Annotated in this window: 48 protein-coding genes (2 of these 48 running past the window's edge); 19 read left to right on the top strand and 29 right to left on the bottom strand. The window is 66.0% G+C overall.

The window, feature by feature from the left end; all coding sequences use genetic code 11:
* The 7 genes from ACVINW_RS10380 to ACVINW_RS10350 form a co-directional block, all read left to right on the top strand.
* Positions 1-253: the 3' portion of a LapA family protein gene (locus ACVINW_RS10380; protein WP_456751206.1), read on the top strand. It extends 131 nt beyond the left edge of the window; only the last 253 of its 384 coding nucleotides appear in the window; its start codon lies beyond the left edge, outside the window; its stop codon occupies positions 251-253.
* 76 nt (positions 254-329) lie between these two features.
* On the top strand, positions 330-1,001 hold the full coding sequence (locus ACVINW_RS10375; protein WP_456751205.1) for a phosphoribosylanthranilate isomerase: 672 nt from the start codon (positions 330-332) through the stop codon (positions 999-1,001).
* On the top strand, positions 998-2,215 hold the full coding sequence (trpB, locus tag ACVINW_RS10370) for a tryptophan synthase subunit beta (protein ID WP_456751204.1): 1,218 nt from the start codon (positions 998-1,000) through the stop codon (positions 2,213-2,215). The genes ACVINW_RS10375 and trpB overlap by 4 nt, the downstream gene beginning before the upstream one ends.
* Positions 2,212-3,048 (top strand): tryptophan synthase subunit alpha, encoded by an 837-nt coding sequence (gene trpA, locus ACVINW_RS10365; protein ID WP_456751203.1) that lies wholly within the window; start codon positions 2,212-2,214, stop codon positions 3,046-3,048. Before trpB ends, trpA begins: the two co-directional genes overlap by 4 nt.
* 104 nt (positions 3,049-3,152) lie before the next feature.
* Positions 3,153-4,094 carry an acetyl-CoA carboxylase, carboxyltransferase subunit beta gene (gene accD, locus ACVINW_RS10360; protein WP_456751202.1) on the top strand — a complete coding sequence of 314 codons (942 nt, stop codon included), beginning with the start codon at positions 3,153-3,155 and terminating at the stop codon, positions 4,092-4,094.
* A 95-nt stretch (positions 4,095-4,189) separates the two neighbouring features.
* The gene (locus ACVINW_RS10355) at positions 4,190-5,434 is read left to right on the top strand and encodes a bifunctional folylpolyglutamate synthase/dihydrofolate synthase (RefSeq protein WP_456756361.1); all 1,245 of its coding nucleotides are present in this window, start codon (positions 4,190-4,192) and stop codon (positions 5,432-5,434) included.
* Between the two features lie 113 nt (positions 5,435-5,547).
* Entirely contained in the window at positions 5,548-6,288 is a 741-nt protein-coding gene (locus ACVINW_RS10350; protein ID WP_456751201.1) for a metallophosphoesterase family protein, read from the top strand.
* A 3-nt stretch (positions 6,289-6,291) separates the two neighbouring features.
* Here the strand turns inward: ACVINW_RS10350 and ACVINW_RS10345 are convergent, their stop codons facing one another.
* The 5 genes from ACVINW_RS10345 to ACVINW_RS10325 form a co-directional block, all read right to left on the bottom strand.
* Complete coding sequence (locus ACVINW_RS10345; RefSeq protein WP_456751200.1) at positions 6,292-7,356, bottom strand: ATP-dependent DNA ligase; 1,065 nt, start codon at positions 7,354-7,356, stop codon at positions 6,292-6,294.
* A 96-nt stretch (positions 7,357-7,452) separates the two neighbouring features.
* The gene (gene trxA, locus ACVINW_RS10340; protein ID WP_016847387.1) at positions 7,453-7,773 is read right to left on the bottom strand and encodes a thioredoxin; all 321 of its coding nucleotides are present in this window, start codon (positions 7,771-7,773) and stop codon (positions 7,453-7,455) included.
* A 116-nt stretch (positions 7,774-7,889) separates the two neighbouring features.
* The gene (addA, locus tag ACVINW_RS10335; protein ID WP_456751199.1) at positions 7,890-11,366 is read right to left on the bottom strand and encodes a double-strand break repair helicase AddA; all 3,477 of its coding nucleotides are present in this window, start codon (positions 11,364-11,366) and stop codon (positions 7,890-7,892) included.
* Positions 11,360-14,506 (bottom strand): double-strand break repair protein AddB, encoded by a 3,147-nt coding sequence (gene addB / locus ACVINW_RS10330; protein ID WP_456751198.1) that lies wholly within the window; start codon positions 14,504-14,506, stop codon positions 11,360-11,362. The genes addA and addB overlap by 7 nt, the downstream gene beginning before the upstream one ends.
* A 73-nt stretch (positions 14,507-14,579) precedes the next feature.
* Complete coding sequence (locus ACVINW_RS10325) at positions 14,580-15,536, bottom strand: LysR family transcriptional regulator (protein WP_456751197.1); 957 nt, start codon at positions 15,534-15,536, stop codon at positions 14,580-14,582.
* Between the two features lie 79 nt (positions 15,537-15,615).
* Between ACVINW_RS10325 and ACVINW_RS10320 the strand changes: the two genes are divergently transcribed.
* Positions 15,616-16,518, top strand: coding sequence for a hypothetical protein (locus ACVINW_RS10320; RefSeq protein WP_456751196.1), 903 nt, complete (start codon positions 15,616-15,618; stop codon positions 16,516-16,518).
* Positions 16,515-17,528, top strand: coding sequence for a DUF2891 domain-containing protein (locus ACVINW_RS10315; RefSeq protein ID WP_456751195.1), 1,014 nt, complete (start codon positions 16,515-16,517; stop codon positions 17,526-17,528). Before ACVINW_RS10320 ends, ACVINW_RS10315 begins: the two co-directional genes overlap by 4 nt.
* Before the next feature lie 12 nt (positions 17,529-17,540).
* Here the strand turns inward: ACVINW_RS10315 and ACVINW_RS10310 are convergent, their stop codons facing one another.
* The 8 genes from ACVINW_RS10310 to ubiE all read right to left on the bottom strand — a co-directional run bounded on the left by ACVINW_RS10310 (position 17,541) and on the right by ubiE (position 27,653).
* The gene (locus ACVINW_RS10310; RefSeq protein WP_456751194.1) at positions 17,541-18,263 is read right to left on the bottom strand and encodes a nucleotidyltransferase family protein; all 723 of its coding nucleotides are present in this window, start codon (positions 18,261-18,263) and stop codon (positions 17,541-17,543) included.
* 129 nt (positions 18,264-18,392) lie between these two features.
* Entirely contained in the window at positions 18,393-18,713 is a 321-nt protein-coding gene (locus tag ACVINW_RS10305) for a PilZ domain-containing protein (protein ID WP_456756360.1), read from the bottom strand.
* A gap of 99 nt (positions 18,714-18,812) precedes the next feature.
* A complete protein-coding gene (tsaE, locus tag ACVINW_RS10300) occupies positions 18,813-20,336 on the bottom strand; it encodes a tRNA (adenosine(37)-N6)-threonylcarbamoyltransferase complex ATPase subunit type 1 TsaE (RefSeq protein ID WP_456751193.1) in 1,524 nt (507 codons plus the stop codon).
* Positions 20,333-22,843 carry an ATP-binding protein gene (locus ACVINW_RS10295; RefSeq protein WP_456751192.1) on the bottom strand — a complete coding sequence of 837 codons (2,511 nt, stop codon included), beginning with the start codon at positions 22,841-22,843 and terminating at the stop codon, positions 20,333-20,335. The genes tsaE and ACVINW_RS10295 overlap by 4 nt, the downstream gene beginning before the upstream one ends.
* A gap of 501 nt (positions 22,844-23,344) precedes the next feature.
* The gene (gene dut, locus ACVINW_RS10290; RefSeq protein ID WP_456751191.1) at positions 23,345-23,803 is read right to left on the bottom strand and encodes a dUTP diphosphatase; all 459 of its coding nucleotides are present in this window, start codon (positions 23,801-23,803) and stop codon (positions 23,345-23,347) included.
* Positions 23,800-25,224, bottom strand: a complete 1,425-nt coding sequence (gene coaBC / locus ACVINW_RS10285) for a bifunctional phosphopantothenoylcysteine decarboxylase/phosphopantothenate--cysteine ligase CoaBC (RefSeq protein WP_456751190.1) — start codon at positions 25,222-25,224, stop codon at positions 23,800-23,802. Before coaBC ends, dut begins: the two co-directional genes overlap by 4 nt.
* Positions 25,225-25,320: 96 nt before the next feature.
* Entirely contained in the window at positions 25,321-26,895 is a 1,575-nt protein-coding gene (ubiB, locus tag ACVINW_RS10280) for a 2-polyprenylphenol 6-hydroxylase (RefSeq protein WP_456751189.1), read from the bottom strand.
* The gene (gene ubiE, locus ACVINW_RS10275) at positions 26,892-27,653 is read right to left on the bottom strand and encodes a bifunctional demethylmenaquinone methyltransferase/2-methoxy-6-polyprenyl-1,4-benzoquinol methylase UbiE (protein WP_456756359.1); all 762 of its coding nucleotides are present in this window, start codon (positions 27,651-27,653) and stop codon (positions 26,892-26,894) included. The genes ubiB and ubiE overlap by 4 nt, the downstream gene beginning before the upstream one ends.
* A gap of 128 nt (positions 27,654-27,781) precedes the next feature.
* Between ubiE and mutM the strand changes: the two genes are divergently transcribed.
* From mutM to ACVINW_RS10260, 3 genes are all read left to right on the top strand, one after another.
* The gene (mutM, locus tag ACVINW_RS10270; RefSeq protein ID WP_456751188.1) at positions 27,782-28,663 is read left to right on the top strand and encodes a bifunctional DNA-formamidopyrimidine glycosylase/DNA-(apurinic or apyrimidinic site) lyase; all 882 of its coding nucleotides are present in this window, start codon (positions 27,782-27,784) and stop codon (positions 28,661-28,663) included.
* A gap of 37 nt (positions 28,664-28,700) precedes the next feature.
* Positions 28,701-30,380: a gamma-glutamyltransferase gene (gene ggt, locus ACVINW_RS10265; protein WP_456751187.1), complete on the top strand. Its 1,680-nt coding sequence runs from the start codon at positions 28,701-28,703 to the stop codon at positions 30,378-30,380.
* An 89-nt stretch (positions 30,381-30,469) separates the two neighbouring features.
* Positions 30,470-31,318 (top strand): HNH endonuclease, encoded by an 849-nt coding sequence (locus ACVINW_RS10260; protein WP_456751186.1) that lies wholly within the window; start codon positions 30,470-30,472, stop codon positions 31,316-31,318.
* A 79-nt stretch (positions 31,319-31,397) separates the two neighbouring features.
* On the opposite strand, the gene ACVINW_RS10255 is transcribed toward ACVINW_RS10260, so the two are convergent.
* Entirely contained in the window at positions 31,398-32,756 is a 1,359-nt protein-coding gene (locus tag ACVINW_RS10255; protein ID WP_456751185.1) for a serine protease, read from the bottom strand.
* A 248-nt stretch (positions 32,757-33,004) separates the two neighbouring features.
* On the opposite strand from ACVINW_RS10255, the gene ACVINW_RS10250 reads away from it, so the two are divergent.
* Positions 33,005-33,811, top strand: coding sequence for a HesA/MoeB/ThiF family protein (locus ACVINW_RS10250; protein WP_456751184.1), 807 nt, complete (start codon positions 33,005-33,007; stop codon positions 33,809-33,811).
* Here the strand turns inward: ACVINW_RS10250 and ACVINW_RS10245 are convergent.
* Entirely contained in the window at positions 33,808-34,815 is a 1,008-nt protein-coding gene (locus ACVINW_RS10245; RefSeq protein ID WP_456751183.1) for an aldo/keto reductase, read from the bottom strand. The two genes, ACVINW_RS10250 and ACVINW_RS10245, sit on opposite strands and share 4 nt — an antisense overlap.
* 123 nt (positions 34,816-34,938) lie before the next feature.
* Here ACVINW_RS10245 and ACVINW_RS10240 point away from each other — a divergent pair, with 123 nt between their 5' ends.
* On the top strand, positions 34,939-35,850 hold the full coding sequence (locus ACVINW_RS10240) for a LysR family transcriptional regulator (protein WP_456751182.1): 912 nt from the start codon (positions 34,939-34,941) through the stop codon (positions 35,848-35,850).
* Positions 35,851-36,126: 276 nt separating this feature from the next.
* On the opposite strand, the gene ACVINW_RS10235 is transcribed toward ACVINW_RS10240, so the two are convergent.
* Positions 36,127-37,131, bottom strand: coding sequence for a 2-hydroxyacid dehydrogenase (locus ACVINW_RS10235; protein ID WP_456751181.1), 1,005 nt, complete (start codon positions 37,129-37,131; stop codon positions 36,127-36,129).
* A 333-nt stretch (positions 37,132-37,464) separates the two neighbouring features.
* On the opposite strand from ACVINW_RS10235, the gene ACVINW_RS10230 reads away from it, so the two are divergent.
* On the top strand, positions 37,465-37,989 hold the full coding sequence (locus ACVINW_RS10230; RefSeq protein WP_456751180.1) for an SH3 domain-containing protein: 525 nt from the start codon (positions 37,465-37,467) through the stop codon (positions 37,987-37,989).
* 182 nt (positions 37,990-38,171) lie between these two features.
* Here ACVINW_RS10230 and irrA read toward each other — a convergent pair whose 3' ends face one another.
* Positions 38,172-38,663 carry an iron response transcriptional regulator IrrA gene (irrA, locus tag ACVINW_RS10225; protein ID WP_050425403.1) on the bottom strand — a complete coding sequence of 164 codons (492 nt, stop codon included), beginning with the start codon at positions 38,661-38,663 and terminating at the stop codon, positions 38,172-38,174.
* Between the two features lie 329 nt (positions 38,664-38,992).
* Here irrA and fabA point away from each other — a divergent pair, with 329 nt between their 5' ends.
* From fabA to fabV, 3 genes are all read left to right on the top strand, one after another.
* The gene (gene fabA, locus ACVINW_RS10220; RefSeq protein ID WP_021082637.1) at positions 38,993-39,514 is read left to right on the top strand and encodes a 3-hydroxyacyl-[acyl-carrier-protein] dehydratase FabA; all 522 of its coding nucleotides are present in this window, start codon (positions 38,993-38,995) and stop codon (positions 39,512-39,514) included.
* A 43-nt stretch (positions 39,515-39,557) separates the two neighbouring features.
* A complete protein-coding gene (gene fabB, locus ACVINW_RS10215) occupies positions 39,558-40,781 on the top strand; it encodes a beta-ketoacyl-ACP synthase I (RefSeq protein ID WP_456751179.1) in 1,224 nt (407 codons plus the stop codon).
* An 84-nt stretch (positions 40,782-40,865) separates the two neighbouring features.
* Positions 40,866-42,038, top strand: a complete 1,173-nt coding sequence (gene fabV / locus ACVINW_RS10210; protein WP_456751178.1) for an enoyl-ACP reductase FabV — start codon at positions 40,866-40,868, stop codon at positions 42,036-42,038.
* A 120-nt stretch (positions 42,039-42,158) separates the two neighbouring features.
* Here the strand turns inward: fabV and ACVINW_RS10205 are convergent, their stop codons facing one another.
* The 10 genes from ACVINW_RS10205 to rimP all read right to left on the bottom strand — a co-directional run bounded on the left by ACVINW_RS10205 (position 42,159) and on the right by rimP (position 54,166).
* On the bottom strand, positions 42,159-42,755 hold the full coding sequence (locus ACVINW_RS10205; protein ID WP_456751177.1) for a glutathione S-transferase family protein: 597 nt from the start codon (positions 42,753-42,755) through the stop codon (positions 42,159-42,161).
* A gap of 117 nt (positions 42,756-42,872) precedes the next feature.
* Positions 42,873-43,607 carry a superoxide dismutase gene (locus ACVINW_RS10200; RefSeq protein ID WP_456751176.1) on the bottom strand — a complete coding sequence of 245 codons (735 nt, stop codon included), beginning with the start codon at positions 43,605-43,607 and terminating at the stop codon, positions 42,873-42,875.
* Positions 43,608-43,800: 193 nt separating this feature from the next.
* Positions 43,801-45,957 (bottom strand): polyribonucleotide nucleotidyltransferase, encoded by a 2,157-nt coding sequence (gene pnp, locus ACVINW_RS10195; RefSeq protein WP_456756358.1) that lies wholly within the window; start codon positions 45,955-45,957, stop codon positions 43,801-43,803.
* A gap of 314 nt (positions 45,958-46,271) precedes the next feature.
* Positions 46,272-46,541, bottom strand: a complete 270-nt coding sequence (rpsO, locus tag ACVINW_RS10190) for a 30S ribosomal protein S15 (RefSeq protein ID WP_066504937.1) — start codon at positions 46,539-46,541, stop codon at positions 46,272-46,274.
* A gap of 2 nt (positions 46,542-46,543) precedes the next feature.
* Positions 46,544-47,653, bottom strand: a complete 1,110-nt coding sequence (truB, locus tag ACVINW_RS10185; RefSeq protein ID WP_456751175.1) for a tRNA pseudouridine(55) synthase TruB — start codon at positions 47,651-47,653, stop codon at positions 46,544-46,546.
* Positions 47,650-48,063 carry a 30S ribosome-binding factor RbfA gene (gene rbfA, locus ACVINW_RS10180; protein WP_456751174.1) on the bottom strand — a complete coding sequence of 138 codons (414 nt, stop codon included), beginning with the start codon at positions 48,061-48,063 and terminating at the stop codon, positions 47,650-47,652. The genes truB and rbfA overlap by 4 nt, the downstream gene beginning before the upstream one ends.
* A gap of 174 nt (positions 48,064-48,237) precedes the next feature.
* On the bottom strand, positions 48,238-50,946 hold the full coding sequence (gene infB / locus ACVINW_RS10175) for a translation initiation factor IF-2 (RefSeq protein WP_456751173.1): 2,709 nt from the start codon (positions 50,944-50,946) through the stop codon (positions 48,238-48,240).
* Positions 50,947-51,055: 109 nt separating this feature from the next.
* A complete protein-coding gene (locus ACVINW_RS10170) occupies positions 51,056-51,742 on the bottom strand; it encodes an RNA-binding protein (protein WP_456751172.1) in 687 nt (228 codons plus the stop codon).
* Between the two features lie 15 nt (positions 51,743-51,757).
* The gene (nusA, locus tag ACVINW_RS10165) at positions 51,758-53,374 is read right to left on the bottom strand and encodes a transcription termination factor NusA (protein WP_456751171.1); all 1,617 of its coding nucleotides are present in this window, start codon (positions 53,372-53,374) and stop codon (positions 51,758-51,760) included.
* 3 nt (positions 53,375-53,377) lie between these two features.
* The gene (gene rimP, locus ACVINW_RS10160) at positions 53,378-54,166 is read right to left on the bottom strand and encodes a ribosome maturation factor RimP (RefSeq protein ID WP_456751170.1); all 789 of its coding nucleotides are present in this window, start codon (positions 54,164-54,166) and stop codon (positions 53,378-53,380) included.
* A 345-nt stretch (positions 54,167-54,511) separates the two neighbouring features.
* Here rimP and ACVINW_RS10155 point away from each other — a divergent pair, with 345 nt between their 5' ends.
* Complete coding sequence (locus ACVINW_RS10155; RefSeq protein WP_456751169.1) at positions 54,512-55,582, top strand: DUF2336 domain-containing protein; 1,071 nt, start codon at positions 54,512-54,514, stop codon at positions 55,580-55,582.
* A gap of 266 nt (positions 55,583-55,848) precedes the next feature.
* Here ACVINW_RS10155 and trmB read toward each other — a convergent pair whose 3' ends face one another.
* Positions 55,849-56,589: a tRNA (guanosine(46)-N7)-methyltransferase TrmB gene (gene trmB, locus ACVINW_RS10150; RefSeq protein ID WP_456751168.1), complete on the bottom strand. Its 741-nt coding sequence runs from the start codon at positions 56,587-56,589 to the stop codon at positions 55,849-55,851.
* On the bottom strand, positions 56,586-57,284 hold the 3' portion of the coding sequence (locus tag ACVINW_RS10145) for a M20 family metallopeptidase (protein WP_456751167.1). The gene runs 426 nt beyond the window's last position; 699 of the gene's 1,125 nt are visible here — the last part of the coding sequence; the start codon falls outside the window, past its right edge; its stop codon occupies positions 56,586-56,588. Before ACVINW_RS10145 ends, trmB begins: the two co-directional genes overlap by 4 nt.

Here is a 57,284-nt window from a genome sequence, read left to right as displayed (position 1 = left end):
CACACTGCCGCTGTTTGTCGTCATCATTGCCTCCGCGATCCTGGGTGTGATCGCGGGCGGCATCGCGACCTGGTTCAGGCAGGGGCGGTGGCGCCGCGCCGCCCGGCAGCACGAGGCCGACGCCCGCCAGGTCCGCGCCGAGCTCGCCGACCTCAGGTCCGCCGCCCGGGACGACGCGCAGCGCCGTCCGGTCCCGGCCCTATCAGGCTTTTACGGGCCCAATGGGCGAGACAAGCAGGGCGCGACGTTGTAGAACCCGCCCCGTCGGACCCGGGCCTGCCCCTGTTCCGGGCGCCCGAAAACCCGTTTTGAAGACCCGTTTCGAGACCATGCCCCTGCTCGTCAAAATCTGCGGCCTGTCCACGCGCGAGACGCTCGACGTCGCGCTCGAGGGCGGCGCTGACATGGTGGGGTTCGTGTTCTTCTCCCCGTCGCCGCGCCATATCAGCCTGGAGACCGCGCGCGAGCTCGGCAGCCGCGCCAAGGGACGCGCCGTCAAGGTGGCGCTGACCGTCGATGCCGATGACGCGACCATCGAGAACATCATCGAGACGCTGCGACCCGACATCCTGCAATTGCACGGCAAGGAGACCACGGCGCGGCTGCGCGACCTCAAGCAGAAATTCGGCCTGCCGCTGATGAAGGCGCTGCCGGTCGAGACCTCGGCCGACCTTGCGCCGCTGCCGGGCTATGCCGGCGTCGCCGATCGCATCCTGTTCGATGCCCGCGCGCCCAAGGATGCGACGCGGCCGGGCGGTCTCGGCGCGCCGTTCGACTGGCACCTGCTGGAAAATCTCGATCTCGCTTTGCCCTACATGGTCTCCGGCGGGCTCAATGCCGGCAATGTCACTGAAGCCGTCCGCGTCACCCGCGCCGGCGGAGTCGACGTGTCGTCGGGCGTCGAGCGCACGCCCGGCATCAAGGATCCCGAGCTGATCCGCGCCTTCATCCGCGCCGCACGCGCAACCCAAAGAACTACCCGAGAACTGACGGTTCGATGAATCAAAACCTGCCCAATTCCTACCGCAGCGGCCCCGATGAGCGCGGGCATTTCGGCATTTTCGGCGGACGCTTCGTCGCTGAAACGCTGATGCCGCTGATCCTCGATCTCGAAAAGGCCTATGCCGACGCCAAGGCCGATCCGGCATTCCAGGCCGAGATGAATGTCTATCTGAAGGACTATGTCGGCCGGCCCTCGCCGCTGTACTTCGCCGAACGGCTCACCGAGCATCTCGGCGGGGCGAAAATCTACCTGAAGCGCGAGGAGCTCAACCACACCGGCTCGCACAAGGTCAACAATGTGCTCGGCCAAATCATGGTCGCGCGCCGCATGGGCAAGAAGCGCATCATCGCCGAGACCGGCGCCGGCCAGCACGGCGTGGCGACGGCGACGCTGTGCGCGCGGTTCGGGCTCGAATGCGTGGTCTATATGGGCGCGGTCGACGTCGAGCGGCAGCAGCCGAACGTGATCCGCATGGAAATGCTCGGCGCCAAGGTGGTCCCGGTGCAGTCGGGCGCGCGTACGCTGAAGGACGCGATGAACGACGCGTTGCGCGACTGGGTCACCAACGTGCACAACACCTTCTATTGCATCGGCACGGTGGCGGGCCCGCACCCTTATCCGATGATGGTGCGCGACTTCCAGTCGATCATCGGCCGCGAGACCCGCACGCAGATGCAGGAAGCCGAGGGCCGCCTGCCGGACTCGCTGATCGCCTGCATCGGCGGCGGCTCCAATGCAATGGGCCTGTTCCATCCGTTCCTCGACGATCCCTCGGTCGAGATTTTCGGCGTCGAGGCCGCCGGTCACGGGCTGACGCAGCTGCATGCCGCCTCGCTCGCCGGCGGGCGCCCCGGCGTGCTGCACGGCAACCGCACCTATCTGCTGATGGACGCCGACGGCCAGATCGAGGAAGCGCACTCGATCTCCGCCGGCCTCGACTATCCCGGCATCGGCCCCGAGCACGCCTGGCTGCATGAGACCGGCCGCGTCAAATATCTCTCGGCGACGGACGAGGAAGCGCTCGCCGCATTCCAGCTGCTGTCGCGGCTCGAAGGCATCATCCCCGCGCTGGAATCCGCGCACGCCATCGCGAAATTGTCCGAGCTCGCGCCGCAGCGGCCCAGGGATCATCTGATGGTGGTCAACCTCTCGGGCCGTGGCGACAAGGACGTGCCGCAGGTCGGCGACATCTTGAAGGCGAGGAAGAAGTGACCACCCGTATCGACGCACGTTTCGCCGAGCTGAAGCAGCAGGGCCGCTCCGCTTTCGTCACCTTCGTGATGGCCGGCGACCCCGACGCAAAAACCTCGCTCGACATCCTGAAGGCGCTGCCCAAGGCCGGTGCCGACGTCATCGAGATCGGCATGCCGTTCACCGATCCGATGGCCGACGGCCCGTCGATCCAGGCCGCAGGCCTGCGCGCGCTCAAGGGCGGCATGACCCTGCGCAAGACGCTGGCGATGGTCCGCGACTTCCGCAAGGAGGACAACGCCACGCCGATCGTGCTGATGGGCTACTACAATCCGATTTACATCTACGGCGTCGACGGCTTCCTGGCCGATGCCAAGACCGCCGGCGTCGACGGGTTGATCATCGTCGACCTGCCGCCGGAGGAAGACACCGAGCTCTGCATCCCTGCGATGAAGGCCGGGCTGAACTTCATCCGGCTGGCGACGCCGACCACCGACGACAAGCGCCTGCCGGCGGTGCTCGCCAACACCTCGGGCTTTGTCTATTACGTCTCGATCACCGGCATCACCGGCGCCGCGACGGCCGATTCGACCGCAGTTGCCGAAGCCGTCGCCCGCATCAAGCGGCACACCAAGCTCCCGGTCTGCGTCGGCTTCGGCATCCGTACCCCGGAGACGGCGCGGGCGATCGCCGGAAGCGCCAATGGCGCGGTGGTCGGTACCGCGATCGTCGATGCGGTGCGTGCCAACCTCGACGCCGAGGGCCGCGCGACGCCGAAGACCGTGAGCGCGGTGGCGGACCTGGTGTCCGCGCTGGCGCAGGGGGTCCGCGGCGCCAGGCAGGCCGCTGAATAAGCCACATTTTGCGGCAACAAGGCCGCCAATGGCGGCTTGCCGGGTTCGCCCGGCCCGCCATATATCCAGCTGGTGCGGGACCGACCCGCATTTCGGAGCGAACCATGAACTGGCTCACCAACGTCGTCCGGCCGAAGATCCGCAACATCCTGCGGCGCGAGACGCCGGAGAATCTCTGGATCAAGTGTCCGGATTCCGGGCAGCTCGTGTTCTACAAGGACGTCGAGGCCAACCAGTTCGTGATCCCCGGCTCGAACTACCACATGCGGATGGGCGCGGTGGCGCGGCTGAAGTCGATCTTCGACAACGAGACCTGGTTCGACGTCGCGTTGCCCGAGGTGACGGCCGATCCGCTCAAGTTCCGCGACGAGCGCAAATACGCCGACCGCATCAAGGATGCCCGTGCCAAGACCGGACTGAACGACGCGATCAAGGTCGGTTACGGCAAGCTCGAAGGCGCCGGCGTGGTGGTCGCGGTGCAGGACTTCGATTTCATGGGCGGCTCGCTCGGCATGGCCGCCGGTGAGGCGATGGTGCGCGGGCTCGAGCTCGCGGTCGAGAAGAAGTCGCCGTTCATCGTGTTCGCTGCATCCGGCGGCGCGCGGATGCAGGAAGGCATCCTGTCGCTGATGCAGATGCCGCGCACCACGGTGGGCGTGCAGATGCTGCGCGAGGCGAAGCAGCCCTACATCGTGGTGCTGACCAACCCGACCACCGGCGGCGTCACCGCGTCCTATGCGATGCTCGGCGACATCCAGATCGCCGAACCCGGTGCGCTGATCGGCTTCGCCGGCGCCCGCGTGATCGAGCAGACCATTCGCGAGAAGCTGCCGGAAGGCTTCCAGCGCGCCGAATATCTGCGCGAGCACGGCATGGTCGACATGGTCGTGCACCGTCACGAGATGAAGGCGACGCTGGCGCGGCTGTGCCGCCTGCTGACCAAGGCGCCGGCGCTCGAAACCGCATCGAAATCCACGGCCCCGGTCACCGAGCCGGCCCAGATCGTCACGGCGCCGGAGACGGTGCCGGCTGCGCCGCACGCGTGACCGCAAGCGCCGCCCCATCGCAAGCCTCGTTCGAGGCGTTGATCGCGCGGATATCGGCGCTGCATCCCAAGCGCATCGATCTCAGCCTCGATCGCATGCGCGGCCTGATGGAGCGGCTCGATCATCCCGAGCGCAAGCTGCCGCCGGTGATCCATGTCGCCGGCACCAACGGCAAGGGCTCGACGGTTGCCTATCTGCGCGCGATCCTCGAAGCATCAGGCCTGCGCGTGCACGTCTTCACCTCGCCCTACCTGGTGCGGCTCAACGAATGCTACCGGCTGGGTGCGGTCGGCGGCGGCAAGCTGGTCGGCGACGACGAGCTGCGCGCGACGTTCGAGGAATGCGAGCGCATCAACGCCGGCAACCCGATCACGGTCTTCGAGATGGAGACGGCGGTGGCGTTCTGCCTGTTCGCCAAGCATCCGGCCGATGTCGCGCTGCTCGAGGTCGGCCTCGGCGGCCGGCTGGATTCCACCAATGTGGTGGAGACGCCGCTCGCTTCGGTGATCACGCCGGTCAGCATGGATCACATGGAATTCCTCGGCGACAATCTGGCGGCGATCGCCGGCGAGAAGGCCGCGATCATCAAGCGCAAGGTGCCGGTGGTGTGCGCCGAACAGGCGCCCGAGGCAATGGCGGTGATCGAGGCGGAGGCGAGCCGCATGCGCGCGCCGCTGCATGCCGCCGGCCAGCAATGGCATGTCGGTGTTGAGCGTGGCCGGCTGGTCTATCAGGACGAGCGAGGCCTGCTCGATCTCGCCGCGCCAAAACTGTTCGGCCGGCACCAGTTCGACAATGCGGGCCTTGCGATCGCAACGCTGCGCGCGATCGACGCGTTCAAGCTCAACATCGCAGCCTTCGAGGCCGGCATCGTCAATGCGGAATGGCCGGCGCGGATGCAACGATTGGTCTCAGGCAGCCTGGTCTGCCAGGGCCCGCAGGGCTCCGAGATCTGGCTCGATGGTGGCCATAATGCCGAGGGCGGCCGCGTTGCGGCTGCTGCGCTCGGCGATCTCGAGGAGCGGGTGTCGCGGCCGCTGGTCGTGATCGCAGGCATGATGGCCAACAAGGATGCCAACGCCTTCCTCGCCAATTTCGCCGGGCTGACGCGACACATCATCGCGGTGCCGGTGCCCGGCCGCGACAACGGCATGGCGCCGGACAAGCTCGCCGACGCCGCGCGTGCGCTCGGCATGCGGGTCGAGATCGCATCCGGCGTCGACGCCGCCTTGCAGCGGCTCGCGACGCTGGCCTACGAGGTGCCGCCGCGCATCCTGATCACCGGCTCGCTGTACCTCGCCGGCCCGGTGCTTGCGGCCAACGGCACGCCTCCTGCATGATCCCGCTGACGTAGCCCGGATGAAGCGAAGCGAAATCCGGGAAGGCTCGATCCGCCGAGGCTGGGCCCCGGATTACGCTTCGCTTCATCCGGGCTACGGGAGAACAACACATCATGCGATTTGCTGCGATCGCCGATATCCACGGCAACCACCTCGCGCTTGAAGCGGTGCTGTCCGACATCCGCGCCCAGGGCATCTCCGACATCGTCGATCTCGGCGACATGGTGAGCGGGCCGCTCGACGCGCGGCCGACGATCGACATGCTGATGGCGCTCGATGCGGTCCATCTGCTGGGTAATCACGACCGCTATCTGATCGACCGCCCCCACGAGAAGATGGGCTCCTGGGAGCGGCTGACCTATACCCAGCTCGAGCCGCAGCATCTCGACTGGCTGCGCGCGCTGCCTGCCAATGCGGTCTATCGCGACGCGGTTTTCCTCTGCCACGCAACGCCGCAGGATGACGAGACCTATTGGCTCGAGGCGGTGCTGCCGGGCGGCGAAGTCTGCATGTCCGCGCTTGATGCGATCGAGGCCAAAGCCACGGGCATCACGCAATCGCTGATTCTCTGCGCGCACACTCATACGGCGCGTGCTGTGCGGCTTCGCGATGGGCGGCTGATCGTCAATCCCGGAAGCGTCGGCTCGCCCGGCTATCGCGCCGGCAAGCCGCATCCGCATGTCGTCGAGGCCGGCTCGCCCGACGCGCGCTACGCGATCCTCGAACAGGTTGGTGGCGACTGGACCGTGACCTTCCGCCACATCCCCTACGACCACGCAGCGATGGCGGCGCTGGCGAGGCAGCACGGCCAGGCCGAACTCGCCTCGGCGCTGGCGACCGGATGGATCCGCTGACGGCTACGCCTTCAACAGCTTCATCGGATCGACCGCCTTCTGCTTCAGCTGCTCGAACGTGCATTGCGTCGGCGCTTTGTCCGGACGCCAACGCAGGATTGAGGTGCCGTGGCGAAAGCGGTCGCCGCTGAAATGGTCGTAGCAGACCTCGATTACGAGCTTGGACCTTAGCGGACACCATTGTGCCGAGCGTTCGGTCGACCACCGGCTCGGACCGCCCGGTGCATTCCCTGTGAAGCCGGGCTTGGCGATCAACGGCTCGAGGCGATCGGTGAGCGCTGGCTTGTCCTGCTGCTTGATCGCCGAGGTGAAGCCGACATGGTGCAACAAGCCGTCGTCATCATAGAGGCCGAGCAGCAGCGAGCCGACGACCTTGCGGCGGCCGATCCTGTTGGTGGCATAGCGAAATCCGCCGATCACGCAATCGGCGCTTCTGAATTTCTTGATCTTCTGCATGCCGTCGCGATTGCCGGCCTGATAGGGCAGGTCCAGGCGTTTGGCGATCACGCCGTCGAATCCGCCGCCGGAGCGCGCCAGCCATGTCTTCGCCGTCGTGTAGCTCGTTGTCGCCGGCGAGAGCCGAAAGCCGGGATTGGATTTCAATTGCGCTTTGGCAAAAGCCTCGAGCTGCGGCCGGCGCGTGCTCAAGGACTGTCCGGAAAGCTTCGTCTCGGTCGGCGACGCCAGCAGGTCGAACGCCAGATACAAGGCGGGCGTTTCATGCGCGAGCCGTGTCACGCGGCTGGCCGCCGGATGGATGCGTTGCAGGAGATCGTCGAAGGAGAATGTCCGGCCGTGCGGCACCACGATCTCGCCGTCGAGCGCGAACGACTTTGCCTTTACGCTCAGCGCCGCGGCGACCAACTCAGGGAAATAGCGGGCGAGATCCTCGCCGGATTTCGAGCGCAGGTCGACCTTGTTGCCTGCGCGTTTCAGCAGGCAGCGGAAGCCGTCCCATTTGGGTTCGTATTGCCACGCTTTGCCGCGCGGGATGGCATCGACCGAGCGGGCCTCCATCGCGACGAGCGGCGTGGATATCGAAGCGGGCTTCTGACGTGGGAAGGGCAAGCGCTAAGACCTTCAAACGCAACACACAAGGTCTCAACGCAAACGGCCGGCGAATCCGCCGGCCGGGCTCGAAATTATTTAATCAGCAGACCTGGATCAGACCGCAGCGGTGATCCACTGCTGCAGCTTGGCCTTCGGGGCGGCGCCGACCTGACGGGAGGCCATCTCGCCGCCCTTGAAGATCATCAGGGTCGGGATCGACATCACGCCATACTTCGACGCGGTCTTCGGGCTCTCGTCGACGTTGAGCTTCACGATCTTGACCTTGTCGCCCATCGCGCCGGAAATCTCATCGAGAGCGGGCGCGATCATGCGGCAGGGGCCGCACCATTCGGCCCAGAAGTCAACGACCACCGGCCCGGTCGCCTTGAGCACTTCGGCTTCGAAATCGGCGTCAGAAACCTTGCCAACGGCCATGTGAGTACCTCGTTCGGTTAGGACAAAAGGGCGCGGTTGAGAATCGCGCCCGGGAGCATGGGGCAAACGTATGAATGCCCCCTTGCCGGGTCAAGCTCGCTCACGCCGACATGACCTTATGCCAGCCCGGCGTCTAGCGCGGAGGCGGAAATCTCCATCATTTCAGGGGTTTCGGTCCAGAGCAGAGCGGCGTGGATGATCCTGTGGGGATAAAGTTTTGCCAGCACCGCACGGTACAGTGCGAGCTGCCGGATATAGCCCCTGGGGGCCTCGGCGGAGATCTTGGGCGGGGCGTGGTTGGTCTTGAAATCGACGATCAGGACCTCGTTCGGCGTCACCACCAGCCGGTCGATCTGGCCCGAAACCAGCTCTTTCGGCCGGCCCGGCCGCTCCAGCCGACCCACGATCGAAACCTCGGCACGGCTGCCGGGAGCAAATACCGGCGCGAAGCGCAGATCGACGGTGAGGGCGACCACCTGCCGCGCCAGCGCCGCGCGCTCTTCCTCGCTCCAGCCATCGGCGTTACGAGCAAGATAACCGAGCGCCGCGTCGAGCCGTCGTTCCACCGCGACGTCGGGTAGCGATTGCAGCAGGCGATGCACCAGCGTGCCGCGCTGCAGGGCGCGGGCGCGCAGCAGCACCGATTCGCCGGTTCGTATCTTGTGGCCGTCGTCATCGGCCGGATCGGACGGGCGCAGCACGTCCGCGGCGGCGGCTTCCGGCGCGGCCGCCGTCCGCAGCCAGGACGGCAGTACGATCGGCGCCGCGGCCGGCGACGCCGCGGCGCTGGTGAGATCGGCAGCGTCATCCGGCCGCGAATAGCGCGTCACTTTGCCGGCCGGCGTCTCCTCTTCCTCCAGCTTGAGCCCGGAATTGGCGAGCCCCTTGGTGATCAAATCGTACCAGGAGGATTTGCGTACCGTGTTCATGTTGCCGGGCATGCAGCCGCCGACGATCAGCCGGTCGGCGGCACGCGTCATCGCGACATAGAGCAGGCGGCGATACTCGTCCTCGGTGTCGCCGAGCATCGCCTTGCGCGCGTCGGCGACGCTGGGCGGATCCTCGGCCTTCTTGCCGGCCCACACCACGACGCCGGGGGCGTTCGGTGCGGCGTTGCCTTGCGGCAGATGGATCAGCCGCAGCCGCTGCGTGTCCGACGGCGAGGTCGTGGTGTCGACCAGGAACACCACCGATGCTTCGAGGCCCTTGGCACCGTGCACGGTCATCACGCGGACCTCGTCGCGCGAGATCTCCATGTCGCGCTTCACCTCGGTGTCGGCGGCGCGCATCCAGGCGACGAAGCCCTGCAGCGAGGCCGGCGCCTTGCGCTCATAGCTCAGCGCCAGCTCGAGGAATTCGTCGAGCGCGTCATTGGCCTCGTGGCCCAGCCGGCGCAGCATGCGCGCCCGCCCGCCATCGCCGCCGAGCAGCCAGGCGTAGAACGCGAACGGCGTCTCCTGGGTGAAGCGGCGCTCGCAGCCTTCGAGGCGGCGCAGCGCGGCCGCCAAACGCTCATCACTCGGCGCCAGCGCGGCCAGCGCCTCGCGCAGCGAGCCGCGGCGCTGATACGCCAGCTTGAACAGGTCGTCATCGTCGAGGCCGAACAGCGGGCTCTTCAGCGCCACCGCGAGCGCGAGGTCGTCCTGCGGCAGCAGCAGCGCATCGGCGAGGTTCATCAGGTCGATGATCGCGATGTGCTCGGTCAACTTCAGCCGGTCGGCGCCGGCGACCGGGATGTTGGCATGCTTGAGCGCCTGGATCACCGCGTCGAAGGCGTTGCCGCGCCGCCGCACCAGGATCAGCATGTCGCCGTAACGCAGCGGCCGCCGCGCGCCTTCGCTGCCGGTCATGGTGCCGCTGGTGACGAGGCGCTTGATCTCGGCCTGGATGCGCCGCGCCAGCTTCACCTCGGGGCTCGTCACGGACACGCCGTCGAACGGCGCCCGCCAGCCCTCGATGTCCTGGCGGTCGTCGGCCGCCGCAAGATCCCACAGCTCGATCAGGCTGGGGCCGGCATCGGCCATCGCATTGTGGATCGGATAGCCGTTCTCGACCGCATGAATGCTGCGGAAGATCTCCTGCTCGCGGAACACATGGTCGACCGAATGCAGGATCACCGGCCCCGAGCGGAACGAATAGGTGAACGACACCGGATCGAATTTCAGCCCGGCCTCTTCAAATCGTCGCTTCAGCTCGCGCCGTCGCAGGTCGAATTCACGGGGGGCTGCGCCCTGGAACGAGAAGATCGACTGCTTCTCGTCGCCGACCGCGAACACGGTGCGCACCAGGCCGTCGCGGGCACCGGCGCCGGAGGTGAATTCCGAGATGATATGGGCGACGATGTCCCATTGCCGCGGGCTGGTGTCCTGCGCCTCGTCGATCAGCACGTGATCGACGCCGCGGTCGAGCTTGTAATGCACCCAGCCCGAGGAGACGCGGTCGAGCATTGCCAGCGTCTTGTCGATCAGATCGTCATAGTCGAGCAGGCCGCGTTCCAGCTTCTCGCGGCGGTAATGCGCGGCCGCCGCGGTCGCGATATGGATCAGCGCCTCGGTGCGGTCGCGTGCCACCACGGCGCGGCGGCGCTCGATCAGGGGACCGAGACGGTCGATCTCCGCCTCGAAGCGATGACCCGCGATGGAGTTCTTCTTGATGAAATTGTTGGTGACGACGGAGGCGCGCGGTGCCCGCTCATCGGTCAGGAACACGCCGAGATATTCGTCGACCTGCGCCGCCCCGCTAAAGGTCAGTGCGCTGCGCAGCCGCTCGGCCTGCTTCTGATCCGCCTTGCTGCTGGTGTCGAGCAGCGTCGCCGTCTCCTGCCAGCTCGACCGCGGCAGGTTCGGCCCGTCGACGATCTCGCGCTCGACATCCTCGATGCGAATATCGGCGGGAACGCCAAGCGCCGCGGACATCTGCGCGGCGGCGGCCGCGGCGCTGCCGGCGGCATCGGTCCAGGCCATGAAATGGTCGCGGCTGAGGCAGGCTTCGCGCACCACCTCCTTGAAGGTGACGTCGGCGGCATTTGCCATCGCCGTCCGCAGCGCGCGGCCGATCGGACTGTCGGGAATCCGCGATGCCTCGAGGAACACGGCGAGATTGGCGCGCTCCATCATCTCGTTCTGGTCGCGATCATCAAGCACGGCGAAGCGCGCCGGCACATTGGCCTCGAACGGAAACTGCTGTAGCAGGCGAGTGCACAGCCCGTGGATGGTCTGCACCTTCAAGCCGCCGGGCGTCTCCAGCGCGCACGCGAAAAGCTTGCGCGCTTCCTTGCGGAGCTTCGAATCCGGATGTGCGATGCCGGCCTCACGGATCGCAGCATCGAGCCCGGCATCGTCGAGCGTCACCCAATGGCCGAGCGTCGTGAACACACGTTCCGCCATGTTCGCAGCGGCGGCCTTGGTGAAGGTGATGCAGAGAATCTTTTCCGGCGGCACGCCTGACAGCAGCAGGCGAATCACGCGCTGCACCAGCACATGCGTCTTGCCCGAGCCGGCATTGGCCGACACGAAGGTCGAGGCCTTCGGATCGGACGCGCGGGCCTGCGCATCACGTACCGCGGGCGGGATCGGTCTGGCGGCCTTCACCATTCCTCGATCCCCAGGCCGCCGGCGGCGGACCATTCCTTGATCCGCGCGAGGTCGTCATAGGCGCCGTAACGGTTCGCCCACATCGAGAGGTTCAGTGAGGTGTAGGCTTGGCTCTCGTCGTCGAAGGCGCGGATCAGGGCTTCCAGCTTGCGCCGCGCGCTGTCGGCGGCTTCATCGGGCGGCTGCGGGGCGTCGTTGGTCTTGATCTTCAATTCGAGCGAGCGCTGCTCGCCCGGTGGGTTGTTGCCGCTCAGCCTGACATAGACGAGATCGCCGACCGAGGAGCCCGCCGGGATGTCGGCAAAGCCACCCTCGCGCAGGATCGCGGCTTCCAGCGTCAGCTGCGGCGACAGGCCCATGCGCACCTGCTTGCCGGTCGGCGGTTGCCCGGTCTTGTAGTCGAGGATCGCGAAGCTGCCGTCGTCGCGCCGCTCGATGCGATCGGCGCGCGCTGAGAGCACGAACGTCCTGGCATCGTCAAGCGGAATGCCGATCTCGCCGCGGATCTCGGCCTTGATCGCAGCAATGCTGCCGCGCCGGGCCTGCTCCCATTCGGCAAACCAGCCCGCGATGCGCTGGAAGCGCGGCCACCACAGCGCGCGCGCCTCCGGCCGCTCCATCAGTGGCGCGAAATGCCTGCTACCGATGTCGCGCAGCGCGCCCTTGATGTCGTCAGGCAGCGCGTCGGCGTAAGTTTGCGTGAACTCGCCGAGCGATTCGTGGATTGCGGAGCCGCGGTCCGCCGCAGACAGCGGCATGTCGACCGGATCGAGCGGATCGAGCCGCAAAATGTAGCGCGCATAGATCGTATAGGGATCGCGCAGCCAGTCCTCGATCGCGGTGACCGACATTTTCAGCGGCCGCGCCTCGCGCGGTGGCCGCGGCTCGGGCTGCGCGATCGGCTCGACCTTGTCGGGCCGGTCGAGCTCGGCGGCATATTGCACATAAATCTCGCCGGCCGAAGTCGCGGCTTTCCAGCGCGCTTCGCCCGCCACCGCTTCGAGCCGATGCAGGAAGCGCGAAGCAACAGCCGGCGCGCCGCCGACCTTGGCCGCGTGGGTCAGGATCACCTCGTCATGGCCGAGCAGCTGCGCGAAGTCGTGCGCGGACAGGCCGATGCGCCGTTCGGGGAGATCGAGCCCGAGCTCATGCCGCATCGGCCGGCTCAGCCACGGGTCGACCCGCGGCGCCGGCGGCCAGACGCCCTCGACCAGGCCGCCGAGGATGACGCGATCGGATTCGGTGAGGCGCGCTTCGAGCGAGCCGTAGATGTTGAGCTGAGCCCGCGCCGATTCCGGCCGCCGTACCATGCGGTCGGCGAATGCGGTCTGGAAAACCTCGGGATAATCTGACAGCGGCGTCATCAGCCCGCTCGGCTGCTGCTTGGCGAGCAGCTCGTCGAACGCGGATGCCAGCGACGCACCGGCGCGTTCCTCGAACGCGATGGCGATGCCGTTCTCGTCGGAGGACAGCGCGACCAGCGCCTCGCGGTGGCGCGCGGCCAATTCGGCGAAATCATGCAGTTTTGACGACGCCATGCCTTCCAGTGGCGCCAGCGCCGCCTGCAACCTGGCGATCAGGTCCTGCGCCTGGTTGAGCTCGTTGTCGCGCAGCCGCGTGCGTGGCTCCATGGCGTGCAGCGACGAGGTCTCGCCGCCACTAAGCTTGACCAGTTCGGCGCGGAAGCGGGCGAAGTCGCGGGCAAGCCCGGCGGTCCCGGCTTGCGGCCGCGTGCCGCGCAGCAACGCGATCTCCAGCACCTCGGTCGCGCGCTTCAGCGCACCGTGCGCGCTGCCGAGCCGGAACAGCGGATGCTTGAGCAGCGCGAGCAGTGTCGGCGGCTCCAGCCCCCTGGCCGCGGCCTCCGCGGTGAGGCGGGCGAACACGCCGGCGGGCGTTTCGATCAGCGCGTCGCCGCCGGAATCGTCGAATTCGAGCTTCCAGCGCGTCAACGAGGCCATCACGCGGCGCGCCAGCGCGCGGTCCGGCGTCACTAGCGCGGCCGATTTGCCGAGATGCCGCGCTTCGCGCATCGCGACCGCGATCGCCAGCGCCTCCATCTCCGGATTGGACGCCTCGACCACGGTGAGGTTGCTCATCCCAGCCGAAATCCGCGCCGCGATCTCGGGCCGTTCCAGCCGGTCGTGCCATTGCGCGGTCGCGGTCGAGGGACGCATCGTCTCCGACACCAGAATTTCGCGGCCCTGCGGTGCCGGCTGCGCGAGACTTTCGACATCGCGGCGCTTGATGCCGAAGCGGTCGAGCAGCGCGTGCATCGCGAATTGCGGGTGGTTCGACGAGGGCGGCGTTTTGAACCTGCCGTCGTCGCCGCGCTCGCCGCCGATCGTGTCCCAGGACTCTTCATCGAGATCGGTGTCGAGCCCGGGCAGCACCACCGCGCCGTTCGGCAGCTTCGCCACCGCGTGCAGGAATTTTGCGGTGGCCGGCATCGAGCCGGTCGAACCGGCCGCGATCACCGGGCCCGTCGGATGCGCGGTCAGCCGCGCGGCTTCCGCCTCGATCAACAAATCGCGGCGCGCCGCCGGTTCGATCCGGCCGATCTCCTTGAGGTAGTTCGGCCAGGCGTCGCGTGCGATGCGCAGAAATTCCAGCGAATGCTGCCAGTATTTGTCGAGCTGGTCCGGCACCAGGCGGTCGAGTGCGCGCCAGTCGACGCCGCGCGTTACCATGTCGTCCATCAGCCGCGCCAGATCGCCGGCGAGCTGCAAGGTCGAGGCCGGACCGCCGACCACCAGCGGCGCCGACACCGGCGTCTTGGCCCAGGCCGCGACCAGATGCGCCAAGGTCAGCCGTCGCTCGAGCTCGCCGAGCCGGGGCGGGATCTCCAGCGGCGCGGCGCCGCCGATGTCGTCGCCCTGATCGGCGAAGGCGAGCTCGTCCTCATCGATCTCGCCGAGCGCTATGATGCGTGGCAGCACCGCTGCGTCGGAATCGAGCACGTCGAGGAAGATTTCGCGCGCCAGCCGTCCGGCGCGGCGGGTCGGCAGATAGAGCGTGGCGTTGGCGAGCTTCGCCGGATCGTTGCGCGCCTCGAATCCTGCGACCAGCCGGCCGTCGACCAGCGCCGAGATGACGGTGCGCAGGAACGGCGCAGAAACGGGAACGCTGAAAACGCGCATGGGCTGCCTGATTCGATCCGGCGCCAATATAGGGAGCGGCGGCCGTCGTTAGCCACCCCTCATGCTCAACCGCTCATGATCGCAATCCGGCGACGCAGCGATCGATGGCATCCAGGAACCAGCGCAGCGCCGGATCCTCAGCAGCACGGCTTGCATGAATCAGGTCGATCGCGAAGGCTGGAATGTCGATCGGCGGCATGACCACCGCAACATCGGCCAGATTCGTAAAGCGGCGGGCGACGCGCTCGGCCATCGTGGCGATGAGATCGGTGCCCGTGACCGCGAAGGGAACGGCCACCACATGCGCAAGCGTCACGGCCACTCGTCGTTTCAGTCCATGGCGCGCCAGCAGCGCGTCGATCACGCTCGGCAGGCCATCGCCGCCGGCCGCCGAGAACAGCGCATGCGGCAGGGCCGCATAATCTTGCAGGGTCAGGCGTTCCGATTGATTGGCGGGCGCGGCGGCGCGGATGCAGACGAAGCGCTCTTCGAACAGCCGGTGCCGGACGCAGCGTGGCGACTCCGGCAAATGGCCGCCGATCAGCGCGTCGAGTTCGCCGCGCTCGAGTTTTGCGAGCGCCGTCGTCGCTTCGGTCAGTGGGCGCACGGCAAGGTCGATGCCGGGCGCCTCGATGCGCAACAGGCGGGTCAGTTCCGGCACCAGGACCAGATCGCCATAGTCGGTGGCGGCGATGGTGATGCGTCGTCGCGCGGTGGCGGGATCGAAGGCAGGATCGGGCGCCAGCGCGCCTCTGATCTGCCGCAACGCCTCGCCGACCGGCCCGGCCAGCGCGAGTGCCTTTTCGGTCGGCTGCATGCCGGCGCCGGCGCGCAGGAACAGTTCGTCGGCAAACAGCGCGCGCAGCCGCCGCAGCGCGCTGCTCATCGATGGTTGGGCCAGGCCAATGCGCTCGGCCGCGCGGGTGACATGGCGCTCCTCCATCAGCGCCTCGAAGGCGACCAGCAGATTGAGATCGACGGCAGCTAAATTCATTGCAGCAATAATGCTTATAGAAATAATCGATTTCAACAATGATTTGCCCAGTCGTATGCTGGGTCAGGACATGGCGATGAGATCCGAGGATTTGGCGCGATCATTGGAAAGGCTGGTGCCCCGGGGACCCACCTTGTTGATCATCGGCGTGCTGGCCGGACTGGCTTTGCCTGCCCTGGCGGACGCCGTCCGCCCGCTGATGGCGGCGGCGATCTTCGTTCTGGTGCTCGGCACCTTTGTGCAGACCGATGGCGCGGCGTTCCGGCGCGCATTGCGGCGGCCGCTGGTCTGGCTGCTATTGCCGGCGCTGGCGATGCTGGCCTGTCCGCTGGCGGTCGGCTTCGCCGCGCGCGGCGCCGGACTTCGCACCGAACTGATCGTCGCGCTGGTGCTGTCGGTGTGCGCGCCGCCGTCGAGCGGCACGGCGGCGGTCGCGCGCATGCTCGGCTTCGACGCCACCGTTCCGCTGGCAGTGACGCTGTTGTCGATGGTGCTGGCGCCGGTCACGGTGCCGCTGATCGCAGCCGGCTTTGCCGGTCTCGCGCTCGATCCGCTGGCGCTTGCCGTGCGGCTGGCGCTGCTGGTCGGCGGCGCCGGCGCGGTCGCGTTGCTGCTGCGCCAAAAAGCCGCTGCAGAATTGGCGCGGCGTTCGCGCAGCATCGATACGCTCGTGCTCGCCTCGCTGCTGCTGTTTGCGATCGCCACCATGGCCGGCGTGCGTGCGCAGATCGAAACGCAGCCGATCGCGGCGGCGACCTGCATCGGGCTCGCTTTCGCCTGTAATCTCGCGCTGCAAGGATTTGGCGTACTACTCACGCCGGGCAATCTTGCTGCGCGGCTGACCAGCGGTCTCGTTCTCGGCAACCGCAACGTCGGACTGATCTGGTCGGCGATGGGCGCGGCGGTGTCGCCGATGACGGCGCTGTTCTTCGCGGCCACCCAGTTTCCGATCTATATGACGCCGCGCCTGATCGAGCTGCTGGTCCGGCGCGCGCGCAAGGAGCAAGCCCCGTCATGAGCGACCCGATCCTGACCGAAGACCTCGCCGTCCGTTTTGCCCGCATCGCGCTCGGCCATGTCGGCCGCGAATATCCCAACAAGCCGGATCATGTGCTGGCGGGTCCGCAGGACGCGCGCACGCCGCGCGAGCTGCATCCGGTGTTCTTCGGCAGTTACGATTGGCACTCCTGCGTCCACAGCTACTGGATGCTGGCACGGCTGCTGCGTCGCTATCCGGCATCCGACGTGGCAGATGATATCCGCAGCCTGTTCAACGAACAGTTCGTTGCGGAGAAGATCGCGGCCGAATGCGCCTATCTCGCGGCGCCGACGGCGCGCGGCTTCAAGCGGCCGTATGGCTGGGGTTGGCTGCTGAAGCTCGCAGCGGAGCTCTCATTGCTCGACGGGGCGCGGTGGCGCGATCGAATCGGGCCGCTCGCTGAAATCTTCGCGCAGCGTTTTCGCGATTTCCTGCCGCTCGCCACCTATCCGGTGCGGGTCGGCACCCATTTCAACACCGCGTTCGGGCTGCGCATGGCTGCCGATTATGCCGCCGTGACGCAGGACGATGCATTCGGCGCGCTGCTGCGCGAGACCGCGCTGCGCTGGTACGGCGCCGATCGGGACTGTCCCGCCTGGGGCGAGCCCAGCGGCGACGACTTCCAGTCGTCCGCACTGATCGAAGCGGAGTGCATGCGGCGGCTGCTGCCGCCGGGCGACTTCCTGCCCTGGTTCGATCGCTTCCTGCCGCGGCTTGCGCAACGCGAGCCCGCAACCCTGTTCCGCCCTGCCACGGTGACCGATCGCACGGATGGCAAGCTGGCGCATCTCGATGGGCTCAATCTCAGCCGCGCATGGTGCTGGCGTGCGCTGGCCGGTGCATTGCCGGAGGATGATACGCGCCGTGCGATCCTGCTCGACGCCGCGCGACGCCATCTCGACGCCGGCCTGCCGCATATCGCCGGCGACTATATGGGCGAGCACTGGCTGGCGAGCTTTGCGGTGCTTGCGATCGACGGAGACGATTGACGACGGCGTCGCTTACGCGACGCTTTCCAGGTAGGCTTCTTCCGCGGCCTGGATCGCGTCTGGGGTGCCGACATGCATCCAGACGCCGTCGAGGCGCAGGCCGAACAGCCGCTCCTGCTCATTGGCGCGGTCGAACATCTTGGTCAGCGAGAACTCGCCGGCCGGAGCGTCCGCGAACAGCGACGGCGACATGATCGCGGCACCGGCATAGACGAACGGCACCACCTGGTTCTCCCGCCGCTTGCGCAGCGCGCCGTCCGGCAGCATCGAATAGTCGCCGCGGCCGCCATAGCCGATGCTCGAGGCGGTCGGCGCCATCAAGAGCAGGATATCCATCCGCTCGGGGTCGAAGGCTTCCGCGAGCCGCCCCAGATTGGACCGCACGCCGTCGATCCACATCGTGTCGGCATTGAGATGGAAGAACGGCGCATCGCCGAGCAGCGGCAGCGCCTTGACGACCGCGCCCCCGGTGCCGAGCACCTGGTCGCGCTCGTCGGAGATGATCACGCGCGGGCGGCTGCGGGTCTTGACGTGCTCGATGATCTGGTCGGGCAGATAGTGCACGTTGACGACGGCCTCAGTGACGCCGGCGCCGGCGAGCTTGTCGAGCACATGGTCGAGCAGCGGCTGGCCGGCGACGCTGACCAGCGGCTTCGGCATCGTGTTGGTCAGCGGGCGCATGCGGACGCCGAGACCCGCAGCGAGCACCATGGCCTTATGGGGAGTGACGGGCATTTTCCGGATATTCTCGGTCATCATCTCTCATGCGCCGATCCTATCACGGCGATTCGGCAAGCACATCAATCAGACGCCATAGTCATAGGACATGACGGCCGTAAGACGGCATTAACGACGACGGTTGGCCTAAACGTCGGCTGCCTGCGCGCCGCGTTTGGCCGTTTTCTTCTTCTTGTCGCCTTGTTTGAGGAAGTTGACGCCGATCTGATCGCCATTGACCCACGCCAACTCGCAGCGGCGATAGGCCAATCCTGTGGACGACAGCAGCAGAAAGAACTCCTTCAGGTTCAGGCCCTCGACCGAGCCCTCGACGGAGAGCTTGGCCCCCATCTCCGACACGTCTTCCATGGTGCAGTCGCGCCGCCAGGTGCCGTCAATGCCCATCATGTGCGCGGCGATGCCGCGTTCAAACGTGACACGATCGCCCCTGCGTCGTTCCGTCCCCATCGTCTGGTCCCGCTCCCGATCCGGCCGCGCCAAGGATGTGGTGCGACCCGGTGCAAGCTTAGGGGATCCAAGGCTAATAAACGGCTAACAAGCCGTAAACTACGGTACCGGCGGAGGAACGTTGGCCGTGTACCAGATCCGGAAGCTGGTCAGCGCCGGATGCGCCAGCGACCGCTCCAGATAGGTCCAGATCCGGGGCTGGTGCTTGAGGTAGTGCGGCTTGCCGTCGCGCCGGTTGAGCCGGGCGAAGGTGCCGAGCAGGCGGGTATTTCGCTGCGCCGACATGATCGCATAGAGCTCGGCGAACCCGGCCGGATCGAAGTTCTCGTCGGTGGCGCGCCGCGCCTTGATGTAGCGGGTCAACAGCGCCAGCTCGAGCTGCTCGGGCACGTCGATCCGCGCATCCTGCAGCAGCGACACCACGTCATAGGCCGCGGGGCCGAGCGTTGCGTCCTGGAAGTCGATGATGCCGACGCGCAGGATGCCGGTGCGTTCGGCAAGCCAGATGATGTTCGGCGAATGGAAGTCGCGGATCACCCAGGTCTGCGGGGCCGCAGCGGGCTTCTCCAGCAGGCCGCGCCACATGCCGAGGAATTCGCTGCGGATCTCCTCGCTCGGCTGCACGCCGCGGTCGGGCAAATACCATTCCAGCATCAGCCCGATCTCGATCAGCCAGGCGTCGATATCGAACACCGGGATGTCGTAGCTCTCGTTTGATGTCAGCGGCAGCGTGTCGGGCAGCGCCTCGCGATGCAGCGCGGCGAGCATGTCGACGGCGGCCTCGTAGCGCTCGGCGATCGGCTGCGGCGGATCGCCCGCGATGACGCCTTCGGCGCCGAGATCCTCGGTGATGAGGAAGCCGGATTCGAGATCGATGTGGCGGATCGCAGGCGCGGAGAAGCCGTGCTTGCGCAGACCGTTTCCGATCGCGACGAACGGCCTGACATCTTCGGCGAGATGCACCGCGGCGCTGTACGGCCTGCCGTTGTAGATCGCCGGGCCGTCGGGGCGGCGCGGCGAGTTCATCAGGATCACGCTGCCGTCGTCATTGCGCAGCCGCGCATAGGAGCGGGTCGAGGCATCGCCCGGCATCCGCTCACGCCGGGCGGTGAGGAAGCCCGCGCGATCGAGGAACTGGCGCAGCTCGTTCAGCCGGGTGACCTTCGCCGCGGCCTTGCCGTGGCCGGTGATCTCGGCCGCGCGCGCGGCCGATCCGAGCGCCGGGCGATGGCTGAAGGCGATGTCGATGCGATCGGCGGGCATCGCGTCGGGCGCGCGCTCCGGCCATTCGATCAGCGCCACGATATCGTCGGGCAATGGCGCCAGCCCGATCTCCTCGAGCTCGCTGGCGTCATTGATGCGATAGAGGTCGGCATGGACAAGCGGAAACGACGGCAGCTCGTAGCTCTGCGCCAGCGTGAAGGTCGGGCTCGGCACCTCAAGCGTATCGTCGTCGGCGAGGTAGCGGATCAGCGCGCGCGCGGCCGCGGTCTTGCCAGCGCCGAGGTCGCCCGACAGCGTGATGACGTCGCCGGCGCCGATCAGCAGCGCGAGGTCGGCCATCAGCTCTGACGTCGCGGTTTCGTTCGCGAGCGCCACCGAGAATGTCGAGGGCGCCGTCATTCGGCAGCGTTGCGATGTGCGGTCTGGTCGATCGGGAAGTCGCAGGTCACCGTCGTGCCCTGGCCTACGGTCGAATCGACGCGCACCCGTCCGCCATGCAGCTCGACGAAGGAGCGGACCAGCGACAGGCCGAGCCCGGCGCCGCGATGCCGCGAGCCATGGGAATGGCTCTCGAACCAGTTGAACACCTTGTCGCGCATCTCGGGCGGAATGCCGGGACCGGCATCGGTCACCGCAAACACCACGCTGTGCGCGGTGCGGTGCGCGCTGATCGTGACGGTGGCGTCATGCGGCGAGAAGCCGACCGCATTGGCGAGCAGATTGTAGAGCACCTGCACGACGCGCCGCTCGTCGCCGATGAAGGCGCCGATATTGGGCTCGATGTCGACCTTGAGCGCGATGCGGTCGGTGGCCAGCCGGTCCTGGATGCCTTCGGCGGCGGCCTCGATCGCCTGTCCGATATTGACCGGGCCGAGCTCGAGCTTCATCGCGCCGGCGTCGATGGTGGCAAGATCGAGGATGTTGTTGGTCAGTGCCAGCAGCGCGTTGGTCGATTTGGTGACGTAATCGAGATATTCGGCCTGCTTCGGGGTCAGCGGTCCGGTCGAGGGATCGCTGAGGAAATGCGCGAAGCCGATGATGGTGGTGAGGGGCGCGCGCAGCTCGTAGGAGACGTGGTGGACGAAATCGACCTTCATCTGGTCGGCGGTTTCCAGCGCCTCGTTGCGCTCGCGCAGCGCCCGCTCGACATTCTCGGTGTCGGTGATGTCCTGGAACGCGAGCAGGGTCTTGCCGTCGGGCAGCGGGATGGTCAGGCAGTTCAGCACGCTGCCATCCCTGCGCTCGAGCTTGAGCGCGACCTGGGCGCGGTTCTCGATCGCGGTGATCTGCTCGCGCAGCGTCCGCCAGGTCAGCGCGTCGTCGAACAGCGGCCGGCACAGCGCTTCCACCGCCTCGATATGCGGTTCGCCCTGCAGCGCGTCAGGCGGCAGCTTCCACATCTTGGCGAACGGCGGGTTGAACAGTTCGGCGCGGCCGTTGCTGCCGAACACCGCGACCGCTTCGCTGAGATTGTCGAGGGTCTCGCGCTGCACCCGGGTCAGGCGGTCGTAGCGGCGGGCGAGGTCGAGGCTCTCGGTGACGTTGTCGAACAGATAGGTGACGCCGCCCTCGAGGTTCGGCGTGGTGACGACGTGGATGGCGCGGCCGTCGGGCAGGAACCAGGTATAGGTCTCGGATTCGACCGCGCGGTAGGCCTCGTGCAGCTTGGCCTTCCAGGCGCGGAAGTCCGGCTGCTCGGGCAGCTTGCGGTTGGCGCGCAGCCGGTCGAGCACGCTGGAATCGTCGGGATTGCTGTCGAGGAAGGCCTGGTCGAGGCCCCACAGCCGCCGATAGGATTCGTTGTAGAAGGTGAGCCGGCGGTCGGCGTCGAACACCGCGACGCCAGAGGACAATTGGTCGAGGGTGCGCCGGTGCGCTTCGACCATCCGCGCGATCGCCGCACGGAGCGCCGCGGCTTCGCTGGCGTCGATCGCGATCCCGGCGGTGCCGCCGGAAAGCTTGAGCGCCTGGACGTCGTAGATCCGCCGCTCGCCGCTGACCACGATCGGCAGCCGCGCGGCATAGCTGGCATTGTCGTTCAGCGCGCGGGTCAATTCGGTGCGCTGGTCGCTTTCGAGCAGTTCGAGATTGCGCTGCAGCGCGTCCGACACGCTCTTGCCCTCGGTGGCGCGGACATAGGCCGCGTTGGCATAGCGCAGATTGCCCTCGAGGCTCTTGGCCCAGATCGGCCAGGGTGCCGCGGCAGCGAAATCGCGCAGCAGCTCCGTCTCCTCCTGCAGCGTCTTGTAGCGCAGGTTGGATTCGGCGAGTTCGCGGCGCAGGCCGCCGAGCTCGCGGATCCGGACGATGGCTTGTCCCCCGATCGCGCGGCCCATCGCCTCGATGGCGCGGCCGGCGGAGGTGGAGAGGTTGAGCAGGAACGCCTCGCCCTTCTCGCGCAGCGCGTCGACGGCGTGGTCCATCTGCAGCGCCGGCTCGGGCGGCAGCCAGGTTCCGAAGGCAAGGACGCGCTGCGGCGACCCTTCCTGCGACATCACCAGCGAGGTGTCGCCCGAGATCTGCGGCCGGTTGTCGCCCGCGGCCCAGGAGATCAGGACCTGCGGCTCGACGAACAGCAGCGCGCGCAGCCGGTCCGATTGCGCCTGCAGGTCCGATATCTCGGATTGCAGCTGTTCTTCATTGCGGGTCGCGCGCAGCCGGGTGCGCATCAACAGGATCGCGGCGACGGCGGAGAAGCCGACCAGCGCGAACGACGTCGCGAGCACCGCGACCTCCTGGTGATTGAAGCCGAGATGATCCGACATCGCCTGGGCGACCAGGCTTTCGGCGGCGAACGAGGCGCGGGCCGGCAGCAATGCGGTGATGGCGAGCCCAATCATGCCGTCGCGCGCCAGTGAGGTGCATGACAGCAGGGTTCGACGCATTGCCGCGACTACGCCCGACATATGTTGCCCCAGAACGCACAAACCTTGAGGCATGATCCGGAAATGAGGAGACCGGTGTTCCCTCACGGCAAACGTTTCGCGTTTGTCCGTGGATCATGCCCGAGCAGGACCCGACAGCCCGACGAAGACCCCCCGTCGCGCTCGAATCAATCCAGAATAGTCCCAACCGGACTCGGCGAGTAAGAGTCCAGACCGTGAACGCAGAATCCGCTGTGAAAAAATGCGCCGGTGGTGTGGATTTTACGCGAATTGACTCCGTATTCACGCGGGAGTGCGCTTCAGCAGCGTGATCTGCCAGAGGCATCCGCACACGTCTCGGGTTACGACGACAGGTGGGCTCCCTCGCCCCGTTCTTACGGGGAGAGGGTTGGGGTGAGGGGCCGTCTCCGCAGATGGGGTGATGGCTGCGCTCGCGGAGATCCCCCCTCACCCGGAACGCATCTGACGATGCGTTCCGACCTCTCCCCGCACGCGGGGCGAGGTGAGCCGGCGCCCGCTGATCTAGCGTCCGGTCGAGCCGAAGCCGCCGCTGCCGCGCTCGGTGGACGACAGCACCTCGACCGCAACCAGCTCGGCCCGTGTGACCGGCGCGATCACCATCTGCGCGATGCGCTCGCCGCGCCGGATCGAGAACACCTGCTCGCCGTGATTGATCAGCAGCACGTTGATCTCGCCGCGATAGTCGGCGTCGATCGTGCCTGGCGAGTTCAGCACCGTGACGCCGTATTTGGCGGCGAGCCCGGAGCGCGGTCGCACCTGCGCCTCATAGCCCGCCGGCAGCGCGATGGTCAGCCCGGTCGGAACCATCTCGTAGCGCCCCGGCAGCAGCAGCAGCGGCGCCGACCGCGGCACCGCGGCCAACAGGTCGAGCCCGGCTGCGCCATCGGTCTGATAGATCGGCAGCAGCAGATCAGCGCCATGCGGCAATTGGTGGACTTCGACCTTGATGGTGGCGCTCACGATCCGGTTCCTACTTCTCGTGCGATCCGCGACACCAGCGCGGTCGCGACTTCTTCCTTGGTCATGACCGGCCAGGAATCGACGGTGACCTCCTTGCCCTCGCGCGCGAGCAGATGGACGGTGTTGCGGTCGCCGCCCATCACGCCGGTCGCCGGCGAGACGTCGTTGGCGACGATCCAGTCGCAGCCCTTGCGCGCGAACTTGGCCTTGGCGTTCTCGATCAGGTGCTCGGTCTCGGCGGCAAAGCCGATCACCAGCGGCGGCCGCTTCTCCTTCAGCTTGGAAATTGTCGCGAGGATGTCGGGGTTCTCGACCAGTTGCAGCGGCGGCATGCCGGCTGTGGTCTTCTTCAGTTTCTGGCTGCCTTCGGTGGCGACCCGCCAGTCGGCGACTGCGGCGGCAAAGATCGCCACGTCGACCGGCAGCGCCGCCTCGACCCGGTGCAGCATGTCGCGCGCGGATTCCACGTGCATCACCGAGATGCCCTGGGGATCGTCGAGCTCGACCGGCCCGGTCACCAGCACGACCTCGGCGCCGGCGGCGCGCGCGGCAGCCGCGATGGCAAAGCCCTGCTTGCCGGACGAGCGGTTGGCAATGTAGCGGACCGGATCGATCGCCTCGTGGGTCGGCCCGGCGGTGATCAGCACCCGCTTGCCGGCCAGCGGGCGCGGCTGCGGCGGCCGCAACATGCGCTCGGCGGCGGCGGCGATCTCGACAGGCTCGGCCATCCGCCCGACGCCGGCCTCGCCGGCTTCGGCCATCTCGCCCGCATTGGGGCCGACGGTATGGACGCCGTCGCGGCGCAGCTGCAGCACGTTGCGGCGGGTGGCCGGGTTGTTCCACATCAGCGGATTCATCGCCGGCGCCAGCAGGATCTGCCGGTTTGCCGCCAGCAGCGTGGCGGTGGCGAGGTCGTCGGCATGGCCCTGCGCCATCTTGGCCATCAGGTCGGCGGTCGCCGGTGCCACCACGATCAGGTCGCAGTCCCGCGCCAGGCGGATATGGCCGGCGTCGAACTCGCTCTCGGCGTCGAACAGGTCGGTATAAACGCGCTCATGCGACAGCGCGCTGGCGGCGAGCGGGGTGACGAACTGCTGGGCCGCCTTGGTCAGCACGCAGCGGACCTGGATGTGCCGTTCCTTGAGCCGCCGGATCAGATCCAGCGCCTTGTAGGCCGCGATCCCGCCGCCGATGATCAGGGTCACCCGGGCCTCGCCGGCCGCGCTGCCGGCCCGCGGCGCAGGCGCTGCGGGCGTGGCGGAGCCCGATCTGGGCGCCTCCGCAGGCTCTGTACCGCCCTCGGCGAGGTCCCGGAGGATGACCCGGATCTCCTCTTCGACCGAGCGCCCGTTTTTGGCGGACCGCAGCCGCAGATAGGCTTTCAGGGTGTCGTCGAGTTTGCGGATGGTCAGGCTGGCCATGGCATGCCCCAGGCATGATCCGGAAAAGTGCGAAGCGGTTTTCCGACAAGATCATGCGTATGATAGCGATGCTATCACATGGTGCATGCATTGCAATCAGTGCGCTCGGATGGCGAAAAAGATCGCGATGGAGGCGATCGCAATGACCCAAAGGCCTATGGTCTGGACCCGCTCCTTGCGGGCCTCGGCGCGGGCCATTTCGTCGATCGAATCCGACGACAGCGTGTGGCCCTCCCGCGTCATGGTCTCGAGCTGCTCGAGCACCGTCACGGCGCGGTTGGCAATCGACGGCAAATTGGCAAGGACGCGACCGAGCTCGCCTGCGCCCGAGATCGCGCCCTGGATGCGGCCGGCCGGCCCGAGATTCTGCGTGATCCATTCGCGCACCACCGGGTCGGCGATCTTCCAGATGTCGAGCTTGGGGTCGAAGCCGCGCGCCACGCCCTCGACCACCACCATGGTCTTCTGCAGCAGGATCAGCTCGGGGCGCGTCTGCATGTCGAACAGGCCGGTGACCTCGAGCAGAAGCGTCAGCAGCTTCGCCATCGAGATTTCCTCGGCGGTACGGTTGTGGATCGGCTCGCCGATGGCGCGGATGGCTTGCGCAAAATTCTCCACCGAATGGTGGCCCGGCACATAGCCGGCCTCGAAATGCACCTCGGCGACGCGGCGATAGTCGCGGGTGATGAAGCCGAGCAGGATCTCGGCCAGGAAGCGCCGCTCCTTCAGCCCGAGCCGACCCATGATGCCGAAATCCACCGCAACGAGGCGGCCGGCCTCGTCGAGGAACAGATTGCCCGGATGCATGTCGGCATGGAAGAAGCCGTCGCGCAGCGCGTGGCGCAGGAAGCTCTGGATCACCTTGCGGCCGAGATCGGGCAGGTCGACCTGGGCCTGCGCCAGGCGCGCGTGATCGTTCAGCGCAATGCCGTCGATCCATTCCATCGTCAGCACGCTGTGCGCGGTGCGATCCCAATCCACGGTGGGCACGCGGAAGTCCGGATCGTCGCGGGTGTTCTCGGCCATCTCGGACAGCGCGGCCGCCTCCAGCCGCAGATCCATCTCCATCGCGACCGAGCGCGACATCGTATTGATGACTTCGATCAGCCTCAAGCGCCTTGCCTCGGCGGAATGCGCCTCGGCCTTGTGCGCGACAAAGAAGAAGTCGCTGAGGTCGCGGCGGAAGCGCGCGGCGACGTTGGGCCGGAGCACCTTGACCGCAACCTGCTGGCGCACGCCGTCGCGCTCGACCTCGCCGCGATGTACCTGTGCGATCGAGGCTGCGGCGACCGCCGGGCCCAGATGTACGAAGGCCTGCGATACCGGCCGTTCCAGCGATTGCGTGATGACGGTCTCGGCCTCTTGCTGCGCGAATGGCGGCAGCCGGTCCTGCAGGCTTTCGAGGTCGCGCGCCATCGCGACGCCGACCACGTCGGGACGGGTGGCGAGGAATTGCCCCAGCTTGAGATAGGCCGGCCCGAGCCGAGTCAGCGCGCGTGACAGCCGCGGCCCTGACTTGGCCGAGCGGCGCTCGATCAGCCGCGCCATCTTCAATGCGAGTTGTCCCGGCGGCGGCACCAGCGCGGGATCGACGACCCCGAACACGCCCTCGCGCGCAAACACGAAACCGGCGCGGGCAAGCCGCGCGATGTGGGTCAGTGCAGAGATCACAAACGCCAGCCCGAATGCAGCGCCACGATGCCGCCGGAGAGGCTCTGCCACTTCACGCGCGCAAAGCCGGCGGCGCCGATCATCTCGGCGAACGCGTTCGGCCGCGGGAATTTGCGGATCGACTCGACGAGATATTGATAGGACTCGGCATCACCGGTGACGGCGCGGCCGAGCGGCGGGATTACCTTGAAGGAAAACAGATCGTAGATCCGGTCGAGGCCGGGCACGTCGACGGTGGAGAATTCCAGGCACAGGAAGCGGCTGCCGGGCTTGAGCACCCGATAGGCCTCGCGCAGCGCCAGCTCGATCTGCGGCACGTTGCGGATGCCGAAAGCGATGGTGTAGGCGTCGAACGAACGGTCGGCGAAAGCCAACGCCTCGGCATTGCCCTCGACGAACGACACGCGGTCATCGAGATGCTGTTTGGCGGCGCGCTCGCGGCCGACCGCGAGCATGTCGGTGTTGATGTCGCAGACCGTGGCATGGAAGCCGGCGCCCGCGGCCTTGGCGGCGCGGAACGAGATGTCGCCGGTGCCGCCGGCGACGTCGAGCAGCGCGAACGGGCGGTCGCCCTTCGGTGGGTCGAGCGTCGTGATCATGACGTCCTTCCAGGCCCGGTGCAGGCCTGCCGACATCAGATCGTTCATCAGGTCGTAGCGTTGTGCCACGCTGTGAAACACATCGTTCACCAGCGTCTGCTTCTCGCCCAGGGGCACGTCCCTGAAGCCGAAATGGGTGGTTTGATCCGGCCGATCCATCACTCAGAACTCTTACCCTTTTTGGCCCTTTTTGGTCGCGTTTTCGAGCTCGAAGACGCTCCAGCCAAACCATAGCGCGGCGGCCGCAATGGCGCTATCACGTCACTTCCAAAAGGTGAATGCCCGCCATGCCGGAATTACCCGAAGTCGAGACCGTCCGCCGCGGCCTGCAACCGGCCATGGAAGGCTCCAAGATCCTCAAGGCCGAGGCCCGCCGCAAGGATTTGCGATTTCCGTTTCAAAAAGACTTTATCGCCCGCCTCGAAGGCCGGACCATCACCGGGCTCGGCCGCCGTGCCAAATATTTGATGGCGGACCTTAACTCCGGCGACGTGCTGCTGATGCATCTGGGCATGTCGGGCTCGTTCCGCGTGCTGAAGCCGGAAGGCGCGGCGACGCCGGGGCAATTCCACCATCCGCGCAGCGACGATCGCGCGCATGATCACGTCGTGTTCCACATGTCCTCGGGCGCAGCCGTCGTGTTCAACGATCCCAGGCGCTTCGGCTACATGAAGATCATCGCCCGCGACGCGATCGAGGATGAGCCGCTGTTGAAGGGCCTCGGCCCGGAGCCGCTCGGCAATGCGTTCGACGCGGCAATGCTGGCGCGCTCCTGTCACAACAAGAAGACCAGCCTGAAGGCGGCGCTGCTCGATCAGCGCGTGGTGGCGGGACTTGGCAATATCTATGTCTGCGAGGCACTGTTTCGTTCGCATCTGTCGCCGCGGCGATTGGCCGCGACGCTCGCGACCAAGAAGGCCGAGCCGACCGACCACGCCAAACGGCTGGTCGACGCGATCCATTCGGTGCTCAACCAGGCGATCAAGGCCGGCGGCTCCTCGATCAGCGACCATCGCCTGACCAACGGCGATCTCGGCTATTTCCAGCATTCGTTCCAGGTCTACGACCGCGAGGGCGAGTCCTGCCGCACGTCGGGTTGCGAGGGCATCGTCAGGCGCTTTACCCAGAACGGCCGTTCGACGTTCTGGTGCCCGAAGTGCCAGAAGTGACAGCCATGCAAGAATAACAATAAAGGGAGTGCGGATCATGGGCGGCAATTGGCGCGATCGCGCCGCGACAAGTTTTCAATGTGAGAAGCAGCCGGCCACCAGCAGCCGCGGCATGGTGGTGAGCAATCATCCGCTGGCATCGAGTGCCGGCGCCGAGATGCTCGCGGCCGGCGGCAATGCGATCGATGCGGCGATCGCCACGTTGTTCACGCTGACCGTGGTCGAGCCGATGATGGTCGGCATCATCGGCGGCGGCATGGCCCATATCCGCCTCGCCGACGGCAGCCACCGCTTCATCGACGGCCAGAGCACGGTGCCGCAGGCGGTGCGGCCGGACACTTACACCTCGAAGCCCGGTTCGGCGCATGACGTGTTCGACACCGTCGGCAACGAGAATTTGAACGGGCCGAAGGCGGTCGCGGTGCCGGGCTCGCTGAAGGCGTGGTGCGAGACGCTGCGCCGCTTCGGCACCATGAGCCTTGCCGACGTCATGCAGCCCGCGATCAAGCATGCCGCGCGCGGCTATGCGGCGACGCCGTACTTGCATGAATGCATCACCGACGGCGCCGAGGAGATGCTGAAGGACAGGCCGATTGCGGCGATCTATCTGCCCGATGGCGCGCCGCTGAAACCCGGCGAGCGCGTGGTGCAGGCCGAATATGCCGAGACCCTGAGATACATCGCCGACCACGGCGACAATGCGCTCTACCAGGGGCCGCTCGGCGACATCCTGGTCGACTACATGAAGCGGAACGGTGGCTTCATCGCGCAACAGGATCTCGCGACCTACAAGACCGTCGAGCGGCAGCCGATCCGCTGTGACTACCGCGGCTGGGAAATCCTCGGGCCGCCGCCGCCGGCGGCGTCAGGCGTGCACATCACGCAGATGCTGAACATCCTCGAAGGTTATGACGTCGCGCGGCTCGGCTTCGGCACGGCCGAGACGATCCATTATCTCGCCGAGGTGCTGAAGATCGCCTTTGCCGATCGCGCGGCCGCGAGCGGCGATCCCGCCTATATCAATGTCCCGGTGGAGCGGCTGACCTCGAAGGCCTATGCCGACGAGCGTCGCGGCGCGATCGATGCCAATCGCGCGCAGGCGTGGGGTGCCGGCGTCACGCAACTCGAGAGCGCGCACACCACGCACATGACGGCAGCGGATGCGATGGGCAATGTGGTCGCGACCACCCAGACCATCAACAATCTGTTCGGCGCCAAGATCCTGATCCCGGGCCTCGGCACCGTGCCGAACAATTACATGAACCTGTTCGATCCGCGGCCGGGACACGCGCTGTCGCTCGCCGCGGGCAAGCGCGTCACCACCTCGATGTCGCCGATGATGGCGCTGCGCGACGGCAAGCTCGCCTATGCGCTGGGTCTGCCCGGCGGCAAGCGCATCTTCCCGAGCGCGATGCAGGCGCTGATCAATCTGATCGATCACGGCATGGATCTGCAGGAAGCGGTCGAGGCGCCGCGGGTGTGGACCGAGGGCAATGCGCTGGAAGTCGAGCAGGCGGTGCCGGAGAGCATCCGCGCGGCGCTGGCAGCGAAAGGCCACAAGGTGCAGGTGGTGCCGACGGTTGCCGGCGGCATGAACGCGATCCAGTTCCATGAGGACGGCACGATGTCGGGCGCAGCCTGCTGGCGCGCCGACGGCACGCCGGTCGGGATTGCCGGCGGTCTGGCGCGGGCCGGAGTCAGATTTGCGTTGCGGTAACGGGCTGGCTGGGCTCCCTCGCCCCGCTCTTGCGGGGAGAGGTAAAACAATCTTCGTCACGTTTTGTATCCAACGAATCTTGCTGGATCATGGACTTTCCCAAACTGCGTCCCGCAAACCGATGTATTTATTGCGGCTCTAGCGGGGGCGGCCTTCCACTTGAGGACGAGCATATCATCCCGACATCACTCGGCGGTAACATCATTTTCCCAAAGGCGAGCTGCAGAAAGTGTTCGGGCATAACCAGCAATATTGAAGGCTATATCGCCCGCAAGGTGTTCTGGGAATTCCGCCTTTCCACGGGCATAAAATCTCGCCGCGGTACGAAAAACCGACCTACCGAACTTCCCCTCACCGTCGATTTTCAGTCGGGTGATCGCAAGCAATTTTCCCTTCCTATATCTAATCATCCGTCAGGGGTCGCCCTACTGCACTTCCCACTACCTGGGGTGATGACGGGCGCTCCCCCCAGCGATAATTGGGAGTGGGTGAAGATTCGTCATTGGTACATTGATAGCAGGTTGCCCAATGATATCGAGGGTGCCAAATCCTTCAATTTCAAATTCGAAATCAAGAATTGGCACTTCGCCAAATTTTTAGCAAAGGTAGCCCATGGATTTGCCGTAGCTCATTTCGGCATCAACGCTTTCGATCATTGGTTGCCCGATCTTATCTTAGGTCGACACAATAACGGGGCTTACGTCATTGGCAGCGAACCAGATCTTCCACCACCGGTGGATATCGACTTCAGAGTTGGAATTGACACTTGGTCTTCTCCCAAGGGCGCACGCTACGTACTCGTCAAATTTCGCTTATTTGCTGGCATGGGACTTCTAGTCCCCGGAAGTCTCTCTACTCCAGTCTACTGCGTCATAGCGGGTCCGATCGATCCCTCGCGACATTTCGTAGAGGGCTACCAAGACCTCACGAGCGCATAGACGAAAAAATACTTTCGGTCGTCGTTCAGAATCACGGCATGTCAGGTGCATAGTTCCCTACAAGCGGGGCGAGGTGACCTTACCTCCTGACGCAGATCACGCGGACCACGGCGGCCTTGGCGTCCGCCGATTCGCCTGACGCGGTAACGCCCTGCGCCTTCAGGAAACTGCGCACGGTGTCGGCCGGCACCAGCGCGGCCTGCGCCGGTGGTGCGGCGGTCGCAGGGCCCGCGACGATGACCGGCCTCAGCAATGCGATGCCGGCAAACTTGCCGCTGCCGTCGAGCGCCGCTGCGCCGGAAAATCCGACCGCCGGCGGCGGTGACAGCGCCTGGTCGCCGCCGCCGAGTTGCGCGACCGAAGCCTTGAGGCTGCTCGCGGCCGTGCCGCCGCCCTGGTTCTGCGGATCGGCGATCCCCGTGATCTCGAGCGCGGTCTGCGTCGCCTGGCCCGCGATGTTGAGCGGCTTCAGCCCGCGCGCGCCGTAGATGCGCAGCAGCGCGAGATCGTGCTCCTTGTCCTCGGCGACCCGATCGGCATTGCCGTAGCCCGGGATCGTCAGCGCGATGCAGTCGGCGGTCGCCACGCGGTCGGTGACAACAGCGCCGTCGTCGCTGACCACGACGCCGGTGCCATATTCGACAGTCTTGCGCGGCGGCGGGCCGGCCTGCACGCCCGATGGGAATGCATTGAAGGCACTCGACATCGCGATCACCACCGGCTCGACGGTGGTTTGCATCGCCTGGTCGTAGAGGATGGTGAGGATGCGGACCTCATCGCCCTTCAAAGTGCCGCGCAGATAGAACTTCTTCAGCCCCTGGAGGCCCGACAGCACGAAAAAATCAGGCTTCACCACGGTGTAATCGATGGTGCGGCCGGCCGGCTCCTTCTTTTCCTGCTCGGCAAGCTTCGCGGTGGTCGGGCTCGCTTCCTTGCGCCGGGTCAAGAGCACCTGGACCGTGCCGGTCGGCGAGGTCCATCTGGCGCCGGAGGCATCGCTGGTGACCTGCGGCACCAGTTTAGTCGGAATGCCGAGCCGCGCCCCGGTGGCAGGCTCGGTGACGATCCGCCAGCCGACGCTCTCCTGTTTCCGCCGCGCAGTGTCGGCGAGCACGCCGCGCTCCTGCGGGTTCAGCACCCCGGTCGGCTTGCCACCGCGGTTCTTCTGGAATTCCTTGATCGCATTGACCATGCGCTCGCTGACGTCGCCTGATATCGCGCCGTTATATTCGCCGACCCAGGCGAGGTCGGATTGCAGCGCCAGCCGATCGGCCTGCGCCATTGCGTTGGCGGTATCCTCCGGCTTTTGCAACGCGGGGCGAACCGGCACCGTGGTCACCGCCTTCGGCTTGGCCCCGGCGGTGGTCGGCGGCGTCAACTGGGCGTTCGCCGCGCCGATCATCGCGACCATCAATGTTGCCGAAAGCACCAATCTCATGACAAATCCGGTGGAAATGACTGAAACCATTGACGTCGACGTAATTAAGCACATCTGCTTGGTCGGCAACAACCGCGCTCCGGTTCAGGTTTCAACCCTCATCCCCGCGCAACGGCTTTGCCGTTGTCGCTGGAGGAGCGGCGTGAGCCGCGTCTCGAAGGATGAGGCCACAGATGGGGCCTTCATGGTTCGAGACGCGCGTGCCGCGCTCCTCACCATGAGGGGATACGGGTAGGACTGATGAGACAATGCTGAGTGCTGACGAGCTCGAACGTTATGCCCGCCACATCGTGCTGCGCGAGGTGGGTGGTCCCGGCCAGAATGCGCTGAAGCAGGCGTCGGTGCTGGTGATCGGCGCCGGCGGCCTCGGCGCGCCGGTGCTGATGTATCTGGCCGCCGCCGGCGTCGGCCGGCTCGGCGTGATCGATGACGATGTCGTCTCGCTCTCCAATTTGCAGCGCCAGATCATCCATACGACATCCGACATCGGCCAGCGCAAGGTCGATAGCGCGGCGGCGCAAATCCACGCGCTCAATCCGCATGTGACGTTCGAGGCGCATCCGATGCGGCTCACCGCCGACAATGCAATGGCGCTGATTGCGAACTACGATCTGGTGCTCGACGGCTCCGACAATTTCGAGACCCGCTATCTCGTCGCCGATGCCTGCTTCCTCGCGAAGCGGCCGCTGATCACGGCGGCACTCGGACAGTTCGACGGTTCGCTGACCACGATCCGCGCGCATGAAAGGAATGCCGAAGGCGAGTTCAACCCGACCTATCGCTGCCTGTTTCCGGAAGCGCCGCCGCCGGGCACGGTGCCGGCCTGCGCCGAGGCCGGCGTGATGGGCGCGCTCGCGGGCGTCTTGGGATCGATGATGGCGCTGGAGGCGATCCGCGAGATCGTCGGCTTCGGCGAGGGCTTGGTCGGCCGCCTGCTAATGGTGGACGCGCGCGCAATGCGGTTCGAAACCCTGCGCTACGCGCGCGACCCGCAGAACCCGCTCAACGGTGATGCGCCAGTCATCACCGATCTGAGCGGGCATGTAGTCAGTTAGGACGCCTTTGCGGGCTTCTCGCTGTCCATGTGCCGCAGGTGCTCCTCCGGATAGCGTCCGCCGGCGGCGGCGCCGGGCGGAAATGCCTCTGCCAGTGCGGCAAGATGCGCCGCGGTCAGCTTCACATCGAGCGCGCCGCGCGCCTCGGTCAGCCGCTCGCGCCGCCGCGCGCCGACCAGCGGCACGATGTCCTTGCCTTGCGCCGCGACCCAGGCAATCGCGACCTGCGCCGGAGAGGCGCCGATCTCGCCGGCGATGGCGCGCAGCCGATCGGCGAGCGCGAGGTTGGTGTCGATATTGCCGGCTTGGAAGCGCGGGCTCAGCAGGCGGAAATCCTTCTCGCCGCCGCGGTCCTTCGACCAGTGCCCGCTGATCAGCCCGCGCGCCAGGACGCCATAGGCGGTGATGCCGATGCCGAGCTCGCGGCAGGTCTTGAGAATGTCGGTCTCGATGCCGCGCGAGATCAGCGAATATTCGATCTGCAGGTCGGCGATCGGATGCACCCTGTGGGCGCGGCGGATGGTGTCGGAGCCGACCTCTGACAGCCCGATATGTTTGATCCAGCCGGCCTTGATCATGTCGGCCATCGCGCCGACCGTGTCCTCGATCGGCACATTGGGATCGAGCCGCGCCGGGCGGTAGATGTCGATGTGATCGACGCCGAGCCGCTGCAGCGAATAGGCGACGAAATTCTTCACGGCGACCGGACGGCTGTCATAGCCGTGAAAGCCGTAGTTGCGATCACGCAGCGCGCCGAACTTGACGCTGATCACGAGATTGTCGCGGCTGCGGCTCTTCAGCGCCTCGCCGATCAGCATCTCGTTGTGGCCCATGCCGTAGAAGTCGCCGGTGTCGAGCAGCGTGATGCCGGCGTCGAGCGCGGCATGGATGGTGGCGATGCTCTCGCTCCGGTCGGTCGGGCCGTAGAAGTCGGACATGCCCATGCAGCCGAGGCCGATCTGCGAAACTGTGGGGCCGGTGGAACCGAGTTTGGGTGTGTCCATGGTGGTGCTCCCTGGGAGGTCGCGGCAGATGATCCGCCGCCAAAATGACGCGGCTGATATGGGCCGCTACCGCTTTTGGGATAAGCTGGACAATCGAGAATGGGTTGTTCACTATATCGAACAATGCAGGATTTCGACCTTCGCGACCTCGACGCCTTCGTTGCGGTGGCGCGCACCCGCAATTTCCGGCGTGCGGCGCTGGAGAGCCGCGTCTCGGTTTCGAGCCTCAGCCAGCGCCTGCGCGACATGGAGGAGCGGCTCGGCGTCCGCCTGATGAACCGCACCACCCGCAGCGTCGCGCTGACCGAGGCCGGCGAACTGCTGCTCGCCCGCGTCGCACCGGCCATGGTCAATGTCGCCGATGCGATCACCGAGGTGCGTGGTCTGCGCGCCGAGCCGTCGGGGCGGCTGCGCATCAACGCACCGCCGCCTGCCGTCGATCTGGTGCTGGCGCCGATGATCGCGCCGTTCCTCGCCAGATATCCGCAGGTCGACCTCGACCTCGTCGCCGAGAGCGCGTTCGTCGACATCGTCGCGCAGGGCTTCGACGCCGGCGTGCGCTACGGCGAGCACCTGGCGCAGGACATGGTGGCGGTTCCACTCGGCGCGCCGCAGCGCTACGCGGTGGTGGCGTCGCGTGATTACGTCGCAAAGCACGGCCGGCCGATGCAGCCGAAGGATCTGCTGGCGCATGCCTGCATCCGCAGCCGCTTCAGCAACGGCCTGATGTTTGACTGGGAGTTCGAGAAGAACGGCCGCGTGGTGAAGATTTCGCCGCCGGCCAAGCTGACCGCGACCCATCTCGGCCTCGCGCTGCGCGCGGTCCATGACGGCGTCGGCTACTGGGCGACGTTCGAAGGCTATGTCCGCTACGGCGTCAAATCCGGCGCGCTGATCAGCGTGCTGGATGACTGGTGCCCGCCGTTCGACGGGCCGTTCCTGTATTATCCGAGCCGGCGCCAGCCGCCGCCGGCACTCGCCGCCTTCGTGTCGTTCGTCGCCGATTGGCGCAAGCAGGCGCGGAAAAAGAAATAGGGCGCGCTGCTACCGCATCGCCGGGACGATACCTCATGCGTGATTGCCGCCGTGGCTGCATCCCGCTACCTTCGCCGGCCGCACCGGCTCCTTTGCATGGGGTTGTTTTCGCTGTTTTGATAGCCGGGGCCTTTGCGGCAGGATCTCCCTTCCCCTTCCCCCTGAAAGGGGGAAGGTCGGGATGGGGGTCAGCCGGCTCTGTCGAGCAAAGCGGCCTCCCCTTTTCAAGGGGAGGTTAGGCATGAGGCGGTTGCCTTTATCCGTATCAGAAGCGCCCTACAGCATGCTCGGCAGCACGCGATCCGGCGGCTTGTGGGCGTCGAGGAAGGTTCGGATATTGATGATCACCTTCTCGCCCATCTCGACGCGGCCTTCGATGGTGGCCGAGCCCATATGCGGCAGCAGCGTCACCTTGCCGGCCCTGGCGAGCCGCACCAGCTTCGGATTGACCGCGGGCTCGTGCTCATAGACGTCGAGGCCGGCGCCGCCGACATCGCCGGCTTCGATCAGCTTGATCAGCGTGTCCTCGTCGATCACCTCGCCGCGCGCGGTGTTGACGATATAGGCCTCTTTCCGGATGAGCTTGAGCCGCCGCGCCGACAGCAGGTGATAGGTCGCCGGCGTGTGCGGGCAGTTCACCGAGATGATGTCCATCCGCGCCAGCATCTGGTCGAGGCTTTCCCAATAGGTCGCGCCGAGTTCGTCGGCGATCACGGGCGCCACCGGACGGCGATTGTGATAGTGGATCTGCAGGCCGAAGGCGCGGGCGCGACGTGCCACGGCCTGGCCGATGCGGCCCATGCCGATGATGCCGAGCCTTTTCCCGCCGATGCGATGGCCGAGCATCCAGGTCGGCGACCAGCCCGCCCAATGCTGCTTGCCTTCGGTCAGGATCGAGGCACCCTCGATCATGCGGCGCGGCACCGCCAGGATCAGCGCCATGGTCATGTCGGCGGTGTCCTCGGTCAGCACCTTCGGCGTGTTGGTCACCGTGATGCCGCGGGCATGCGCGGCCGCCACATCGATATTGTCGACGCCGTTGCCGAAATTGGCGATCATCTTCAGCTTGCAGTCGGGCTGGTTGATCACGTCCTCGCGGACCATGTCGGTCACGGTCGGCACCAGCACGTCGGCGGTCCTCGCCGCCTCCGCGATCTGTTCCGGCGTCATCGGCGTGTCGTCGAGATTCAGTCTGGCGTCGAACAGCTCGCGCATCCGGGTCTCGATCGAGTCCGGCAGCTTGCGGGTGACGACGACGAGAGGCTTTTTCTTCACCGACATGTCCTGCTTTCATGAGGCGCGCGGCTCGCCAAAAACCGAGCCGTTGAGGCCTCATTAACCCGGTTGTTCGACACTGCTGATAGCCGCGCTGTCCCGGCGTTTCCTTCGCGTTTCCTAGGGTTCCCCGATACTTGCCCCGGCTTTCGTCAGGGGGAAATTCGGGTGTTCTGGCTCTTAAGGCGTTCCGTCCTCTCTAGCAGAAGGCCGGGCCAAGACAAGAACCCCTCGGATCCGTGCGGGCAGGGAACGGCGCAGGCGCTGGAAGCCTTCGGGCATGGATTTGGGTTGCAGCTCGCCGAATGCGGGTTGGGCATCTCGGCAGGAGACGAGTTGATGGTCTGGCGTTTCGGTTCATTGGTGGCGCTGGTCGGAAGCATGCTGAGTGCGTCGGTCAGCCCCGGACATACCGCCAAGGATTTGAGCCCCACCACCAGCGGCCTGCCGATTCCCCGCTATGTCAGCCTGAAATCCGACCATGTGAACGTCAGGGCAGGCCCGACCAAGGACAACGACGTCGCCTGGGTCTACACCCGCTCGGGGCTGCCGGTCGAAATCACCGCCGAGTTCGAGAACTGGCGCCGGGTGCGCGATTCGGAAGGCGCCGAAGGCTGGGTCTATCACTCCCTGCTGTCCGGTCGCCGCACCGCCGTCGTGACGATGAAGAACAAGGACGATCTGGCCTCGCTGTACGACCGGCCCGACGCCACCAGCGCGATCGCGGCGCGCCTGCAGGCCGGCGTGGTCGCGCAGGTCAAGAAATGCGCCAACAACTGGTGCCGGGTCACCGGAAACGGCTTCGACGGCTGGATCGAGCAGCAGCGCCTCTGGGGCGTCTACGCGGACGAGAAGGTGGACTGACGCGTAGCGTCATTCCGGGGCGATGCGTTTAGCATCGAACCCGGAATCTCGAGATTCCCCGATGCGCAAGTGCGCATCTGAGGTCTAGTGCTGGCGCACCATCCCGGAATGACGACGTCTACGAAACAAAAATGGCCGGACACGAGCCCGGCCATCACAACTCAAATCGACGATAAGACGGTTCAGCGCTTCTTGCGCAGCCGCACCACCATGTCGACGCGGGAGATCTCGTAGCCATCCGGCACGTCGGGCATCTTCGACAGCACGAGGTTCGGGTCGGGAATGTCGACCAGCTCGTGGTTGTGCTCGAGGTAGAAGTGGTGATGGGTCGACACGTTGGTGTCGAAATAGGTCTTGGTGCCGTCGACGCTGACCTGGCGCAGCAGGCCGGCATCGGTCAGCTGGTTGAGCGTGTTGTAGACGGTCGCCAGCGACACCGGAACCTTGGCCAGCGTGGCTTCCTCGTACAGCATCTCAGCGGTCAGGTGGCGGGCGCCCTTGCCGAACAGCAGCCAGCCCAGCGCCATGCGCTGCCGGGTCGGCCGGAGACCGGCAGACTGCAGCATCTCGTTGACGTCGTGCCACGGGCAACCGGTCAGGGCAGGGTGGTGCCCAGCGCCCCGGGCAGCCGGGTGCACGGCATCGTCGTTCACAGCCGGTACTTCCTCGTTCATATCCACTCTATGCACCCAACTCAGGCAATATTCCTCATAAATATAAAAAGGATGCCTATCAGATGCAAGTTTTTCGCAACTAGAACGAATCCAAGCTGCGGTAGAAACCTATGGGATGACGGTCATTTATCATCGGAATGCCGCTTTGCCGCCCAGTTGGCCCTATGTTAGAGAGCGCGCGGACCACATATGCGCTTTCGGCAGAGATAACAGGCCGGTGGCGTACCCAGGTAGCGCCAAGATGCGGGACAAGATATTCCAGTTCCCGTGGGTAGATTAAGGTCCGACCAAGCAAAGCGCTTCATCGGGACATCAGAGGTGGATAGAGGATGCTGGATCGGCGCGGCGGTTATGAATACGAGGATTTGCTGGCTTGCGGGCGGGGCGAGCTGTTCGGTCCCGGCAACGCCCAGTTGCCGCTGCCGCCGATGCTCATGTTCGATCGGATCAGCGATATCTCCGAGAATGGCGGCGAGTTCGGCAAGGGGCTGGTGCGCGCCGAGCTCGAGGTGAAACCGGATCTCTGGTTCTTCGGCTGCCATTTCAAGAACGATCCGGTGATGCCGGGCTGCCTCGGCCTCGATGCCATGTGGCAAATGGTCGGCTTTTACCTCGGCTGGATCGGTGGCGAAGGTCGGGGCCGCGCGCTCGGCCTCGGCGAGCTGAAGTTCTCCGGACAGGTGCTGCCGCACGCGCGCAAGGTTGTGTACAACATCGACATCAAGCGCGTGATGCGGTCAAAGCTCGTGCTTGGAATTGCCGATGGGTGGCTTTCCATGGACGACGAGATTATTTATCGCGCCAAGGACTTGAAGGTCGGATTGTTCAAGCAGGGTACGGCGCCGTCTTGAGCGGGATCATGACGCGGCAACATAAAGGCAGGGCGAGGCGAACATGAGGCGGGTTGTCATCACGGGGATGGGCATTGTCTCATCCATCGGTAACAACACCCAGGAAGTGCTTGCGAGCCTCTACGAGGCGAAGTCGGGCATTTCGCGCGCGGAGAAGGCTGCGGAACTCGGCTTCCGTTCGCAAGTTCACGGCGCGCCGACACTCAATCCCGCCGAGGTGATCGATCGCCGCGCGATGCGCTTCCTTGCCGAAGGCGCCGCCTGGAATCACGTTGCGATGGAGCAGGCGATCCGCGATTCCGGTCTCGAGGAGAACGAGGTCTCCAACGTCCGCACCGGCATCATCATGGGATCCGGCGGACCGTCGACGCGCACGCTGGTGGAGGCCGCCGACATCGCGCGCGCCAAGGGCCCGAAGCGCGTCGGTCCGTTTGCGGTGCCGAAGGGCATGTCGTCGACCGCGTCGGCGACGCTCGCGACCTGGTTCAAGATCAAGGGCGTGAATTACTCGATCTCCTCGGCCTGCGCGACGTCGAACCACTGCATCGGCAACGCCTATGAGACGATCCAGATCGGCAAGCAGGACGTCATCTTCGCCGGCGGCTGCGAGGAGCTCGACTGGACGCTGTCGGTGCTGTTCGACGCCATGGGCGCCATGTCCTCGAAATACAACGATACGCCGGCGACGGCCTCGCGCCCCTACGACATCAGCCGCGACGGTTTCGTGATCGCCGGCGGCGCCGGCGTCGTGGTGCTGGAAGAGCTCGAGCACGCCAAGGCGCGCGGCGCGCGGATTTACGGCGAGGTCGTCGGCTATGGCGCGACCTCGGACGGATACGACATGGTGGCGCCGTCAGGCGAGGGCGCCGAGCGCTGCATGCGCATGGCGATGTCGACGGTGAACACGCCGGTCGACTACATCAATCCGCACGCCACCTCGACGCCCGCCGGCGATCCGCCGGAGATCGAGGCGATCCGCAAGGTGTTCGGCACCGGCGACAAATGCCCGCCGATCTCGGCGACCAAGGCGCTGACCGGCCATTCGCTCGGCGCCACCGGTGTGCAGGAGGCGATCTACTCGCTCTTGATGCTCAACAACGGCTTCGTCTGCGAGAGCGCGCACATCACCGAGCTTGATCCGGCATTCGCCGACATGCCGATCGTGCGCAAGCGCATCGACAACGCCAAGCTCGGCACCGTGCTGTCGAACTCGTTCGGCTTCGGCGGTACCAATGCCACGCTGGTGTTCAAGCGGCTTGATGCCTGATCCGGTTTCCATCTCCTCTCGCCCACGGCGCGGCGCCCGCGGGACGCGAGTGGGGACATTGCAACGATCCGAAATGGGGTGCGCATGATTATCGAACCGCGCGTGCGAGGCTTCATCTGCACGACGGCGCATCCGGTCGGTTGCGCCACCAACGTCCGCGAACAGATCGCCTACGTTCTCAAGCAGGGCCCGGTCGCAGACTGCCCGAAGCGCGTCGCCGTGCTGGGCTGCTCGACAGGCTATGGCCTCGCGAGCCGCATCGTCGCGACCTTCGCCGGCGGCGCCGATACGATCGGCGTGTCGCTGGAGCGCGAGCCTTCGGAAAAGAGAAGCGCCAGCGCCGGCTGGTACAACAACCGCGCCTTCGAGATCGAGGCCGAGAAGATCGGACGGTCGCCGCTCACGCTGGAGGGGGATGCCTTCTCCGACGAGCTGAAGAAAGACTTCATCGAGCGCGTGCGCGAGAAGTTCGGCCAGCTCGATCTGCTGGTCTACAGCATGGCCGCGCCGGTCCGGACCGATCCGGACACCGGCAAGACCTATCGCTCGGTGATCAAGCCGCTCGGCGCCCCGGTCGAGATCAAGACGCTCGACACCGAGACCGGCGAGGTGTTCCAGACCACGCTCGAGCCGGCGAACGAAGAGCAGACCGCGGCGACCGTCGCGGTGATGGGCGGCGACGACTGGAAGCGCTGGATCGATCAGCTCGCCGATGCCGGCGTGCTGGCGCCGGGCTTCCGCACGCTCAACTACACCTATATCGGCAGCGAGCTGACCTGGCCGATCTACTGGAACGGCACGCTCGGCCGCGCCAAGGTCGATCTGGACAGCAAGGCGGAAGCGATCCGCGGCCGCCTCGGTGCGGAAGCCGCCCGCGTCGTCGCGCTGAAGGCCGTGGTCACCCAGGCGAGTTCGGCCATTCCGGTGGTGCCGCTCTATGGCACCGTGCTGTTCAAGGTGATGAAGCAGCTCGGCCTGCATGAAGGCTGCATCGAGCAGATCGACCGCCTGTTCCGCACCCGTCTCGGCAAGGACGTCGCGCTCGATGACGCGCAGCGCATCCGGGTCGATGACTGGGAGCTCTCGCCGGAAGTGCAGACCGAAGTATCGCGGCGCTGGCCGCTGCTCACCACCGAGACGCTCGGCGAATTGGCCGATCTCGGCGAATACAAGAGCCAGTTCCTGCGCCTGTTCGGCTTCGGTATCGACGGCGTCGACTATAGCCAGGACGTCGATCCGCGCGTGGTGCCGGGTTAGGCCGTTCGGAAAACCCCTGCTTCGTAGCCCGGATGGAGCGAGGCGCAATCCGGGGACTTCTTTCGCAGAGGGATTATCCCGGATTACGCTGCGCTTCATCCGGGCTACGCGACGACAAGCTCACCCCGCCGCGATCTTCTCTGCGCGCTGGAACGCGGGCCGCGCCACGCAGCGGTCGATATAGGCATCGAACGACGGCCGCGGCGGCACTATCTTGAACACCCGCACCGCAAAGTTCAGCCCCGCGCCGATCGCGATGTCGGCGGCGGAGAACTGATCGCCGAGGATCCACGGCCCCTTCTGCAATTCGGCGTCGAGCACGTCGAATACCTGTGCCGCACTGCCCCATGATGCGGTGCTCGCCGGCACTTCGAGCTTGGTGAAGAGCTGGATCAGCGCCGGCTCGATGCAGCTCGGCGAGAAGAACAGCCATTGCAGATAGCGTGCGCGCTTCGGGTCGGTGGCGGCCGGCGCGAGCTTCGTCTCGGGATAGCGGTCGGCGATGTAGGCGCAGATCGCCGCCGCCTCGGCGAGCTCCGCCGCGCCGTCGGTCAGTGCAGGCACCTTGCCCATCGGATTGATCCTGAGAAAGTCGGGCGACTTCTGCGCGCCGGTGCTGATGTCGGTCAGCACCCGTTCGTAGGGCAGGCCGGATTCTTCCAGCAGCCAGATCGCGGAGAACGAGCGCGAGCGCGGCGACCAGTACAGCTTGATCATGGGTTAGCCTCCGACATCCGGTTTGGTTTCTTATCTTCAAGACAAGGAGCTCCGCGAAGGGTCTCGCGGAGCTTTCAAATCTAACGCAGCTGTTCGCACGCAGCGAGCCTTACCGGCTCATACCCCGAGCGTGCCGGCCTTGGCTGCGGCATAGCGCTCGGCCACCGCTTTCCAATTCACGGTGTTCCACCACGCCTTGAGGTAATCGGACCGGCGGTTCTGGTAGGTCAGATAGTAGGCATGCTCCCAGACGTCGTTGCCGAGCAACGCGCGCTTGCCGTCCATGATCGGGTTGTCCTGGTTCGGCCGTGTCTCGATCGCGAGCTTGCCGTCCTTGCTGACCGTGACGAACACCCAGCCGGAGCCGAACACGCGGCCGCCGGCGGCGTTGAAATCGGTCTGGAATTTCTCCATGCCGCCGAGGTCACGATCGATCGCGGCCAGCACTTCGCCGTCCGCCTTGCCGCCGTTCGGTCCCATGATCTGCCAGAACATCGTGTGGTTGGCGTGGCCGCCCATGTTGTTGCGCACGCCGGTGCGGATCGCCTCCGGCACGCTGCCGAGATTGGCAAGCACATCGATGACGGGCTTCTCGGCGATCTGCGGATTGTCCTTGGCGAAAGTGTTGAGGTTGGTGACATAGGCCTGATGATGCCGGTCGTGATGGATCTCCATCGTCTTGGCATCGATGTGCGGCTCCAGCGCGTTGGTCGGATAGGCCAGCGGATCGATCTTGAACGGTCCGGCCGGAGCCTGCGTCGCGGCCTGCGCGAATGCTGTGCGCGACGACGCGGCGGCCGCGGCGATGCCGGCTGTTGCAATGATCAAGTGGCGTCGGGACATCGAGGGCATCGTCATTCTCCATGCTGGTAAGCGTCCTGATGTTAGGCGCAAGTTGTGAACGGGTTCCAACAGTGTCGGTCACAATGCCGGGTCAAAACCGCGCACGCCGATCAGCGGGGATTGATTTGCGTTCGATCTCAAAAGCAAAAGGGCGGCCACTTGGGCCGCCCTTTCGTCATGATCAGTTTGCAGTCGGTTTGGCTTACTCGCCTGCGGCTTCGCGCGGCGCCGGGGCTTCGCTCTTCTGCTTGGCCTCGAGGTCCTCGCCGGTCTCCTGGTCGACCGCCTTCATCGACAGGCGGGTCTTGCCGCGGTCGTCGAAGCCGAGCAGCTTGACCTTGACCTTGTCGCCTTCCTTGACGACGTCGGAGGTCTTCTGCACGCGGTTGGCCGCGAGCTGGCTGATGTGGACGAGGCCGTCCTTGGCGCCGAAGAAGTTCACGAACGCGCCGAACTCCATCACCTTGACGACGGTGCCCTCGTAGATCTGGCCGACCTCCGGATCGGAGGCGATCGACTTGATCCACTTGATCGCAGCCTTCATCGCCTCGCCGTCATTGGAGGCCACCTTCACGGTGCCGTCGTCCTCGATGTTGACCTTGGCGCCGGTCTTCTCGACGATCTCGCGGATCACCTTGCCGCCGGTGCCGATCACTTCGCGGATCTTGTCGGTGGCGATCTTGAAGGTCTCGATGCGCGGCGCGTATTCGCCGAGCTCGGCACGGGCCGCGGTCAGGGCCTTGGACATCTCGCCGAGGATGTGGATGCGCCCTTCCTTGGCCTGGCCAAGCGCAACCTTCATGATCTCCTCGGTGATGCCCTCGATCTTGATGTCCATCTGGAGCGAGGTGATGCCCTGGTCGGTGCCGGCGACCTTGAAGTCCATGTCGCCGAGATGATCCTCGTCGCCGAGGATGTCCGACAGCACCGCGAAGCGCTGACCTTCGAGGATCAGGCCCATGGCGATGCCGGCGGTCGGCCGCTTCAGCGGCACGCCGGCGTCCATCAGCGACAGCGAGGCGCCGCAGACCGAGGCCATCGAGGACGAGCCGTTCGACTCGGTGATCTCCGAGACCACGCGGATGGTGTACGGGAACTCGTGGTGCGGCGGCAGCACCGGATGGATCGCGCGCCAGGCGAGCTTGCCATGGCCGATCTCGCGGCGCTTGGTGCCGCCGAGGCGACCGGTTTCACCGACCGAGTAGGGCGGGAAGTTGTAGTGCAGCAGGAAGGTTTCCTTGTAGGTCCCCGACAGCGCGTCGATGTACTGCTCGTCCTCGCCGGTGCCGAGCGTGGTCACCACCATCGCCTGGGTCTCACCGCGGGTGAACAGCGCCGAGCCGTGGGCGCGCGGCAGCACGCCGGCTTCGGCGATGATGTTGCGCACGGTCTTGACGTCGCGGCCGTCGATGCGCTTGCCGGTGTCGAGGATGTTCCAGCGAACGATCTTGGCTTCCAGCTCCTTGAACACGGCGGCGACGCGGAGCTTGTCGTATTTCGGCTCCTGGCCTTCCGGGAAGAAGTGCGCGAGCACCTTCTCCTTGACGGCGCCGACCGCGGCATAGCGTTCCTGCTTGACCGGGATCGCATAGGCCTTGCGCAGATCCTGCTCGGCGATGCCGAGCATCTCCTTCTCGATCTCGGAATTGTCGATCGTGGTGACCTCGCGCGGCTCCTTGGCGGCCTTCTCGGCGAGCTCGATGATCGCGTTGATCACGGGCTGGAAGTGGCGGTGGCCGAACATGACCGCGCCGAGCATCACGTCTTCGTTGAGCTCCTTGGCTTCCGATTCGACCATCAGCACGGCGTCGGCGGTGCCGGCGACGACGAGGTCGAGCTGGGTCTCGGTCATCTCGTCGAGCGTCGGGTTGAGCACGTATTCGTCATTGGCGAAGCCGACGCGCGCAGCGCCGATCGGGCCCTTGAACGGTGCGCCCGACAGCGTCAGGGCGGCGGAGGCGGCGACCAGCGAGACGATGTCCGGATCGTTCTCCATGTCGTGCGACAGCACGGTGACGATCACCTGGGTCTCGTTGCGCCAGCCGTCGACGAACAGCGGACGGATCGGGCGGTCGATCAGGCGGGAGACCAGCGTCTCCTTCTCGGTCGGACGGCCTTCGCGCTTGAAATAGCCGCCGGGAATGCGGCCCGCGGCGTAGGTCTTTTCCTGATAGTCGACCGTGAGCGGCAGGAAGTCGACGCCCTCGCGCGGCGCCTTCGCCGCGACGACGGTGGCGAGCACCACGGTCTCGCCATAGGTCGCCATCACGGCGCCGTCGGCCTGGCGGGCGATCTTGCCGGTTTCAAGTTTGAGGGGACGTCCACCCCAGTCGATCTCGACGGAATGCGAATTGAACATTTCGGTTTCTTTCATGGTTTCACGAAAGCACGGCGCCCCGAAGCACAAAGACCATGCCAAGACGGCGAGACACTGATGCGCTTGGTGCGATCAGCATCCGGCGATCCTGCCATGGTCCCTGGATTTCGGATGGCGTCCATCCTTTCGGTCATCTGGGCATCTTGCCCGGTCCAGCGGCCGGATTGCTGCTGGACGCTAGTGTGCATGGCGATCGCCATGCGGTTGCGCATGATCATCTTTCGACAATTCGAAAGCCCGAGTTCACGGACGACCATGCGAAAACGCGCGCGAACCTCGCGCGCGTGCTTCTCAAATCAACGACGGATGTTGTGCTTTTCGAGCAGCGCCTTGTACCGCGCCTCGTCCTTGCGCTTGATGTAGTCAAGCAGGGAGCGACGCGTCGACACGAGCTTCAGGAGGCCGCGGCGTGAATGGTTGTCCTTCACATGGCTCTTGAAGTGCTCGGTGAGGTTATTGATGCGTTCCGACAGGATCGCGACCTGAACCTCGGGCGAGCCGGTGTCGCCGGCTTTGGTGGCATTCGTCTTGATGACTTCCGCTTTGCGTTGCGCGGTAATCGACATCGTCAGTTACTTTCATTGTTGCGAGCCGGACCGGCAGTCAGTCCGTTCAGGTTGAACACGCGCTTGGGGATGAGTTCGCCATTGCCAATTTCGGCAAGCGCGAGAAGTCGGCCTGCCACCGTGACATAGACTGTGCCGCTCGTATTGGGCGCATCCCGTCCGCGCAACAAAACGGCCTGGCCCCTGTGGAGCCTTGCCGCATCAGCCCGTGTGACGGCCAGTGCCGGGATGTCGTCCAGCGCGGTCTCAACGGGCAAAAGCGCGTCGGCGAGGCTGCCCTCGCCAGACGCGGCTCTATTGCACAAAGCCTCCAACTGTTCCAGCGGAATCATGTCCGCTTCGGTAAACGGACCGACCAGGGTCCGCCGCAGGGCGCAGATATGGCCGAAACAGCCCAGAATCCGGCCCATATCGCGGGCCAGGGCCCGGACATAGGTTCCCTTGCCGCACTCGGCCTCGAACACGGACTGGCCGTTATCTCCATGTTCTACGAGGGTTAGTTCGTGAATTTCGACCGGACGGGGCTTCAGTTCCACGGTCTCGCCGTCGCGCGCCAGATCGTAGGCCCGCTCACCCTGGACCTTGATCGCCGAATATTGCGGCGGGATCTGCTCGATCACCCCGGTGAAGCGCGGCAGCAGCTCGCGGATCGAAGCGGCGGTCGGCCGGTTCTCGCTGGTCCGGACCGGCCGGCCCTCGGTGTCGTCGGTGTCGCGCTCCTCGCCCCAGGCCACTGTGAAGCGATAGCGCTTGCGGCCGTCCATCACGAACGGCACGGTCTTGGTGGCTTCGCCGAGTGCGATCGGCAGACCGCCGGAGGCGAGCGGATCGAGGGTGCCGGCATGGCCGGCGCGCTTGGCCTGGAACAGGCGCTTGAGCACGGCGACCGCCTGGGTCGAGGTCATCCCGATCGGCTTGTCGAGCACCACCCAGCCATGGACGTCGCGCTTGTCGCGGCGCGGCTGCTGGTTCTGCTTGCCCTGCTTCTGGCGCGGGTCGTTGTTGGTGCGGCGCGCATCGTCGCTGCGCTGTCCGGCAAAGGCATCCCGCTCAGCGTCGCGCGCGGCGGCATCCTTCGCGTCGATAACGCTGTTGGTCGTCATCACAGTCATTCCTCGTCGTCCGAATCGGGTGCAAGGTCTCGCTGCACCGCAGGTGTCCGCAATAATTTCTCGATGCGCTCCGCCTCGTCGAACCGCTCGTCGACGCGGAAGCGAATGTCGGGTGCAAATTTCAGGCTGACGCGATGCGCGATCTCGCCGCGAAGGAACTTCTTGTTGCGCTCGAGCGCCGCGATCACCGTGTCGGTGTCGCGGCCGCCGAGCGGCATCACATAGATCGTCGCGAGCTTCAGGTCCGGCGACATACGCACCTCGGGAACGGTGATGATGTGGCCTTCGAGATCGGGATCGTGGACCTCACCCTGCGCCAGAATCCCGGCAACCGCATGGCGAACCGTTTCGCCGACACGCAGCTGACGTTGTGAGCCGCCGGGGCCGGAACTCTTCTTTTGACGGGGCATGACCTTTTTCCAAAACCGTCGCGCCCGCAGGCCGTGGCCGCGGGCATCAATGTCCTGACTTTGCTTTCAATCGGGCAATGCGCGGGTGGCCAGACCAAAGTCCGGCCACGCCGTCGCATCTTCAGCTAAATGGACCCAACGCTTAGTAAGATCTGCGCTTCGTAAGATTTGGACTTACAGAGAGCGCTGGATCGTTTCGATGCGGTAACACTCGATCACGTCGCCGACACGCATGTCGCCGTAGTTCTCGAATGCCATGCCACACTCCTGGCCGGCGACCACTTCCTTCACTTCATCCTTGAAGCGCTTCAGCGTCGACAGCTTGCCTTCGTGCACCACGACGTTGTCGCGGATCAGGCGAACGTTGGCGCCGCGTTCCACGGTGCCGTCGGTGACGCGACAACCCGCGACCTTGCCGACCTTGGAAATGTTGAACACTTCCAGGATCTGCGCGTTGCCCAGCATGGTTTCGCGCAGCGTCGGCGCGAGCAGGCCGGACATCGCCTTTTTGATGTCATCCACCAGATCGTAGATGATGTTGTAATAGCGGATCTCGATGCCGTTGCGCTTCGCCGCGGCGGCCGCTTCCTTGTTGGCGCGGACCGAGAAGCCGATGATCGCGGCGTTGAAGCCTTCCGCCAGCGTGACGTCGGACTCCGAGATGCCGCCGACGCCGGCATGCAGGATGCGGGCGGCGACTTCGTCAGTGCCGAGCTTCTCCAGCGAGCCCAGGATCGCTTCCAGCGAGCCCTGCACGTCGGCCTTGACGATCAGCGGGAACTCCTTGCGGCCCGCGGTCTTCAGCTGCGACATCATCTGCTCGAGCGAGCCGCGCATGCCGGAGATCGAGGCGGCGGCGTTCTCGCGCTTCTGGTGCGCGCGGTAGCTTGTGACCTGGCGGGCGCGGGCTTCGTTCTCGACCACGGCGAGGCGGTCACCGGCTTCCGGCGGGCCGTTGAAGCCGAGCACCTCGACCGGCACGGACGGGCCGGCCTCTTCGAGATTCTCGCCCTGGTCGGAGATCAGCGCGCGGACGCGGCCCATCTCGGCGCCGGCCACGATGATGTCGCCGATCCGCAGCGTGCCGCGCTGCACCAGCACGGTTGCGACCGGGCCGCGGCCGCGATCGAGCTTGGCTTCGATCACGGTGCCTTCCGCCGGACGCTGCGAATTGGTCTTCAGGTCGAGGATTTCGGCCTGCAGCGCGATCATCTCGAGCAGGCGATCGAGATTGGTCTTGTTCTTGGCCGAGACCTCGACGTCGACGACGTCGCCGCCGAGCGATTCGACTTGCACCTCGTGCTGCAGCAGTTCGGTGCGCACGCGTTCGGGCCGCGCATCCGGCTTGTCGATCTTGTTGATCGCCACGATCATCGGCACCTTGGCCGCCTTGGCGTGGTTGATCGCCTCGATCGTCTGCGGCATGACGCCGTCATCGGCCGCGACCACCAGCACGACGATGTCGGTGACCTTGGCGCCGCGGGCGCGCATCGCGGTGAACGCGGCGTGGCCGGGCGTGTCGATGAAGGTGATCTTGGTGCCACTTTCGGGCGACAGCACCTGATAGGCGCCGATGTGCTGGGTGATGCCGCCGGCTTCGCCGGACACCACGTTGGCGTGGCGCAGCGCGTCGAGCAGCGAGGTCTTGCCGTGGTCGACGTGACCCATGACGGTGACCACGGGCGAACGCGGCTCGGTGTCGGTGGAATCGTCGACGACGTCGAACAGGCCTTCTTCGACGTCGGACGCGGCGACGCGCTTGACGCTGTGGCCGAGCTCTTCGGCGATCAACTGCGCGGTGTCGGCGTCGATCACGTCGGTGATCTTGTGCATCGCGCCCTGCTTCATCAGCATGCGGATGACGTCGACCGCGCGCTCCGACATGCGGTTCGCGAGTTCCTGGATCGTGATCGCTTCAGGGATGATGACTTCGCGAACCAGCTTTTCCTTCTGCTCGTTCGACGCATGGCCCTTCAGCCGCTGGGTGCGGCGGCGGAACGAGGCGATCGAACGCTCGCGCACGTCGTCGACGTTGAGCGCGGTGGTCACGGTCAGGCGGCCGCGCTGCTTCTGCGGGCCGGGCTTGTGGGTGGTCTTCGGCGCTGCGGCCGGGCGCACGACGCCGCCGGGGCGGCGTACCAGGCGCGGACCTTCATCCTCGTCGGCCTCGGCGGCAACGGCCGGCGGCCGACCCAGGGCGGGCGTGCGCGCAGCAGGCGTTGTGGTCGTCGCCGGCCGCGCTGCGCCGGGCGCACGGGCGGCCGGAGCGGAGCCAGGCGCGGCTGCGGCCGGCCTGGCCGGTGCAGCAGCGGCGGGCGCAGCGCCAGGCTTGGCCTCGCCTTCGCCGAAGCGGCGCTTGGCCTCGACCTCAGCCTTGCGCTTGGCTTCTTCCTCGTGGCGGTGACGTTCCTCTTCCGCCTTGCGGCGGGCCTCGGCGGCCTCGCGCTCTGCCTTTTCGGCAGCCTCGCGGACGGCACGGCGCTTGGCTTCCTCTTCGGCCTGGCGGCGCTCCTCGATGTCACGCTGCCGCGCATCGGCCAGCGCGCTGGCGCGCGCGGAACGCTCGTCTTCGGTCAAGGTCGGCAGCACCACGCCGGAGCGGGTGTTGCGTTGCTGCTGGCCGGGCGGCGGACCTGAGGGACGGCCGAGCGGCGGCTTCGGCGCAGGTGCCGCGGGCTTTGCAACCACGGGTTCCGGCGCATGCGCCTCACCGGGGCCATCGCCCCCGATGCGGCGCTTGCCGCGCTTCTCGACCACGACCTGCTTGGTCCGGCCGTGGCTGAAGCTCTGGCGCACGGTGCCCGTCTCGACGCGCGGCTTCAGCGACAACGTCTTGCTCGGGACACTCAGAGTCTTGTCGCCAGGGGTCTTGGTATCAACCATTCAGCAGTCCTAATCTCGTTTCGCTGTGCGTTTGCCGCACAAATCCTTCAATGCGTCGTTCTTCTGCTGAGCATGATCCGGTCGGAAAGACGGCGTCCGCCTTCCTGGATCAGGCTCTGGAATTTCTGGCCGCTTCGGCGGTCTTGTCGTCGTCGGCCATCCGGTATCGGACCAGCATCTGGCAGCGCGACAGGAACGTCTTGCTCGCCGGGCCCGCGAGCAGCGCAGCATGTATCACATTTGACCGCCCAAGTGCCAAATCCAATTCGTCCGACGTCAAAACATTGACGACGGCGATTACCGCCGATTCACCACGTTTTCCGCCCCTTTGCCTGAGGATCGCGTCCAATTTGCGGATTCCGTCCGCGGCGCCGTCCGAAGCGTGGATCAGGGCTGCAGTTTCGTTCCGGTTGAGTGCGTCCTCGACCTTGCCGAAGCCCGCAACGACCTGACCGGCCTTGGCGGCCATCGCCAGGGCCTCGGTGACGCTGCGCACCAGGAGGGTCTCGGTGTCGGCGGGAAGGGTCGGCGCGACGCGGACATCGCGCTTGAATCCCTTGCTAAATTGGTGACGGCGGACCGCTTCCGCAACGCTGCGCCGCGACGCGGAAAGCCATAATCCGCGGCCGGGCAGCTTGCGCTTGAGGTCGGGGATCACCTCGCCCGTGGGCGAGACGACGAACCGGATCAGCTCGTCGAGCGGGCGCACCTCGCGGCTGACCGCGCACATCCGCGTGGTCGTGGACTTCGGTGTCCGCGGCCCATCGTCGAGATCGGGGTCAGCCTGAGCGAGCATCCGTAGGCCATCTCCTTACGAGGCCGCTGTTTCAGCTTCGGCGGCGTCGACCTCTTCGGCCGGCTTGGCGAGGTCGGCCTCGGTGATCCAGCCGGCCTTCAGGCGGGCCTGCATGATCATCGCTTCGGCCTCGTCGCGCGAGATCTCGATGCCGTCGAGGAACCCGGCATGCTTGGTCGGCTCGCCGCCTTCCTTGCGCTCGGTCCAGCCGACCAGATCGTCGGTGGCGCAGCCGGCGAGGTCTTCGACGGTCTTCACGTCGTTCTCGCCGAGCTTGACCAGCATCTTGCCGGTGATGCCGGGCACGTCCTTCATGGCGTCCTCGACGCCGAGTTCCTTGCGCTTGGCTTCCAGTTCGGCCTCGAGCTGTTCCAGGTACTCGCGGGCGCGGGTTTGCAGCTCGTTGGCGGTCTCCTCGTCGAAACCCTCGATGCCGGCGAGTTCCTTGACGTCGACCAGCGCGAGTTCCTCGACCGAGGTGAAGCCTTCGGAGGCGAGCAGCTGGCCGACCACTTCGTCGACATTAAGCGCTTCCATGAACACGCGGGTCGAGTTCTCGAAGTCGGCCTGGCGGCGCTCCGATTCCTCCTGCTCGGTCAGGATGTCGATGTCCCAGCCGGTCAGCTGCGAAGCAAGGCGGACATTCTGCCCGCGGCGGCCGATCGCCAGCGACAGCTGGTTGTTGGTGTCGGGAACCACGACCTCGATGCGCTCGCGCTCTTCGTCGATCACGACCTTGGCGACTTCGGCCGGCGCCAGCGCGTTGACGACGAAGGTCGCGATGTCGGGCGACCACGGAATGATGTCGATCTTCTCGCCCTGCAGCTCGTTGACCACGGCCTGCACGCGCGAGCCGCGCATGCCGACGCAGGCGCCGACCGGATCGACCGAGGAATCGCGCGAGATCACGCCGATCTTGGCGCGCGAGCCGGGATCGCGGGCGACCGCCTTGATCTCGACGATGCCGTCGTAGATTTCAGGCACTTCCTGCGCGAACAGCTTCGCCATGAACTGCGGATGGGTGCGCGACAGGAAGATCTGCGGACCGCGGGTCTCGCGGCGGACGTCGAAGATATAGGCGCGGACGCGGTCGCCGTTGCGGAACACTTCGCGCGGCAGCATCTCGTCGCGGCGCACGATCGCCTCGCCGCGGCCGAGATCGACGATCACGCTGCCATATTCGACGCGCTTGACGATGCCGTTGACGATGTCGCCGATGCGGTCCTTGAATTCCTGGTACTGCCGGTCGCGCTCGGCCTCGCGCACCTTCTGCACGATCACCTGCTTGGCGGACTGCGCGGCGATGCGGCCGTATTCCAGCGGCGGCAGCGTGTCGGCGATGGTGTCGCCGACCTGGGCGCCGGGATTGGCGCGCTGCGCATCGTGCAGTGAAATCTGGTTCGACGAGTTCTCGACGACATCGACCACCAGCATGTGGCGGGTCAGCCGCAGCTCGCCCTTCTTGGCGTCGATCTCGGCATGGACGTCGGTCTCGCTGCCGTAGCGGGCACGCGCCGCCTTGGCGATGGCGTCTTCCATCGCCGCGATCACGATGGAGCGGTCGATCGACTTTTCGCGCGCAACTGCGTCTGCGATCTGCAGCAGTTCGAGTTTGTTGGCGCTGACTGCCATGGCTTAGTCTCCTTCGAATGGATCGATCTCGCCACGGCGCGCGCGCTCGGCGGCCAGGCGGTGCTTTTTGGTGTTGGTCGGTGCCGGCTTCTTGCCGGGCTTGTGATCGGACTTGTGATCGGACCTGGGTTTCGGCTTTTGGCTCTTCGCAGGATCGCTGTTCCTGGCGTGGGCCGGTTGCGGCGGCGCCAGCCCGAGCTCGCGGCGCAGCTCGCGCTCTGCGGCCTTGCCGCGGCGCATCGATTCCGCGATCAGCTCGTCGGTCAGCACCAGCCGCGCGTCCGAGATGTCTTCCATCACCAGCAAGACCTCGGCGTCCTCGGTGGGACGCGGATCGTCACGCCTGATACGCACTGCGTTGTCTTCGACGCCGGCGAGCAGGCCACGGAACCGCTTGCGGCCCTGATGCGGCACCGCCATCTCGATCTTCACGAGATGGCCGGTGTAGCGCTCGAAGTCGGAGCGGCGCACCAGCGGGCGGTCGATGCCGGGCGACGAGATTTCCAGCCGGTAGGCGCGCTCGATCGGATCGGCGACGTCGAGCACCGGCGACAGCGCGCGCGAGATCGCCTCGCAATCCTCGAGCTGCATCGAGCCGTCCGGCCGTTCCGCCATGATCTGCACGGTGCAGCCGGCGTCGCCCGAGACCTTGATGCGCACCAGGCGATAGCCCATGCCCTGCAACACCGGGACGGCGACCGCAGCGACGCGCGCCGCGACCCCGGGCTCGACGACGAGGCGCGGCTCGGCGAGCAGTTCGGTGTCCACGGGAGTGGCGGTCGGATCGGTCATATCCAGTGTCAAAGGCTGTCTAGGTTTAAAGGCTGCTGAGGTCTGTTGTGTTGTTCAGGTGGCCTTAAGGGGCCGCTAACGCTACCCAAACCGGACCCGGCCTCGCTGGGTCCCGTCAGGTAATAAAAAAGAGCGGGTCCCGGGGGGCCCACTCTCCTACGCGATCGTATGAGATACCATAAGTTGCGCCGGATATAGCTCTTTTGCCGGGCTCCGGCAAGGCCTCCCGGCTCCGCGGAACGCGATTTTGCGGCTTCCCGGGGCTCGATTCGATCTAACCCTCCGTTTACGAACGGGGTCATAGATTGCCGAAAATCGGCAGAAGTCGCCGGTTGGACAAGGCCCATGACGACAGCCCCTGCGCTGATCCCGGAACTCGACGACATCGTCCGTCGCGGCGACCCCAAGCGCCGTGCCGATGCCGCGCGGCGGCTCGGCGAGCTGTTCCTGCAGGGCGCCCAAAGCTTCCGTCCCGATCATATCGACCTGTTCGATGGGGTGCTGACCAGCCTGGTGCCGCATGCCGAGCTTGCGGCGCGGATCGATCTTGCCGAACGGCTCGCACCGCTCGCCAATGCGCCGCGGCGTCTGGTCGGGCAACTCGCCCGCGAGGACGAGGTCGCAGTCGCAGGGCCGGTGCTGCGCCGCTCGCCGGTGATCGACGACAAGGTGCTGGTCGAGATCGCCAATGCCAAGGGTCAGGGCCATCTGCTTGCGATGGCCGAGCGGTCGAAGCTTTCGAGCGCGCTGACCGACGTGCTGGTCCGTCGCGGCGACCGCGATGTGATCCGATGCGCGGCAGGCAATGCCGGCGCTGCGTTCTCCGACGTCTCCTTTGCGACCATGGTGCGCCGCGCCAGCCAGGACGGCGTGCTGACCCTGCGGATCGGCCGCCGTGACGACCTGCCGCCCGAGCATCTGAAAGGCCTGCTGGCCGGCTCGATCGACGTGATCCGCCGCCGCCTGCATATCGTCGCCAAGCCGGAACGACAGGCCGAAATCAAGCTGGCGCTGAGCGAGATCGAGGGCGGCGTCGCGCAGGTCGAGGGCCGCGATTTCGCGGCTGCGCAGCGCACGATCCTGGCGCTGCATCGCGCCGGCGCATTGAACGAGGCGGCGGTGGCAGGCTTCGCGAAGGCCTTCAAATACGAGGAATGCGTCGCGGCCATCGCCGCGATGACCAGTGTGAAGATCGTCACGCTCGATCGCCTGATCTCCGGCGACCGCTACGATCCGATCCTGATCGCCAGCAAGACGATCGGCTTCGAATGGCCGACCGTGCGTGCCCTGATCCTGATGCGGCTCGGGCCGAACCGCGTGCCGTCGCCGGCCGATATCGAAGGCGCGCGGGTGAATTTCACGCGCCTGATGCCATCAACCGCGCAGCGCGTCGTGGAGTTCTGGAAGTCGCGGTAGTTCAATCGCCAGCATTTAAACCCGTCATCCTGAGGAGCACCGCAGGCGCGTCTCGAAGGAAGCACGGCCGTGCTGTTGCAGCGGGGCCGTCGTGCTTCGAGACGGCCGCTTTGCGGCCTCCTCAGCATGACGGATCACAATTCACGGATTGTGCGGCTACAGCGTGAGCGCGGCTCGCGTAGCGAGAGTCCGGAATCCATTTATCCTCGAACAATGTGGCCCAATGGATTCCGCCCTCGTGCTTCGCACGCCCGGGAATGACGGCATCAAGGCAAGCGCTTGAATCTCAAATACGCCGCCTTGCGTCCTTCGCGCTCGGCCTTGGCGCCGTAGCGCGTCATGGTGTAGTGCGGCCACGGCTCAAGCCAGTCGATCGCGCGCTCGGCGAGCCAGGTGAAGTCGGGCGCGCGCATCAGATGCGCGAGCGTCCAGGCGCAGTAATCGTCGATGTCGCTGACGAAGCGGAATTCGCCGCCCGGCGGCAGCAATCGTGTCATCGCAGCGACCGTCGCATCCTGTACGAAGCGCCGCTTCCAGTGCCGCCGCTTCGGCCACGGGTCGGGATGGATCAGGTCGATGCGCGCAAGCGAACGTGCTGGCGCCCAGGCCAAGAGCTCGGCCGCGTCACCCGCGAACAGGCGGATGTTGCCGAGATTGTGCGCCTCGATCTGGGTCAGGATCTTCGCCATCCCGTTGACATAGGGCTCGCAGCCGATGAAGCCGGTCGCCGGAAATGCCTGTGCCTCCGCGATCAAATGCTCGCCGCCGCCGAAGCCGATCTCGAGCCGGACAGCATCGATGCCGTCATCGAATAATTCGGTCAGCGTCTCCGGCGCCGGCATCGAGATGTCGACCGACAGATGCGGCAGCAGCGTGTCGATCAGGTCGGCCTGGTGCGGGCGCAGCTTGTGGCCCTTGCGCCGCCCGAAGAACGAGCCGCGCGAATGAGCCGCCGCGCCGTCATCAGGGGACTCGCGATCGTCGGTGTCGTTCGGAGCCGGGGTCATCGCAGCGTCTGATAGAGTCGGTGCAGCAGCCGCGCGCGCGGCGCGATCGACGAGACGTAGAGCTGCTCATAATGGGTGTGCGCACCTTTGCCGTCGACCCCGAGGCCGTCGAGAGTCGCGGTGTGCGGCGCGGTGAAATTGCCGTCGGAACCGCCGCCGGTGAAGACGTCGATCAGCTCGAAGCCGAGTTCGGCGGCAAGCCCCTTGGCGTGTTCGTAAAGTGCGGCGCCGGCATTGCTTTTCTCATAGGGCGGACGGTTCAGTTCGCCCGTCACTTTCACGGTGACGCCCTCGGTGCGTGAGGTGATCCCGAGGATCTTCGGCACCAGCTCGTCGGCGTCGGCCATGGTCGGCACGCGCAGATCGACTTCCGCATAGGCCTCTTCGGCGATCACATTCGGCTTGGTGCCGCCGCGGACCACGCCGACATTGACGGTGATGCCGCGCTTGAGGTCGTTCATCGCCTCCAGCGCCAAGATCACATGGCCGAGTTCCCGTATCGCGCTGCGGCCGTCTTCGGGGCGCGTGCCGGCATGTGCCGGCGCGCCCTTGATGTTGACGTCGAAGCGCGCCACGCCCTTGCGCCCGGTGACGATCTTGCCGCCGTCGCGCGCGGGCTCGGTCACCAGCACGTATTTGGCCTTGTGGCCCTCGGCTTCGATCAGCGCCCGCGAGGTCGGGCTGCCGATCTCCTC

Source organism: Bradyrhizobium sp. USDA 4461, from assembly GCF_054055655.1.
This window is presented reverse-complemented; position numbering and strand designations above follow the sequence as displayed.

What these genes read in the sequence shown, in the direction of transcription:
- ACVINW_RS10375 (WP_456751205.1), top strand. Translation starts at nt 330, where the DNA reads ATGCCCCTGCTCGTCAAAATCTGCGGCCTGTCCACGCGCGAGACGCTC.
- trpB (WP_456751204.1), top strand. Translation starts at nt 998, where the DNA reads ATGAATCAAAACCTGCCCAATTCCTACCGCAGCGGCCCCGATGAGCGC.
- accD (WP_456751202.1), top strand. Translation starts at nt 3,153, where the DNA reads ATGAACTGGCTCACCAACGTCGTCCGGCCGAAGATCCGCAACATCCTG.
- ACVINW_RS10355 (WP_456756361.1), top strand. Translation starts at nt 4,190, where the DNA reads ATGCGCGGCCTGATGGAGCGGCTCGATCATCCCGAGCGCAAGCTGCCG.
- ACVINW_RS10350 (WP_456751201.1), top strand. Translation starts at nt 5,548, where the DNA reads ATGCGATTTGCTGCGATCGCCGATATCCACGGCAACCACCTCGCGCTT.
- trxA (WP_016847387.1), bottom strand. Translation starts at nt 7,773, where the DNA reads ATGGCCGTTGGCAAGGTTTCTGACGCCGATTTCGAAGCCGAAGTGCTC.
- addA (WP_456751199.1), bottom strand. Translation starts at nt 11,366, where the DNA reads ATGGTGAAGGCCGCCAGACCGATCCCGCCCGCGGTACGTGATGCGCAG.
- addB (WP_456751198.1), bottom strand. Translation starts at nt 14,506, where the DNA reads ATGCGCGTTTTCAGCGTTCCCGTTTCTGCGCCGTTCCTGCGCACCGTC.
- ACVINW_RS10315 (WP_456751195.1), top strand. Translation starts at nt 16,515, where the DNA reads ATGAGCGACCCGATCCTGACCGAAGACCTCGCCGTCCGTTTTGCCCGC.
- ACVINW_RS10310 (WP_456751194.1), bottom strand. Translation starts at nt 18,263, where the DNA reads ATGCCCGTCACTCCCCATAAGGCCATGGTGCTCGCTGCGGGTCTCGGC.
- ACVINW_RS10305 (WP_456756360.1), bottom strand. Translation starts at nt 18,713, where the DNA reads ATGGGGACGGAACGACGCAGGGGCGATCGTGTCACGTTTGAACGCGGC.
- tsaE (WP_456751193.1), bottom strand. Translation starts at nt 20,336, where the DNA reads ATGACGGCGCCCTCGACATTCTCGGTGGCGCTCGCGAACGAAACCGCG.
- ACVINW_RS10295 (WP_456751192.1), bottom strand. Translation starts at nt 22,843, where the DNA reads ATGTCGGGCGTAGTCGCGGCAATGCGTCGAACCCTGCTGTCATGCACC.
- coaBC (WP_456751190.1), bottom strand. Translation starts at nt 25,224, where the DNA reads ATGGCCAGCCTGACCATCCGCAAACTCGACGACACCCTGAAAGCCTAT.
- ubiE (WP_456756359.1), bottom strand. Translation starts at nt 27,653, where the DNA reads ATGGATCGGCCGGATCAAACCACCCATTTCGGCTTCAGGGACGTGCCC.
- mutM (WP_456751188.1), top strand. Translation starts at nt 27,782, where the DNA reads ATGCCGGAATTACCCGAAGTCGAGACCGTCCGCCGCGGCCTGCAACCG.
- ggt (WP_456751187.1), top strand. Translation starts at nt 28,701, where the DNA reads ATGGGCGGCAATTGGCGCGATCGCGCCGCGACAAGTTTTCAATGTGAG.
- ACVINW_RS10260 (WP_456751186.1), top strand. Translation starts at nt 30,470, where the DNA reads ATGGACTTTCCCAAACTGCGTCCCGCAAACCGATGTATTTATTGCGGC.
- ACVINW_RS10255 (WP_456751185.1), bottom strand. Translation starts at nt 32,756, where the DNA reads ATGAGATTGGTGCTTTCGGCAACATTGATGGTCGCGATGATCGGCGCG.
- ACVINW_RS10250 (WP_456751184.1), top strand. Translation starts at nt 33,005, where the DNA reads ATGCTGAGTGCTGACGAGCTCGAACGTTATGCCCGCCACATCGTGCTG.
- ACVINW_RS10245 (WP_456751183.1), bottom strand. Translation starts at nt 34,815, where the DNA reads ATGGACACACCCAAACTCGGTTCCACCGGCCCCACAGTTTCGCAGATC.
- ACVINW_RS10240 (WP_456751182.1), top strand. Translation starts at nt 34,939, where the DNA reads ATGCAGGATTTCGACCTTCGCGACCTCGACGCCTTCGTTGCGGTGGCG.
- ACVINW_RS10235 (WP_456751181.1), bottom strand. Translation starts at nt 37,131, where the DNA reads ATGTCGGTGAAGAAAAAGCCTCTCGTCGTCGTCACCCGCAAGCTGCCG.
- ACVINW_RS10230 (WP_456751180.1), top strand. Translation starts at nt 37,465, where the DNA reads ATGGTCTGGCGTTTCGGTTCATTGGTGGCGCTGGTCGGAAGCATGCTG.
- irrA (WP_050425403.1), bottom strand. Translation starts at nt 38,663, where the DNA reads ATGAACGAGGAAGTACCGGCTGTGAACGACGATGCCGTGCACCCGGCT.
- fabA (WP_021082637.1), top strand. Translation starts at nt 38,993, where the DNA reads ATGCTGGATCGGCGCGGCGGTTATGAATACGAGGATTTGCTGGCTTGC.
- fabB (WP_456751179.1), top strand. Translation starts at nt 39,558, where the DNA reads ATGAGGCGGGTTGTCATCACGGGGATGGGCATTGTCTCATCCATCGGT.
- fabV (WP_456751178.1), top strand. Translation starts at nt 40,866, where the DNA reads ATGATTATCGAACCGCGCGTGCGAGGCTTCATCTGCACGACGGCGCAT.
- ACVINW_RS10205 (WP_456751177.1), bottom strand. Translation starts at nt 42,755, where the DNA reads ATGATCAAGCTGTACTGGTCGCCGCGCTCGCGCTCGTTCTCCGCGATC.
- ACVINW_RS10200 (WP_456751176.1), bottom strand. Translation starts at nt 43,607, where the DNA reads ATGCCCTCGATGTCCCGACGCCACTTGATCATTGCAACAGCCGGCATC.
- pnp (WP_456756358.1), bottom strand. Translation starts at nt 45,957, where the DNA reads ATGTTCAATTCGCATTCCGTCGAGATCGACTGGGGTGGACGTCCCCTC.
- rpsO (WP_066504937.1), bottom strand. Translation starts at nt 46,541, where the DNA reads ATGTCGATTACCGCGCAACGCAAAGCGGAAGTCATCAAGACGAATGCC.
- truB (WP_456751175.1), bottom strand. Translation starts at nt 47,653, where the DNA reads ATGACTGTGATGACGACCAACAGCGTTATCGACGCGAAGGATGCCGCC.
- rbfA (WP_456751174.1), bottom strand. Translation starts at nt 48,063, where the DNA reads ATGCCCCGTCAAAAGAAGAGTTCCGGCCCCGGCGGCTCACAACGTCAG.
- infB (WP_456751173.1), bottom strand. Translation starts at nt 50,946, where the DNA reads ATGGTTGATACCAAGACCCCTGGCGACAAGACTCTGAGTGTCCCGAGC.
- ACVINW_RS10170 (WP_456751172.1), bottom strand. Translation starts at nt 51,742, where the DNA reads ATGCTCGCTCAGGCTGACCCCGATCTCGACGATGGGCCGCGGACACCG.
- nusA (WP_456751171.1), bottom strand. Translation starts at nt 53,374, where the DNA reads ATGGCAGTCAGCGCCAACAAACTCGAACTGCTGCAGATCGCAGACGCA.
- rimP (WP_456751170.1), bottom strand. Translation starts at nt 54,166, where the DNA reads ATGACCGATCCGACCGCCACTCCCGTGGACACCGAACTGCTCGCCGAG.
- ACVINW_RS10155 (WP_456751169.1), top strand. Translation starts at nt 54,512, where the DNA reads ATGACGACAGCCCCTGCGCTGATCCCGGAACTCGACGACATCGTCCGT.
- trmB (WP_456751168.1), bottom strand. Translation starts at nt 56,589, where the DNA reads ATGACCCCGGCTCCGAACGACACCGACGATCGCGAGTCCCCTGATGAC.